The sequence below is a fragment of the Martelella alba genome, from assembly GCF_005217455.1.
Taxonomy (GTDB): Bacteria; Pseudomonadota; Gammaproteobacteria; order Enterobacterales; family Enterobacteriaceae; genus Acerihabitans.
In genome coordinates this window covers 1-57,671 of record NZ_SZPQ01000016.1, presented here as the reverse complement: position 1 = coordinate 57,671, position 57,671 = coordinate 1, and the positions used below count along the sequence as shown (strand labels likewise).

Sequence of the window (57,671 nt, the reverse complement as noted above, 5' to 3'; positions counted from 1 at the left end):
ACTACGATAGTCGGGATGCACCGCCACGCAGGCCATTTCGCCGACCTGCTCATCCAGGAAAGGATAAAGAGCGGCGCAGGCGATAGTCAGATTATCCCGCTCAATGATGGTGAATTTGTCGATTTCCATTTCCAACTGCTCGCGGGAACGGCGAACCAGAATTCCCTGCTGCTCCAGCGGACGGATCAATTCCAGGATCCCGCCGATGTCGTTGATGGTTGCCCGGCGGATTTGCTCGGCGCTTTCCATCACAATTTGGGTGCCTATCCCTTCGCGGGAGAACAACTCCTGCAACAGGGCGCCGTCATCCTGATAACTGATCAGATGACAACGACGAACGCCGCTGCGGCAGGCTTTTACCGCGCCGCGCAAAAAACGCACCGTACCGGAATGGTAATCACCCTTTTTCTCCAAGGCCTCCACCCGCTGCTGCGCATCATTGGGAAACAATTCGGAAACAATGTTTCCTTCGTTGTCCATCACCCCTTGGGAAGAACAGAAACCAATCATCTTTTCCGCCCGCAACTTGATGGCCAATTGGGTGGCCACTTCCTCGGCGGTCAAGTTGAAGCTTTCGCCGGTGACCGAAACCGCCACTGGCCCGAGCAAAACGATGGCGTTGCTGTCCAATTGCCGGTGGATGGCCTCGTCGTCAATGCGGCGGATCCGCCCGCTGTGGCAATAGTCCACCCCGTCGTCCACTCCGAGCGGTTGCGCGATGATAAAATTGCCGCTGACCACATTGATATGCGCCCCTTGTAACGGCGTATTGTTCAGGCTCATGGACAGGCGCGCGGTGATATCGAGTTGCAGCAGGCCGGCGGCCTGTTTGACCAGTTCCAGGGTCTTGGCGTCGGTGACCCGGGTATGTTTGTGATAGACCGGCTCCAGATTATGCGCGGCCAGATTGGCGTCGATTTGCGGCCTTGCGCCGTATACCAGCACCAGACGGATGCCTAGACTGTGAAGGAGGCCGATATCATTAACGATATTGACGAAATTGTCATGCTCAATGGCTTCGCCGCCCAGCATAATGACAAAGGTCTTGCCACGATGCGCGTTGATATAGGGAACCGAGTGGCGAAAACCCTGAACCAGTTCTGTACTACGTTCCTTCACGGACCAACCCTCAGTGAATGTTTATTCTGATTTCGTGTATTTTTATGCTAATAATGCGATGAAGGCAAGTCACTTTTCTTTCTTGCGCGATTGTAAAGAAAGGAAAATAAACCCTCGCGGCATAAGCATAGAAGCTTTTAGGGGTGACAGGAAATACAGGATTGGGTAAAGTTTTCGTCATCATAAAAAAAGCTTGGATAATCATCATAATAGCAAAGTCGACCGGGGGGACATGTCCGATTTTGATTTTTCGTCGCATCGACGGCTGCTGTTAAAAGGGGCGATGACCGCCTGTTTAGTCAGTCTCAGTCCAATCGGTTTCGCCGCCGCGCCTGTAATGGTCGCCGTGCGCATATGGCCGGCGGCGAGCTATACGCGTATCACGCTTGAATCCCGGACCGCCTTGCAATACCGCCATTTCCTGCTCGCCAATCCCGACCGGCTGGTGCTGGATATCGACGGTATGCAGTTGAACGCGGTCATGCGCGGCGCCAGTCAACTGGTCAGGGACCACGATCCCTATATCAACCGGGTCAGGGCCGGGCAGTTCGATCCTAAGACAGTCCGGCTGGTGGTTGAACTTAAACAGCAGGTGGCGCCGCGCTTTCTGACTTTGCCGCCGGTGGCTGGTTTCCAGCATCGTCTGGTGGTGGATCTCTATCCTCGCGCCGGCAGCAGGTCCGCCATACAGGATGATCCGCTACTGGCATTGCTGGAAGATTACAATCAGGGAAATTTGGCGCGCAATCTGCCGCCGGAGGCACAGGCGCCCCGGGCGGGTAGGGCGGGGCGCGATAGGCCGGTGGTGATCATGCTCGATCCGGGGCATGGCGGGGAAGATCCGGGCGCGACCGGCAAAGCGCGCACCCATGAAAAGGACATTGTGCTAAAGATTGCGCGCCACCTCCGGACGCTGATTGATCGGGAAGCCAATATGCGGGCGTTTATGACGCGCGATGAGGACGTGTTTATTCCGCTGAAGGTCCGGGTCGCCAAAGCGCGTAAGCAACGGGCCGACCTGTTCGTGTCCATTCATGCCGATGCATTCACCAGCCGCGCGGCCCGCGGCGCGTCGGTTTTTGCCTTGTCCACCAAAGGCGCCACCAGCGCCGCCGCCCGCTTTCTGGCGCATACGCAAAATGCCGCCGACGAGATCGGCGGCGTTGGGAAAAGCGGCGATCGCTATCTTGATCATACGCTTTTTGATTTGGTGCAGACGGCGACCATTAATGACAGTCTCAAATTCGGCCGGCAGGTGCTCGCCCGGATGGGTAAAATCGCCCATTTGCATAAAAATACGGTGGACCAGGCGGGTTTCGCGGTACTCAAGGCGCCAGATATCCCCTCGATTCTGGTGGAAACGGGGTTCATCAGCAATGTCGCGGAGGAACAGCGCTTGCGTACCGCGCGGTATCAGCGACAAGTGGCGCAATCGATTCTGAGCGGCATCAAAGATTATATCGCCGCCGGCGCGCAACTGGCGCATCGATAAACAAACGCCGAAGCGGGGTCACAGCGGCAATGCCGGCCTGGCACCGGCGAAAACCCGCTGCCGTCGGCGCGCCGTTAATGCCGGTATGACGTCATACGCCGTTTATCCCTATGAGGTCGCGCCGTTCATCGGGTCGCCGGTCGTGCGGGGCGGTGGATTTATCGTGGGTTTTGCCGTCGGGCGAAATATCTTTTAAGCTAGGCGCTCATCATTCGATTGAAGGATAAGTGAATGCGTACTCCGGATTACCCTTCGGCGGATGCCGAACGTTGGTCGGCGGTCGATGCCTATTTCGCCAATCTGCTGGCGCCCTCCGATGCCGCGCTGGATGCCGCTTTGCAAAATAATCAGGCGGCCGGACTTCCGACGCAGGATGTATCCGCCGCCCAAGGCCAGCTATTGGCGCTGTTTGTGCGCATGGTCAAGGCCGAACGCGTCCTGGAAATCGGTACTCTTGGCGGCTATAGCACGATTTGGATGGCGCGGGCGTTGCCGCCGGAAGGCAGCCTGGACACCATTGAGGCCAATGCGGCCCATGCCGACGTCGCCAGGGAGAATATCGCCCGCGCAGGGCTTGCCGAACGCGTGGCCGTGCACGAAGGAGAGGCGCTGGATGTGCTGCCCACCCTTGCCGGCAGGTATGATCTGATATTTATCGATGCCGATAAGCCGAATAATCCGCATTATCTACGCTGGGCGCTTACCTTGTCCCGGCCCGGTACCGTCATCATCGGCGACAATGTGGTCAGGGGCGGCGGCGTTATCGATCCGGCGTCGACGGATGCCAGCGTCCGCGGCGTCCGCGAGTTTCTGGAGATGATCGCCGGCGAACCCCGTTTGCAGGCCACCGCTATACAAACCGTGGGCGAGAAGGGCTGGGATGGCTTTGCGCTGGCGGTGGTGATTGACTAGCAGGCTGATGGTGGCGTTTCGCCCACCAGGCTCGAACAACTAAGCGTTTAAGGAATTTCGTCTACCGCGATAAAGGCGGATGCGTTTGTGTTTAAACCAGATGAATGAAAGGGATTGGTTGCGGGGGCCGGATTTGAACCGACGACCTTCGGGTTATGAGCCCGACGAGCTACCAGGCTGCTCCACCCCGCGTCCGATTAACACCGTCTGTGAGCAGATCAGGCGGCATTGAGAACTGTTTGTGAGTTAATTCCGATGCGATTGGTTGCGGGGGCCGGATTTGAACCGACGACCTTCGGGTTATGAGCCCGACGAGCTACCAGGCTGCTCCACCCCGCGTCCGTGGATGCGCACTATACACCGCATGGCTCCCGTTGCAACCTCTTTTTGCGATTTATCGACGGGAATTATGATTTTTGTTTAAATGCACGATTTTTTGCTGGTTTAATAGCCATATCTCTCTGTTCTTTTTACACTAATGCATTTAACTCTCGGTGTGTGTTTGCTATCTTTCGCCGTTGGAACAAGGTATCGATTTGCTATGAGAATAATATGAACAAGCATTGGCTAAGCGGTCTGGTGGTGGGCCTGGTTATCGCCATTCTGGCCGGCTGTTCGTCCCGACCCACTGATCGCGGACAACAATATATCGATGGTCGTCTCGAAACGCCGCTCGGGCTGGTCAATGAGCCCAACGCCAAGGGCAAACCGGTCAACGCCCGGGATTATGTCGATCAGGTATTGGAAACCCAATCCTCCTCGGCCGGATTGTATAACCGCAATTTTGCCGACTATGAAGCCGTTGAACGTTGGGTGGAGGCGGGCGGCGATACCCGGCAATTGGCCCAGTTCGGCATTCGTGCCTATCAGATGGAAGGCGTGGATCATTTCGGCAATGTGCAGTTCACGGGCTACTACACCCCGGTGATCGAGGCGCGCTATACCTCCCAGGGTGAGTTCCGCTATCCGCTGTACGGCGTCCCGCCCCGCGGTTACCGGCGGCGCCTGCCTGATCGCGCGGCGATCTACGCGGGCGCGCTTAACGGTCGCGTCCAGCCTATCGCTTATAGCAATTCGCTGTTGGACAATTTCCTGATGGAAGTGCAGGGCAGCGGTTATGTGGATTACGGCGACGGCCGTCCGCTGGTGTTCTTCGGTTATGGCGGCAACAACGGCCATGCCTATCGCAGTATTGGTAAAATCTTGATCGATCGCGGCGAAGTCGCCCGCCAGGACATGTCGATGCAGGCGATCCGCCAATGGGCCGCCCAGCATAGCGAGGCTGAAGTACGGGAACTGTTGGAACAAAACCCGTCATACGTTTTTTTCAAACCGGTACCGTTCGCCCCGGTAAAAGGCGCCATCGCCGTGCCGCTGATCGCCAAGGCCGCCGTGGCCTCGGATCGCTCCCTGATCCCCGCCGGGACGACCTTGCTGGCCGAAGTCCCCCTGCTGGATAATAATGGCAAATTCACCGGCCAATACGAGTTGCGGTTGATGATAGCCCTGGATGTGGGCGGCGCCATTAAGGGGCAGCATTTCGATATCTATCAGGGTATCGGCCCGCAGGCGGGTCAGGCCGCCGGATTTTACAATCATTACGGTCGGGTTTGGGTGCTCAAGCGTGATCCGGGCGGCGCGCAACCGCTGTTTGCCGGCAATCGCACCGAACAGGACAGGCCGGTTAACACGGTACAGGTCAGCTACAATAATTGAGCGGACCAGGCAAAACGCAGCGTGGGCATTGACAACCGAGGTTTTAGGTTTATGAACGGGCAGTATTCGGAAGGCTATTTGCAACGGTTCGGCGGTACCGCCCGGTTATACGGCCGGCAGGCGCTGGACATTTTTTCCCGCGCCCAGGTCTGCGTCATCGGTATCGGCGGCGTGGGCTCCTGGGCGGCGGAAGCGTTGGCGCGCACGGGTATCGGCGCGATAACCCTGATTGATATGGACGATGTGTGTCTGACAAATACCAATCGACAGATTCATGCGTTGCGCGACGAGGTGGGACATCCCAAGATAGACGTCATGGCGGCGCGCATCGCCGCCATCAATCCCGAATGCCGGGTCACCTGCGTTGATGATTTCATCACCGCCGATAACGTGGCCGCGCTGCTGGGCGGGGGTTTTGACTACGTCATTGACGCCATCGACAGCGTGCGGCCCAAAGCCGCTTTACTGGCTTATTGCCGGCGATACAAAATACCCGTGGTGACCGTCGGCGGCGCCGGCGGGCAAATTGACCCCACCCGAATCGGTGTGGCTGATCTGGCTAAAACCATTCAGGATCCGCTGGCGGCCAAGTTGCGTGAGCGCTTAAAGCATGATTACAACCTGGTGAAAAACAGCAAGGGCAAGCTGGGCATTGACTGTGTTTTTTCCACCGAGCAACTGGTATACCCGCAGCCGGATGGTTCGGTTTGCGCTTCGCCGTCCACCGCGCAAGGGCCGAAACGCATGGATTGCGCTTCGGGTTTCGGCGCCGCGACCATGGTGACCGCCAGTTTCGGTTTTATCGCCGTTTCCCACGCGCTGAAAAAAATGCTGGCCAAAGCCGCCCGGCAGCAGGCCGAACGGCAAAGCGCCGCCTGATATTCAACGCGGCGCCTGTAAACGCCATCGGCGGCGTCCCGCATCCTCGTTGGCGGCCCACGCCGTCAATTTCCCCATTGCCGTAGGGCGATGGCGCGGATCCGTTCGGCGATGGCGTTCAACCCGGCCGCCCGGCTGACGCTCAATTCCTCTCTTAGCCCCAGATCATCAAACAGCCCCAGTGGATCCTGCGCTTTGAGTTGCGCCGGGGTTTTCCCCTCCACGCCGGTCAATATCACGGCCAGCAATCCCTTAACGATGCGCCCGTCGCTATCGGCGAAAAAATGAAGCGTGCCGTCCGTCTCCGGCTGATAGCCGAGCCAGACGCGATTTTCACAACCGGATAGGGCGGTTTTGTCGGTTTTCAATGCCTCGGGTAGCGGCGGCAGGGCTTTGGCCAAAGCAATCACCTGACGCAAACGATCTTCCCATTGCCGACATTCGGCGAAGCGCCGCAACAGATCGTCGCGGGTAATGTCCCGGCCGAACGGATGCCGGCCGGCCTGAAAATCTTCTGTCATGTCGGATATTCCCGTGGGGCCCGCCGGCTAACCGGTCAATCCCTCAATAAACACAATGCCTTCTCAGCCGCCGCCGCCAACCGCTCCACCTCGGCCACGGAATTGTACGGCGCGAAAGAGGCGCGTAGCGTGCCGGCGACGCCCAGCGCCGCCATCAGCGGCTGGGCGCAGTGCTGGCCGGCGCGCAGGGCGATGCCGCTTTGCGCCAGGATGGCGGCGACGTCTTGATGATGAACGCCGGCGAAGACAAACGACAGCAGGCTGGAACCGGCGCAGCGGAAGGAACAAAACCCCGGCAGCGCCGATAAACGCCGTTCGGCCAAGTCCGCCAAGGCGACACTGTAGCGCTCCGCCGCGACGATATCCTGGGAGGACAGCCAGCGCAACGCGGCGCCCAGCCCCACCGCGCCGGCGATATTGGGCGTGCCTGCCTCAAAACGCTGGGGTCCCGTCAGCGGCGTGAAGCCCGAAAAATCAACCCGTTCCAGCATTTTTCCGCCCCCCTGCCAGGGCGGCATCTCCGTCAGCAACTGCGGTTTGCCATAGAGTACGCCGATACCGGTCGGCCCGTACAGCTTATGGCCGGAAAAGGCGTAAAAGTCGATATCGTCCGCTTGCACGTCCGGCGGCCGATGCGCCACGCCCTGCGCGCCGTCCAGCATAATGACCGCCCTTGAGAGCCGGCGAACCAAATGGGTAACGGCCGTGATATCCGGACAGCCGCCCGTGACATTGGACATCTGCGTGATGGCCACCAGCCGGGTCCTTTCATTGAGCAAGGGCGCCAGCGATTCGGTTTCCGGGAGAAAACCGGCGCCCACCGGCCATCTGACGACGCGCGCCCCGGTCTGTCGCGCCACCATGAGCCAGGGCACCAGGTTGGCATGATGCTCCGCTTCGCTAACGATAATCTCGTCTCCCGGCGCCAGGCGGGGACGGGCGTAGCTTTGGGCCACCAGATTAATGGCCTCGGTGGCGCCCCGCGTCCAGACAATGCTGTCGGCGCAGCCGGCGTTCAGCCAGTCCGCCGTTTGTTGACGGGCCTGCTCGTAGCGGGTGGTGAGCGATACCGCATCCGGATAAAGACTGCGATGTACGTTGCCCCGCTCGCGCCGATAAAACGCCTCGGTTGCCTCAAGCACTGCGAGCGGTTTCAACGCGGTGGCGGCGCTGTCCAGGTAGGCCACTTCATCGCACAACGCCGGAAAATATTCACGAAACTTATGAAAATCAAAATCGCCCATACCTCGCTTCCCGTCTCCAATTGACTACAGACTTCTCCTATTATTGCCCTATGGCCCGGAGATGTAACAGAATTTAATCCCGTTTTGTGGAAAACCAGCGATTGCTTGTTATGCTTTTCAACATAAGGTAAGAAAAATAACCTGCTTACCTATTAATCCACGTAATCAATGTCAATCCGCGAGGAGTGAATGATGAAGAACATAGCCGCAGCCATATCTGTTTTCCTGTTTGCATTTACCCTAAGCGCATGTTCCAGCAATTATGTCATGCATACCAATGACGGTCGCACCATCGTGACCGACGGCAAGCCCAAGGTAGATGATGAAACCGGTATGATAAGCTATAAGGACGCCAACGGCACTGAGCAGCAGATCAATCGCTCGGACGTAAAAGAAATGATGGAAGCGCAATAATCCGGCTCCAGCGATACGCCGACCAGGCGCGGTGAATCTTGGACGGGATGCGCCGTAAAAAAGCACCGCTCTCGCGGTGCTACATATTCACTATGGACAGACAGGGAAATGTACAGTAAAACCAAACGGGAAATCTACCCCACAGGGTAGAAACAGGGTCTGAAAACCAGACCAAAGATGCAAACACAACATCACACAACAAGCCAAAAGGCATCCTGAATATCGCTATCCGGGGCGTCTTTTCGTTCCGGCCTGCCGACAGCGCCACTATAGGTATTTGCTGGTGCATCCACAACGGACAATTTATAATAGCTCGGATAAAAAAAACTAATGGCTGAACGCGGTTGGCGCTTTCAGCCTGTTACCGGTATCCATCACGTATCGCAGACATGTCTAAACGATTACCCCCGCTCAATGCTCTCCGGGTGTTCGACGCGGCAGCGCGCCATTTGAGTTTTACCAAGGCGGCGGAAGAACTGTTCGTCACCCAGGCCGCGGTAAGCCACCAAATCAAATCGCTGGAGGATTTCCTCGGGCTGAAACTGTTTCGCCGCAGAAACCGGTCTTTATTGCTGACCGAAGAGGGGCAGGATTACTATCTCGATATCAAGGAAATTTTTTCGGCGCTGGCCGACGCGACCCGGAGATTGCAATCCCGCAGCGCCAAGGGCGCGCTGACGGTCAGTCTGCTGCCCAGTTTCGCCATACAATGGCTGGTGCCGCGGCTGTCGAGTTTCAATGCCGCCTGGCCGGGCATTGATGTGCTGATCCAGGCGGTGGACCGGGAAGAAGACAAACTGGCGGACGATGTGGATGTCGCCATATTTTACGGCCGCGGCAACTGGCCCGGCCTGAAGGTGGAAAAACTGTACGCCGAGTATCTGCTGCCCGTCTGCGCGCCGGCATTGCTCAACGGTTCCCACCCCCTGAAAACACCGGCGGATCTGATTTACCATACGTTGCTGCATGACGCCTCGCGGCGGGATTGGCAGGCTTATACCCGGCAATTGGGCCTAAATCAGATTAATGTCCAGCAAGGGCCGATTTTCAGCCACAGCGCCATGGTGTTGCAGGCCGCCATCCACGGACAAGGCGTCGCGCTGGCCAACAATGTCATGGCGCAGACGGAAATCGAGGCGGGCCGGTTGGTTTGTCCTTTCAACGATGTGCTGGCGAGCAGGAACGCTTTTTACCTGGTATGCCATGACAGTCAGGCGGAAGTGGGTAAAATAGCCGCCTTTCGTCAATGGATCATCGGGCGCGCCGCCAGCGAACAGGAGAAATTCCGGGTTCGGTACAACAACAGCCACCCGGTGGAATCCGAATAAATCACCCAAAACGTTGCCTTCAGGATGATGAGATGTTGAGTCGCTCAATGTTGATTTTCGCCGCCCTCAGCGGATTATGCTATGTCGCCTTCGGCGCTTTTGGCGCGCATGTGTTAAGCCGGACGCTGGGCGAACTGGAAATGTCGTGGATACATACCGGATTACAGTATCAGGCTTTCCATACCCTGGCCATTATGGCGCTCAGCGTCAATATGCGGCACCATGCCAGTCTGTGGTTTTACTGGAGCGGCGTGTTGCTGGCGATAGGGATTGTGTTGTTTAGCGGTAGCCTGTATTGCCTGGCGTTGTCCCAGCTGCATCTGTGGGTTTTCGTGACGCCTATCGGCGGAACCTGCTTCCTGGCCGGATGGATTTTGATGCTTATCGGCGCCTTGCGCCTGAAAAGGAAGGCGGCGCGCCGTGAATAAAATTATCTTGTACTGCCGCTTGGGCTTTGAAAAAGAATGCGCGGCGGAAATCGTCGAGCGCGCCGCCGCGCTTGATATTTTCGGTTTTCCCCGCGTCAAGGACGGCAGCGGTTATGTGGTTTTCGAATGCTACCAGCGCGAGGACACCGACCGGCTTTTACGCGAACTGCCTTTCGCTGAATTGATATTCGCCCGGCAAATGTTGGCCGCCGGCGATCTGTTAAAGGATTTGCCGCCGGACGATCGCATTACCCCCATTGCCGGAATGCTGGCCGGCGTGGCGCCGGGGGCGGGGGAACTGCGGGTGGAAGTGCCGGATACCAATGAAGGCAAGGAACTGATGACGTTCTGCCGCAAATTCACCGTACCGCTGCGGGCCGCGCTGCGGGTCGATAAATTGCTTACGCCGCAGGAAAAACCCCATCGCCCGGTCATCCATGTCTTCTTTATCGCGCCGGGTTGCTGCTATGTGGGATATTCTTACAGTAACAACAATTCGCCCTGGTACATGGGTATCCCCCGACTGAAATTTCCGGCGGACGCCCCTAGCCGTTCGACGCTGAAACTGGAGGAGGCTTTCCATGTCTTCATTCCCGCCGACGAATGGGACGAGCGCCTTGCCAGCGGCATGTATGCGGTGGATCTGGGCGCCTGCCCCGGCGGCTGGACATATCAATTGGTCAAGCGCAGCATGATGGTGCATGCGGTGGATAACGGTACGATGGCCGAAAGCCTGATGGCCACCGGTCAGGTGACCCACCATCCGGTCGATGGTTTTAAATTCCAACCGCCCCGTAATAACATCTACTGGCTGGTCTGCGATATGGTGGAAAAACCGGCCAGGGTGGCGCAACTGGCCGCCGATTGGCTGACCCGGGGATGGTGCCGTGAAGCCATCATCAACCTGAAGCTGCCCATGAAAAAGCGCTATGAGGAAGTCCGCCGCAATCTGGACCTGATCCGCGACAGTTTAAACGCGAATCAGGTTTACGCCGAAGTCCACGCCAAACAGCTTTACCATGATCGCGAGGAAATCACAGTGCACATCCGCCGGTTCTGGAGCGCCGTGCCGGGCCGTCGCGATGAGCGGTAACCGGTCGTTCGACCCGCGCAAGCCAATGCGGCGCCCTGTCGTGGGGGAATCCTGTCAGCAGGCCAGACCAAAGCCGCGGGCAAATCTGAGCTGGGCGGCATGTCCTTGGGCATCGATATTGTAAATATCAACCGGCAATTGACCGCGCGGCGGTAACTTGCCGGCAATGATTTCCGCGGCTGAATGCAGCGAACAGCCGCGTATTTCGCCATTTTCCTCACCGTAATAGGAATAGGTCGCCAGCACCGCATCCACCGAATCAAGGTAATTGACGACATCATAAGGCGCCCGCAGCGACAGGAAGACGATTTTCTTTCGCTGCCTCCGGGCGTAGGCGATAGCGCGCTGGATGGCCTGATCCGCGGTCAATGTCCGGGTATGGGTCTGGTCGGTCGCCGCATTGCTCTCAACCGGGCTGGCCCGCATTGACAGGCTACCGATGATCAACATTGCGCAATGTTCGATTTCCCGTTGCTGCGTCTGCCAGGGAACGTCGTCTGTCCTGCCGCGGCGAACCGCAGAAAAACCGTTGGCCGTTAAGACGTTTTGCAGTGCTTCGCCCTGTTCATTCCAGGGCATAAGTAGATATAACGGAATGTCTTTTTTCACCAGAGGCAAGATGGCGCCGCTGTTTTTCAATAATGTCACGGAATGATCGGCGATGTATTTCTCCAACCGCCTGCCCAGGCTGGCGTCAACGGCCGGATTGTCCGGCGGCGGGCCGCCCAGTCGCCGTGCCTTAAGACTCAGGATCCTGCCTACCGACGCGCTAACGGTGTTTTCGTCAATAACGCCGGCGCTGATTTTCTGAGCCAGGGTATCGATCAGGCGTTCCAGTTTGTGTCGGTCATCCGGCGAACGCAGGCTCACCGGCATCAGCGCAATATCGACGCCGGCGTTGAAAAGTTGTTCCATGACCTGGTCTATATCGAATTTCTCGCTGATGGCGCCCATATCCAGCGCATCGGTAATGGTTACGCCGGTATATTTCAACTCATTGCGCAAAAGATCGGTTTGAATTTTGCCGGACAAAGTGGCCGGTATGACAATGTCCTCGCCATCGCGGGTTCTGATGAGACTGTCATCCAGTGCGGGATATTGAATATGGGCGGTCATGATCATATCCGGCGCGTCGCCGGCCTCAATGGCCCGACGGTAAGGCGCCAAATCAATGGCCTCCGCGTCCTGGCGGTTGCGGTTTACCACAGGCAGACCGAGGTGCGAGTCGATTTCCGTATTGCCGTGGCCGGGAAAATGCTTGGCAACGCTTATCACCCCGTTATCGCCGAAGCCTTTGATCATTTGCCTGCCCAATATGGCCACCGTGGCCGGGTGATCACCGAAGGAGCGGACATTGATCACGGGATTATCCTGATGGCTATTGACGTCCAATACCGGGGCGAAATTGGTATTGATTCCCGCGGCAAGTAAATCCCGCGCCATGACACAGCCTTGCAGGTAGGCCAGGTTATTGATGCGATTGTCATCATAAGCCGCGGCCAGCGCCATATTACCCGGAAACGCGAAAAAATCCCGACGAGGCAAACGGAAAACATTACCCCCTTCGTTATCGGTGGCGATAAACAACGGAATATGTTTTGCAATAATGATTTCTTTAAGACTGGCCGTCAGTTTACCGATCTGATTTTTGTCTTTCAGATTATTGGAAAATAATTTAATCCCGCCAATGTTATAATCGACAATGATATTCCGAATGGATTCAGTTATCGCCTCCATATCCCGGACGGAGTCATCGGCACCGGATTCGCGCCATAACCGGAAGTCCAACATGATTTTTTGACCTATTTTTTCCTTTATGGTCATATGGGCGGCCAGAGCCGCGCTATTACGGACGTTTTCCAGCCGGGCCAGATAAGCGGCGCCGTCGGCAACCGGTATTACCGCTGATTTAATTAGATTGTCAATATGAACAAATTCATTATCAGGTCGAGAATAAGTTGAAGATATCATAATTGTCTCTTTATAAAATAGACACTTTGAATAATAATGGTTGCACTGCCGCTGCGATGCAACCTGAATTATTCAGTGTATATTGTCAGTAATAAAAGTATGGCCCGCCCTCTTTGCCATTGAACATCCATTTCTTCATTATTGCAAACTGCATCACGACGAAAAACGAGACCAGGCCGATGGCGGTGTTAGCGGCGCAAACGTAATTGCTGTAAATTGCCCGTCAAATCGACGTGGGTATCGAGTTTTGCGATCCGCCGGCAAAGAAAAGCCATTTCCCGCCCCGTTTCCAGCTTGCCGCGCCATTTGGGCGCGATCTGATCCAACCTGTCATACAGTGTTTCCAGCGACCCCGCCTCGTTGATAAGCAGCGCGGCGGTTTTCGGGCCGATACCGGCCACGCCGGGGATCTTACTGCCGCCGATACCGGTCAGCCCCCAATAATCGGCGAGCTGCTGTGGTTGCACGCCGAACGTCGCGGTAATAAACGGCAAATCCAGCCAGCGTTTCTGGAAATAATCGCGGATACGGATTGAAGGCGACAGTAACTGACAATACCCCTTGTCGGTAGAGACCAGCGTCACCCGCTGGCCGGCATCGGCCACTTTGCGGGCCAGCGTCGCGGCGATATCGTCGGCCTCAAAACCCGGCAATTGCCAACTGACCACGCCGGCGCTGGCGAATACCTCACGGATATCGGGCAACATCATGCGCAACTCTTCCGGCATCGGCGCGCGTCCGCTCTTATACACCGGCAAAAGTTGATGACGCCAACTGGTGTCGCGTCGTTCGTCATCAAATACCGCCACCGCGTGGCTCGGCGCGCTATGGAAAATAAGCTGCCGTAACGCCTGCCCGCACGCATCAAGGCAGGACGAACCCTGAGTGGCGTGGATTCGCCGGATAAGGTTCAGCGCATCCACGATCAATAAATGAGCCGGCATGGCTAATCTCCTTATAGGCCGAAAGGGACGGGCGCCGTTTAGAGACAGATCTCGTAGCAAGGGATGTAGGCGCTGCCCGGAAGTTTCATGCGATGCTGCGCCACAAACCCTTGCAGCAACAGATCCATGCGTTTCATGATAGCCGGATCGCCGTGAAGTTTATAGGGGCCTTGTTGTTCGATGGCCTGAATGCCGTTTTCTTTGACATTTCCCGCCACAATGCCGGAAAAGGCCCGCCGCAACGCCGCCGCCAGTTGCTCTGCCGGCTGATCGCGATGAAGATTAAGATTGGCCATGTTTTCATGGGTAGGATCGAACGGATGCTGGAGATCGGCGGCGATGCGCAACGACCAGTTGAAACTATAGGCGTCGCCGCTGGTACGCCGGTTCTCCTTGACCTGGGGCATGGCTTTCTTCATCCGGCGCGCCACTTCGGCAGCGTCGTCGATAATGATGGTGTAGTAATGGCGCGCCCGTTCACCCAGAGTGCTCACGATGAATTCGTCCAATACCCGGAAGTAGTCGGCGCTGATGGACGGTCCGGTAAGAATCAGCGGCAATATCTGCTCCCGGTTATCCGGATTCATAAGAATGCCCAGCAGATATAACAGTTCTTCCGCGGTTCCTGCTCCGCCGGGAAAGATTATCATCCCGTGGCCGATACGAACGAACGCTTCAAGCCGCTTTTCGATATCCGGCATGATGATCAGTTCATTCACCAGGGGATTGGGGGGTTCGGCGGCGATAATCGACGGTTCGGTCATGCCGATGAACCGCCCTTCTTTATAACGTTGCTGAGCGTGTCCCACCGCCGCGCCCTTCATCGGGGCCTCCATGGCGCCCGGTCCGCAGCCGGTGCAAATACTCAGCTCGCGCAGGCCGAGCTGGCTGCCGACCTTACGGGCATATTGATATTCGGTGTCGCTGATGGCGTGACCTCCCCAGCAGACAATCAGATTGGGATCCTCGCCGACATGCAATCCGCGGGCGTTGCGCATGATGGAAAACACCAGATTGGTGATATGCACCGAATTGGCCAGGCTGAGATGCTGATGTTGGCCGGCCGAGGCGATCTGGCCGTTGACGAACAGGATATCGCGCAAGACCGCGAACAGATTGGCTTGAATCGAGCGAATAAGCCTGCCGTCCACGAAAGCGTCTTCCGGGGGATTGACCAATTCGAGTTTCACGCCGCGCTCACGACGCAGCACATTGATTTCAAAATCCTGGAAACGGCCCAGTAATTCTTTGCTGCTGTCGGTCTGGCTGCCGGAATTCAGCACCGCCAGCGAACAATTGCGAAAGAGACGATAAAGATCGCTGCTGGCGGTGCGTTTGAGCATGTCCACTTCCAGTTGCGACAATAAATCCATGGAACCGAGGGGGCTGATATGCGTTATCAAAATGACTCCTTGTTGCGCGGTTTCACATAAATTCGCTGCTAACGTCCGCTGGAACGTTATTGACGGGCCAGGCGGCTTTTTGACGGCGTGAAAGGCGTGTTGCTTCGCCAGGGATTGATGTCCAGTCCGCCGCGCCGGGTGTAACGGGCGTAAACCGTTAATTGGCGGGGATGGCAGCAGCGCATGATATCGGTGAATATCCTCTCCACGCATTGCTCGTGAAATTCGTTATGCTGCCGGAACGAGACCAAATAGCGCAGCAATGCCTCGCGATCGATGCGCGGTCCCCGATAGGTGATTTGTATTGAGCCCCAGTCCGGCTGATGGGTGATCAGGCAATTAGATTTCAGCACATGACTGACCAGTGTTTCATCGACCTCGATTGCCGGGTCGGCCGCCTGGCTCAGCCAGTGATTGCCGAAGGTATAGTCATCAAATTGGATGTCTTGCTCATCGACGCATTCGCCGGCCAAGTCGGCAATGACGGCGCCGGTGAATTCATTGAGACGGAACAAGGTGAGATCGACGTCGCCCTCGGCGCAGCGGGACAGATCATTAATCACGGTGTCCCGGACCTGCGCCCAGTCGGCGAAACGGGTCTGATTGAAACTGTTCAGATACAGCTTGAAACTTTTTGATTCGGGGAGGTTGCGGCTGCCGGCATCCAGGATCATCTCGCCGACGGCAACCTGCGGCATGCCTTTTTCATTCAGCCAGGACAATTCATAGAGCGTCCAGATATCGGCGCCAAAGAACCCCGGCGTCGCGGCGTCCAGACCCAGAGGTTCGCGGTTAAGGGCGCGCGGTACGCCGCGCAACAACGAGGGATCGTAGCGATCCCGGTAATCGGCGGGCCTGCCCAGGGGCAGTTCGCGCAAAACCGGGTGTTTTTCATTGACGGACATAAATGATTACCTTGAATCCTTCTTGTTACAATGGGCCTAGTGTAACGTAGAGAGCCGGAAGATGAGAGAGATTATGGATTACCAAGTGTCACAGGCTTTGCTGGACTTTACCCGGCGTTATCAGCAGCACTGGCAGTCGGTGGCCGGCCATGCTCCCGCCAGCCGGGCATTGTACGGCGTGCCCTCGCCATGCGTCATCGCCCAGGACGACGGCGAGGTCTACTGGCGGCCTTGTCCTCCCCCTGAAGGTCTGACGCTGGCTGGTGTCGGCCGGGCGCTGGGGTTGCGTTTGCAGCCGGCCGTGGAGGCTTTCTATTGCAGTCAACTGGCCGGCGATATGGCCGCCCGCTTCCAGGGGCGGCGGCTGGAATTACTGCAAATCTGGAGTGAGCGGGACGGCATCCGTATGCAGGAAAATCTCATCGGTCATTTGGTGATGCAACGGCGGCTGAAGTTATCTCCCACGCTGTTTATCGCCAGCACCGAGTCCGAGCAAACGCTGATCTCCCTGTGCAATCTCACCGGTCAGGTGTTATTGGAAGAGGTGGGGCGGAAAAAACGCCAGAGTCTGGCTGATAATCTTCACGATTTTTTAGCTATGCTGATACCCGAGACGGCCTGAACAATTTTGTCAAATCGGTCGGTTAAAATGTAAGATATGTCTTACATTTTTTGTAAGACATATCTAGTAATATAACCCGCAACGATAATGGGCTTTTGTAATTAATTTATTTTAATCAAAGCACTAATTAGCAGTGTTAGTAGTATGCCGGTGATAGGGTCGGCATTCCGGTCGGCACACTCTTGTATCCGCTTAGGGATTAAGCGATCTTATCACTTAACCTCATGATGTGGCTATCATTGACGTGTTGGCCACGGCCTGACGGGAACCGGTTCGGGAAGAGCCGCCATTTAAGGAGGGCGCCAGAAGGGGCCCGGTTGTTTCAGGATGAATGACGGACACCTCCAGGATGGAGAAAGTGAGCGGAACAGGGAATTACCGTGGGCAGGGTTGCCGCAGGGAATAATGTGGGATGACATGGGCCGCTTCATGGACAGGGGTTGCCGATACGGAGTGTTGCAAGGTTATATGACAATAACACCACATCAAGGATGACGGCAGGGAGCATAAGGATAGCGGGAGTGCTATAAACGAACCGGGGGTACTGTTTTTGCAGTACCCCCTTTTCTTTATTACGCCTACCGGCATAGGCTCATTAAACACTCGCGGGAGGGGGCATGGCGCTTACAGACAGTCAGGTGGCGGATATCAATATGCTGGCGGCCTTCTTATCCCTGGATCACACGCAAGGGGCGGATCCTGGGCAATTGGCCGAACGTTATCGGGCGGATATCCTGATCCTGCTCGGCAACGCCGTACTGGCCACGGACGAACAGGCTTTTTCGGCCATGGCCGCCGGCGTATCGCCGATGCTGCTTATCGCCGGCGGCGTGGGGCATGCCACCGAGTTGCTCTATGGGGCGGTGGCCCGTCATCCGGTGTATGGCGGCATTGCCACCGCGGGGCGCAGCGAAGCGGAAATCCTGCGGGATATCGGCCGGCGGTTTTTCGGGCTTGACGACGAACGCATTCTGCTGGAAACCCAATCGACCAATTGCGGTGAAAATGCCCGTATGGCGCGGCTCACGTTGGATCGGGCCGGCCTGCATCCGGATACCGTGATCCTCACCCAGGATCCGTTAATGCAGCGGCGCACGGACGCCACTTTTCGCCGGGTTTGGCGAGATCGGCCCGCCGTCCGGTTCATTGACTGGCCGACGTTGTCGCCGCGTTGGCAACGCGGCCCAGACGGGACGGGACTGCGCCCTCAGGATGCCGCGTGCTGGCCTGAGGCGCGTTTTATATCGCTGTTGCTGGGCGAAATTCCCCGTTTGCGCGATGGGCCGGGCGGCTACGGCCCCGGCGGCGCCGATTTTATTGAACACGTCGACATTCCGTCCCCGGTGGAGGCAGCCTATGACCGACTGGCGGCCGCGTTGGGCGCCAATTACGGCGACCGGGTGATTTAGGCGATGCCTCGTCGTATTCCCCGAAGTCGCCGAAGGCGGCCCCAAGGTCGGGATTGCCGCGGGTGATATGCGGTATGCGCGGGACGAATTAGGGCCGGGCGGCGTTCGATGTTATCCTCACAGGTTCCGCCGGGCGTGTCCCGCGATGATCTTAAGTGGGGAGCTCCGTCTATGGAATTACACTCTCGGGTCCGCCAGCATTTGTTCGCTATTGAGCAGGTCATGAAACAGCTGGCGCTATGGCAATCCCATCCGCCGGCCCGCGGCGCCTTTGACAGCCGGGAGCCCTTTTGTATCGACACCATGGAAGCGCAGCAATGGTTGCAGTGGATTTTGCTGCCGCGTATGCACGCCTTGCTGGACAGGCAGGCGACGTTGCCGACGCGTTTCGCTATCGCGCCCTATTTCGAGGAGGCGCTGCCCGATGCCAAATCGCTGCTGGCGTTATTGCGACAACTGGACGCCATGCTGGATACCCGTTCAAGTCCCGATTAGGCGTTGACCCATTATCAGGCGTGCCGTAAAACCCCGTCCTTTTGGGAGGGAGGTCAAGATCAAGACATGTTATCGCGATGAGCATCCGATGGCGGCGAAGCAGTCGGCCCGCGGGTACGCCGCAATGGGCCGGGCCGGGATTCTCCCTACATATGAGAGGGTTGAGTTTCCCTCGGCCACGGTTCAGGATAGGGCCACGGCCTTACAGTGAAATTCATTAACGGGAGTTCGATTCATGGCACAAGTGGGTATTTTTGTCGGCACGGTTTACGGAAACGCACTGCTGGTCGCCGAGGAAGCGGAAACCATCCTGACGGAACGCGGCCACCAGGTGAAACTGTTCGAAGAGGGTACCCTGGAATCCTGGCAGTACTATCGCCGGCATCACGCCTTGATCGTTACGTCCTCCACCGGGCAGGGGGATTTACCCGATAGCATCGCGCCGTTGTTTCAGGCGGTAAAGGATCAGGTGGGGTATCAGCCGGAACTGCGTTATGGCGTGATTGCGCTGGGCGATAGCAGTTATGAGCATTTCTGCGGCGCCGGCCACCGGTTCGATGCGCTATTACAGGAGCAAGGCGCGCAGCGGATCGGGGAGTTACTGGAAATCGACGCTCAGGAATACCCCGAACCGGAAGTGGTCTCCTCGCCCTGGGTGGAAAAGTGGGCGGCGCTGATTCACGAATGACGGGCGGCCCCGCATAACGGGGCCGGCTGATTATGAGGCTTTACCGCGCGTCAATTTTTCCAGATCCGCTTCGATTTCAGCGATCTTGTTGGCAACCACCATTTCCAGGTGCCGTAAGTCGTCAAGGATTTTGTGTTTAAGATCCGCTTCGGTTTGCTCGCGCTGGCAGATCTGATCCAGTTCGTCAATGACATACCGCAGATTTGGACTGATTTCGTTGATTTCGCGGTATCCTTCGGCCACGTTGTCGGAAACCACTGTCTTGCGCTGGCGCGGGTATTTGAATTTCACGCTTTTGGCGAAAAATTCTCCCTTGTCCCGGCGGAAATAAATCTTAAGGATGTCGTTATTGGCTTCCTGACGCAGGCTGTAACGTTCGATATCGTCCGGATGATTAACGCCGAGGCTTTTCAGGTTATCGTACATAGCGCTACCTCTTGGTGTGTATACTCGTCAAAATTCACGATGCCACTTTGTTGGCTGTATTCGCTCGCCATCGCGCCGCAACTTGAAGCATGTAGAGTATATATTATCCTATTGCGGGTTGTATTATGGCGCCCGCGGGCGCCAGAAACTCATCATACTTCAGGTTGCCTCTTGTCTTGGCTGCGTTTGTTCACAGGCCGTCGAGATGCAACTCGAATCATCGAGAGTATAAAGTGCCATAAACGGCTCATCCTAGCCAGATATCCGGGCGGGATCCGTGTTTGCCGCGCAGGACTCAGTCTATTGTGCGCAATAACTCATTGATGCCCACTTTGCCGCGGGTTTTTTCATCGACTTTTTTCACGATAACCGCGCAATACAGGCTGTAACGGCCGTCCTTGGACGGTAAATTGCCCGAGACCACCACGGAGCCCGCGGGTACGCGGCCGTAATGCACTTCACCGGTTTCCCGGTCATAGATTTTGGTGCTCTGGCCGATGAATACGCCCATTGAGATCACCGATCCCGTCTCGACAATCACGCCCTCGACGATTTCCGAACGGGCGCCGATAAAGCAGTTGTCCTCAATAATGGTCGGATTGGCCTGCAACGGCTCCAACACCCCGCCGATGCCCACGCCGCCGGAAAGGTGGACATGTTTACCGATCTGCGCGCAGGACCCCACGGTGGCCCAAGTGTCCACCATAGTGCCTTCATCCACGTAGGCGCCGATATTAACATAAGAGGGCATCAAGACGGTGTTGCGGGCGATGAACGCGCCTTTGCGCACGCTGGCCGGGGGCGCCACGCGGAAGCCTTCGCGCTGGAAACGCGCCTGATCGTAATCGGCGAATTTCATCGGGACCTTATCGAAAAAACGGGTTTCCGCGCCGTCGATAAGCTGATTGTCGCTAATGCGAAACGACAGCAATACCGCTTTCTTCAACCATTGATGGGTAACCCACTGGCCGTCGATTTTCTCGGCCACCCGCAACGTACCGTCGTCCAGTCGGTCGATGACCTGGTTGACCGCGTCGCGAGTCCGGTCGTCCACCGAGGCGGGGGTCATTTCCGTCCGGCGCTCAAACGCATTTTCAATGAGTTGCTGTAATTGCTGCATCCTGTTTTCGTCCTGTACATGCCGATAGTAAGTAAATACTGCTGGTCGGTGCATCGCTAGCCGCCGCGATGCGACTCGATATCTTAAGGGTATATATCACATTTTTTCGCCGGGAGTGAGCGCGGCGATCAACCGTTGGCGTAGTTCCTGCCGGATTTCCGGGCTGAGGGCGCGGCGATCGCCGTCGGCCAGGATAAACAGGTCTTCAACCCGTTCGCCAATGGTGGAGATCCGCGCGCCGTGCAACGATACGCCCAAATCCACGAACACCTCGCTGACCCGGGCCAGCAAACCCGGCTGGTCCAACGCCGTCAGTTCCAGATAACTGCGTCTGTCGGAATGTCCGGGCAGGAATTCCACCAGGGTCGGCACCGAGAAATGCCGCAGTTTGGCGGACGGTCTGCGCGCGCGCGGATGCTGGTATTCCCCCGGTTGCAGAATTTGCAACAGCGCCTGGGCGACGATGGCATGGCGATCGGCCGCCAACGGGCTGCCGTCCGGTTCGAGAACCACGAACGTATCCATGGCCATACCGTCGCGATTGGTAAATATCTGCGCGTCGTGCACGCTCAGGTTACGGCGGTCCAGTTCTCCGGCCACGGCGGCGAACAGATAGGGGCGGTCCTGGCTCCAGATGAAAATCTCGGTTCCGCCTCGGGTGGCCTGAGGGCTTATCAGCACCAGCGGCTGAGAGTAGTCATGCCGTAGCAAGTGGCGGGCATGCCAGGCTAATTGATTAGGGGAGTGACGAAGGAAATAATCCGCCCGGCAGCGGTTCCAGAGCGCGTGAAGGGCCTCCTCGTCGACATTTTCCATACGCAACAGCGCCAGCGCCTGCGCCCGGTGATGGCGGATCCGCGCCCGCATATCCGGAGCGCTCTCCATACCGCGCCGCAACTGTTTTTCCGTGGCGAAAAACAGCTCACGCAACAGACTTTGTTTCCAACTGTTCCACAAGGTTTCGTTGGTGGCGCAAATATCGGCCACCGTCAGACATAGCAGGTAATGCAGGCGGCTTTCCGTCTGGATATCGGCGGCGAAATGCAGCACCACGGCGGGATCTTGAATATCGCGGCGCTGCGCCGTCACCGACATGACCAGATGAAAACGCACTAGCCATGCCACCAACTGCGCTTCGCGGGAATGCAGGCCGTGCAGTTCGGCGAACTCAAGGGCGTCCTTGGCGCCAAGAAGGGAATGATCGCCGCCGCGGCCTTTGGCGATATCATGAAACAGCGCCGCCAGCAGCAGCAAATGCGGATGCGCCAGGCGGGGAAACAGTTCCACACACAACGGGTGCCGGGCGCGCTCGTTCTCATCGGCAAAACTTTCCAGCTTCAGCAAGACCCTGATCGTATGCTCATCGACGGTATAGGCGTGGAACAGGTCGAATTGCATCTGCCCGACGATATTGCTCCATTGCGGCATATAGGCCCAGAGCACGCTATGGCGGTGCATGGGCAACAATGCATGCCTGACCGCGCCGGGATGGCGGAGGATCTCCATAAATAACCGGCGGGCCTCGGCAATGGTGCAAAGCGGCGCCTCGAGATGCCGGCGGGCGAACCGCAGCTGCCGCAGGGTGGCGGAATAGATACCGGTGATATGTTGATGGCGCACCATTTGATAGAACATGCGCATAATGGCTTCCGGCCGGCGCACGAACAAGGTGTCGTCGCGCAAATCGATAAGACTGCCGCGCAACTGAAAATCCTCGTCCAACGGCTGGGGTTTTTCGTCCGGCGCCAGCGTCAGGATGGCTTCGTCGAACAACTGCAGCAACATTTGATTCAATTCGCCTATCCGGCGGGTCACCCTGAAGAAATCCTTCATCATCCGTTCTACCGGCGCGTTGCCCGCGCCGTGATAGCGCAGGATTTGCGCCACGCTTTGCTGACGATCGAACAGTAGGCGATTATCATAACGGGTGATGGCCAGGTGCAACGCGAAGCGGATACGCCAGAGAAAACTCTGGCATTCCATGAGCTCGTCGCGTTCGGCCTGGGTCAGAAAGCCGAAACCCACCATTTCGTCAAGGGACGTGGCGCCGAAATGCCGGTGGGCCACCCAAAGCAGGGTATGAATGTCACGCAGGCCGCCGGGACTGCTTTTGATATCCGGTTCAAGATTATAGCTGGTGCCATGGTAGCGCTGGTGCCGTTCCTCTTGTTCCGCCAGCTTGGCGGGGAAAAACTGGCAGGATGGCCAGAAGTCTTCGCTGAAGATGCTTTTCTGTAGCTTAAGAAATAACGCCACATCGCCGCAGATAAGCCGCGATTCGATCAGGTTGGTGGCGATGGTCAGGTCGGCCAGCCCTTCATGCAGGCATTCCCCAAGGCTGCGCACGCTGTGTCCCACTTCCAGCTTCAAATCCCATAGCAGCGTGAGCAGTTCGCTGATGTGCTGAGCCTGCGGCGCGGGCAGCGGCGCTTGGCTTAGCACCAGCACGTCGATATCCGAAAGGGGATGCAATTCGCCGCGGCCGTAGCCGCCCACCGCCACCAGCGCGGTTTCCGCTACCTCGTCGAAACCATAAAAACGCCACAGTTGACGCAGCAACTGGTCGATGTACAGCGCCCGTGCGTCTATCAGAATTTCGGCCGGCACGCCGGCATTGAAGGCATCCGCCAGCCAGGTCTGGAATTCATCCAGCCGGCAGCGCAAAAACGCCCGGTTCAACGCTTCATCGGGCCAGGTGAGCGGCGATGAGGGTTTGGTGGGTAATTTGCCGTCGGCGGGTTGTTCGGTATACTGAAGAATTCTGTCCGGCATTCGGGTGCCCATGATAAAACCGGCGCGTCCGGAAAAGAACGCAACCTGCATAAGTAATCAGGTACGCGCCGGCCAACGGCCCGTACCGCCTGTTCGCCGGCGTCGCTCCCCCCGGACGATCCCGGATTCAGGCCGCATGGGATATCACGGCCGGCATGGTTTCTTCCTCGCGCAGCGTCATGATTTCGCAACCGTCTTCCGTGACCACAATGGTATGCTCATATTGCGCCGACAAGCTGTGGTCCTTGGTCTTCACCGTCCAGCCGTCCTTCATGGTCCGGATGCGGTAATCGCCGGCATTAACCATGGGTTCAATGGTAAATGCCATGCCCGGCTGCAAGACGACGCCGCCGTCATCGGCATCATAATGCAACACCTGCGGATCTTCATGGAAGCCTTCGCCGATGCCGTGACCGCAGTATTCGCGCACCACCGAGAAGTTTTCCGCCTCGACAAAGCGCTGAATGGCCCGTCCCAGGCTGCGCAGACGGATACCCGGCTTGACCATTTTGATGGCCAGATACAGGCTTTCCTGGGTTATCCGGCAGAGCCGCTGGCCCAGTATGGTCGGTTTGCCGACAAGAAACATTTTGGACGTGTCGCCGTGAAAACCGTCCTTGATGACGGTGACATCGATATTGATGATATCGCCGTCCTTGAGTTTCTTTTCATCGGAGGGAATACCGTGACAAACCACCTCATTCACCGAAATACAAACGGACTTGGGGTAGCCGTGATACCCCAGGCTGGCCGAGATGGCATGTTGATGTTCGGTAATATGCTGATGGCACAAGCGATCCAGCTCGCCGGTGCTGACGCCGGGCACCACATGGGGTTCGATGATTTCCAGCACTTCGGCGGCCAGTCGGCCGGCGATGCGCATCTTTGCGATATCGTCTGAATTTTTAATTGGAATTGCCATGAATAGATCCGCAGTCGGCGTGAATGTCGACGATTTAGGGTTAAAATAGAACGTAAGGGATTATGTTATCAGTCCCCGAGCGGGACTGCCAAATTATCATTTGGCGACGGAAGGGCTTTGAACAAATAGTGGAGTCCGGACGCGGTTTATGGTATAAAGCGCGCCGACGGGCGGTATAGACCGTGAAGGTCGCGAAAGCCGCCCCAACAAATAGGCTCAATTGTGTTATTACACACACGTATCGGCACATGCGCCGGGGTGCCCCGTTGTTAATGGCGGGGTCGGCCGCATGGGATGCGTGGAGGCGTAACCCCAATCCATCTATAGAGGTTTAATCATGGCAACTGTTTCCATGCGTGACATGCTCAAGGCGGGTGTTCATTTCGGACACCAGACCCGTTACTGGAATCCGAAAATGAAACCCTTTATTTTCGGCGCGCGCAACAAGGTTCATATCATCAACCTTGAGCAAACGGTACCGATGTTCAACGAAGCCCTGGCCGAGCTGAACAAGATTGCCGCCCGCAAGGGTAAAATCCTTTTCGTCGGCACTAAACGCGCGGCAAGCGAAGCGGTGAAGGAAGCGGCCAGCAATTGCGATCAGTTTTTCGTGAATCATCGCTGGTTGGGCGGCATGCTGACCAACTGGAAAACGGTCCGCCAGTCCATCAAACGTTTGAAGGATCTGGAAACCCAATCCCAGGACGGCACCTTCGAAAAGCTGACCAAGAAAGAAGCGCTGATGCGCACCCGTGAACTGGACAAGCTGGAAAACAGCCTGGGCGGCATCAAGGATATGGGCGGCCTGCCCGACGCTTTGTTTGTCATTGATGCCGAGCATGAACACATCGCCATCAACGAAGCCAACAATCTGGGCATTCCGGTGTTTGCGATAGTCGATACCAATTCCGATCCCGATGGCGTGGATTTCATCATCCCGGGTAACGACGACGCCATTCGCGCCATCAATTTGTATTTGAGCGCCGTGTCCACCGCTATTCGCGAAGGCCGTTCCCAGGACCTGGTCGAACAAGCCGAAGAAAGCTTTGTGGAAGCTGAATAATAAGGCATGCTCTCCTGTGCCCGATATCGTCCGGCCGGCGTGCCGGCTCCGCGAAAGAGGGCGGGCATGGGTTATGGAGCCCTTATTAACCAAGTTTATACTCTAGATAATTCGAGTTGCATCGCGGCGGCAAGTGAACGACGAATCCGTCGGGAACAAATGCAAGCCGCCGGCGGCGGATCTTCGGTGAGAAACTGCGTGTTTCCCATTATCCCCGGGAGCATAGATAACGCTGTGACCGGGATGAGCGAGCGAAGCCGACCAAGAGGCAATATGAAGCATGGCGAGTATAAAGAGTTACGTTGGTTAGAGGGCCTGTCCGCAGGCCCTCTTTTTTACCTGTCCCCCGCATGGGATAACGAGGAAAAGATATGGCTGATATTACCGCCGCTCTGGTGAAAGAACTGCGTGAACGCACCGGCGCAGGCATGATGGAATGTAAAAAAGCGCTGGTTGAAGCCCAGGGCGATATTGAACTGGCTATCGATAACATGCGTAAGTCCGGCCAGGCAAAAGCGGCCAAGAAAGCCGGCCGCGTCGCCGCCGAAGGCGTCATCCTGACCAAAATCGCCGAAGATGGTAAATACGGTGTTATCGTCGAACTCAACTGTGAAACCGATTTCGTGGCCAAAGACGGCGGCTTCAAAGCCTTCGGCGACGGAGTGGTCGCCGCCGCCCTTGCCGAGCGCATCACCGACATCGAAGCGCTGAAAGCCAAATTCGAAGAGCAGCGTACCGCCATGGTGGCCAAAATCGGTGAAAACATCAATATTCGCCGGGTTGCCGCCCTGGAAGGCGACGTACTGGGCGCCTATCTGCATGGCGCGCGCATCGGCGTGCTGGTTGCCGCCTCCGGCGCCGACGGCGAACTGGTCAAGCACATCGCCATGCATGTCGCCGCCAGCAAGCCTGAATATGTCAATGCCGCGGATGTCCCGGCCGACGTCGTGGCCCGTGAACATCAGATCCAGCTTGATATCGCCATGCAGTCCGGCAAACCCCGCGAAATCGCGGAAAAAATGGTTGAAGGCCGTATGCGCAAATTCACCGGCGAAATTTCTTTGACCGGCCAGCATTTCGTCATGGATCCCAACAAAACCGTGGGTCAGTTGCTGCAAGAACACAAGGCCAGCGTGCTGAATTTCATCCGTTTCGAAGTGGGCGAAGGCATTGAGAAAGCGTCGGTGGATTTCGCCGCGGAAGTCGCCGCCATCACCAAGCAATCGTAATAAGATAAAGATAGTGCGTACAATCTCCCGTTCGGTTGTACGATAGTAACCGGCCGGGCCTGGCGCTGAATCGCGCCGGCCGTCGGCGCTTACCGTCGCGCGGGCCGCCTGTGCCCGTTCGGCTCCGCCGGCATGCAGGGCCGGCCGCCAGCGATAAGTCAGGGGACATTCGCCGCGGGATTCCAATCCGCAAGACGCGGTGAGTTGTCGTGTCAGCCCATCTTGTTTTCGTTGCTTAGGAACAGAAAAATGGCAACCAATGCGAAACCCGTATACCAACGTATCCTGCTGAAATTGAGCGGCGAGGCTTTGCAAGGCGCGGAAGGTTTTGGTATCGACGCCAGCGTCCTGGACCGCATGGCCCAGGAAGTCAAAGAACTGGTGGAACTGGGCATTCAGGTTGGCGTCGTCATCGGCGGCGGCAACCTGTTTCGCGGCGCGGGTCTGGCGCAGGCCGGCATGAACCGGGTGGTCGGCGATCACATGGGCATGTTGGCGACGGTCATGAACGGGCTGGCCATGCGCGACGCGCTGCACCGCGCTTATGTCAACGCGCGTCTGATGTCCGCCATTCCCTTGAACGGCGTTTGCGATAATTACAGCTGGGCGGAGGCCATCAGTCTGCTGCGCAATAACCGGGTGGTGATATTTTCCGCCGGTACCGGCAATCCCTTTTTCACCACAGACTCCGCCGCGTGTTTGCGCGGTATTGAAATCGAGGCGGACGTAGTATTGAAAGCCACAAAAGTGGATGGCGTTTTTTCCGCCGATCCGGTCAAAAATCCCGATGCTACACTTTATGAACAGCTAAGCTACCAGGATGTACTGGAGCAGGAACTGAAAGTGATGGATCTGGCGGCTTTCACACTGGCCCGCGATCATAATTTGCCGATTCGGGTGTTTAACATGAACAAGCCGGGCGCATTACGCCGGGTGGTGATGGGCGAGAAAGAAGGCACGCTCATTACTAAATAATAATAGGTTACTATCAAGGGCGAGATGCCCGAGGTCTTGGCCGGCCGGCGCCGGTTGAGATCATCATGGGCTTGACATAGATTCGAGTCCCACCGGATAACCAGTCTCAAGGGTTCGCAACGTGATTAATGAAATCCGCAAAGATGCCGAAGCGCGTATGGAAAAATGCGTCGAGGCATTCAAAAACCATATCGGCAAAATCCGGACCGGCCGCGCTTCCCCGGCGCTGCTTGATGGTATTCATGTCGAATATTACGGCGCGGCGACCCCGTTGCGCCAGTTGGCTAACGTGGTGGCCGAAGATTCCCGCACATTGGCCATTACGGTATTTGACCGCACGCTGACCCAAGCGGTGGAAAAAGCGATTTTGTCCTCCGATCTCGGATTGAACCCCGCTTCCGCCGGCACGGTGATCCGCGTCCCGCTGCCGCCGCTGACCGAAGAGCGCCGACGGGATCTGATCAAGGTCGTGCGATCCGAAGCCGAGCAGGGTAAGGTCTCTGTGCGCAATGTGCGTCGCGATGCCAACGATAAGGTCAAAATGCTGCTCAAGGACAAAGAGATCAGCGAAGACCAGGACAGGCGTTCGCAGGACGATATCCAGAAACTCACCGACCAGTACATTAAAAAGATCGATGGCGCGCTGGCGGAAAAAGAAGCCGAGTTAATGGAAATTTAATCATTTTGCCCAAGACTTGTCGCCGTAGCGACGGATCCTGCGGGATCGCGCGTCGCTACGGTTTTTTTTTGTCGGCAACGTCATAGACAAATGTTGCGCAACGTTTCAGACTACGTTGCTTCGATCATTATCACGATATGCGGTCATTTCAGAGTACCTCATGAGGCATTTGACGATTCTCGGCTCCACCGGTTCGGTCGGCGTCAGCACGCTGGCTGTCGTAAAGCAAAATCCTGATAAATTCGCCGTGCGCGCGCTGGCGGCAGGACATAACGTCGAGGGGCTCGCGGCGCAATGTCTGGCGTTCCGGCCCGCCTACGCCTGTATGGCCGATGAGGAATCGGCGCGGGCGTTGCGTTGGCGGTTGCGCGATGCCGGCGTCGGCACCGAGGTGCTGGCGGGCAGCCATGCGGCCGGCGAACTGGCGGCGTTGGACGGGGTGGATCAGGTTATGGCGGCCATTGTCGGCGCCGCCGGTCTATTACCCACGTTGGCGGCGCTGCGCGCCGGCAAGACAGTGCTGCTGGCCAACAAGGAGTCTTTGGTGACCTGCGGGCGATTGTTCATGAGCGAGGCCCGTCGCAGCCAGGCGCGGCTGTTGCCGGTAGATAGCGAACATAGCGCGATTTTTCAGAGTTTGCCTGAACCCCTGCGGCGTCAACTAGGGTACGCTTCCCTGGAGGCCCACGGCGTGTCGCGTATTATTCTTACCGGTTCCGGCGGGCCTTTTCGCCAGACGCCGCTTAACGAACTGGCGGCGAAAACGCCCGATCAGGCCTGCGCGCATCCCAACTGGTCGATGGGGCGCAAAATCTCGGTGGATTCGGCGACCATGATGAATAAGGGGCTGGAGTATATCGAGGCCCGTTGGTTGTTCAATGCCTCCGCGGCGCAAATGGAAGTGATTTTGCACCCGCAGTCGGTGATTCATTCCATGGTGCGTTATCACGACGGCAGCGTACTGGCCCAACTGGGATCGCCGGATATGCGCACGCCCATCGCCCATGCCATGGCCTATCCCGAGCGGGTCGATGCCGGGGTCGAGGCGCTCGATTTTTATCGCATCGGCCAATTGACATTCGACCGGCCGGATAATGCGCGCTACCCTTGTTTGCAACTGGCGATACAGGCGTCCGAAGCGGGCCAGGCGGCCACCACCGCGCTCAATGCCGCCAATGAAGTCGCGGTCGAGGCTTTTTTACAGGGGCGAATCCGTTTCACCGATATCGCCGCGCTCAATGGCGCCGTACTGGAACGTATGGTTTTGGCGGAGCCGGACAGCATCGAGGGCGTGCTGGAAATCGACGCGCAAGCGCGCGACATCGCCAGGGGCGAAATCGTGGCGCGGACCCATTAAGCGCCAGCCGGTTTCCGTTTGCCCGATTTGTTCCGCCGCTGGCGAAATGTTATAGTCAGCGCCACCTCCCTCCTGAGAGATGGCCGGCTAAGAAGGATTCAGGAGCGAGCCGTGTCAGCGCACGGCTTTTTTGCGTATTCGGGGCCAATTGTTCCGGAAAGATGGTTGTATACCCAAAAAATCCGAGTTGCGGCGCGACGCAAGCCAGCACGGCGGCAATGTGAAAGATGACGGGTATACCTTATTGAGGAAACACGTAAGCGCTATGTCGTCCGACAATCAGCAAGAGGCTACTGTCCCGCCATCATCCGTGCCAAGGCATGTGGCCATCATCATGGATGGCAATGGCCGTTGGGCGAAAAACCGGGGTAAATTAAGGGTCTTCGGCCACAAGGCCGGGGTCAAGTCGGTGCGTCGCGCAGTCAGCTTTGCCGTAAGCCACCATTTCGACGCGTTGACGCTCTATGCTTTTAGCAGCGAAAACTGGAACCGGCCGACCCAGGAAGTGTCCGCGCTGATGGAGTTGTTTGTACGAGCGCTGGACAGCGAGGTGAAAAGTCTGCACAAACATAATGTCCGGTTGCGCATCATCGGCGATGTCAGTCGTTTCGGCTTGCGGTTACAGGAGCGTATTCGCCGTTCCGAGGCGCTGACACGCGAGAATAGTGGCCTGACACTGAATATTGCCGCGAATTATGGCGGCCGTTGGGATATCATTCAGGGCGTGCGGCAACTGGCGGTGAAGGTGCAGGAAGGTTTGCTGCGGCCTGATCAAATCGATGAGGACAGCCTGTGCCGACATGTGTGCCTGAACGAGCTGGCGCCGGTGGATTTGGTTATCCGCACCGGCGGAGAGCACCGCATCAGCAATTTTCTGTTGTGGCAGATAGCTTATGCCGAGCTCTATTTCACCGACGTGTTATGGCCCGATTTTGACGAAAACGTATTTGAAGGTGCGCTGAATGCCTTTGCTCAACGCGAGCGTCGCTTCGGAGGAACTACGCCTATTGATGCCGATGCGTCCTAGGGGGGATGTTTGCTGAAGTCTCGCTTGATTACCGCCTTTATTTTGATACCGATAGTTATTGCCGCGCTCTTTTGGCTGCCGCCGGAGGGCTTCGCGCTGGTAACCTTGGCGGTGTGCATGCTGGCCGCCTGGGAATGGGGACAATTGGCCGGCCTGACAACCCGCAATCAGCGCATCTGGCTGGCTATTTTATGCGGGCTGCTGTTGGCCGCGATGCTGTTGACGTTGCCCGAATACCATCCTGTATCCGCCGCCTGGCAGGTGAAATACGCGCTCGGCGCTTCGCTGATATGGTGGCTGGCCGCGCTGGTTCTGGTGCTGTGCTATCCGCAATCCGCCGCGCTCTGGCGCCGCTCGAACACCTTGCGGCTGGTTTTCGGCGTGTTGACCATCATGCCGTTTTTTTGGGGTATGGTGACGCTGCGCCAGCACGAATACGCTCTGAATCACTTTACCGGCGCCTGGTGGCTGCTGTACGTCATGCTGTTGGTGTGGGGTGCGGATTCCGGCGCCTATATTTTTGGCCGGACGCTGGGCAGACACAAACTGGCGCCCAAGGTCTCGCCCGGCAAAACGTGGGAAGGGCTTTGCGGCGGCCTGCTGACGTCGGCCATGATTTCCTGGCTGTTCGGGAAATATGCGCCGTTGAATGCGGTACCGCTGAGCCTGTTGTTGTGTTCGGTTATCGCGGTGCTGGCGTCGGTATTGGGAGACCTGACGGAAAGCATGTTCAAGCGTGAAGCCGGCATCAAGGATAGCGGCACGTTGATTCCGGGCCATGGCGGCATTCTGGATCGCATTGATAGCCTTACCGCGGCCGTGCCGGTATTCGCCTGTCTGATGCTGCTGGTTTTCAAGGCTATTTAATCGAGGGGCCGGGAATGATCATAGTGCATTTTCTCTGGAGTCTCGCGGCATTTATCGTTGCGCTGGGTATTTTGATCACCGTGCATGAATTTGGCCATTTCTGGGTGGCCCGCCGTTGCGGCGTCACGGTGGAACGTTTTTCCATCGGTTTCGGGCGCGCCCTTTGGCGGCGAACCGACAGGCGCGGCACGGAATATGTCGTTGCCCTGATTCCGCTGGGCGGTTATGTCAAAATGCTTGACGAAAGGGTGGATACCGTCCCGCCGGAGCGACGGCATGAAGCGTTCAATCATAAACGGGTATGGCAGCGCGCCGCCATCATCAGCGCGGGACCCGTCGCCAACTTCATTTTCGCGGTGTTTGCCTACTGGCTGGTATTCCTGATCGGCGTACCCAGCTTTCGTCCCGTGATTGGCGAGGTCGCCCCCGGGTCCATCGCCGCGCAAGCTGAAATTTCTCCCGGGATGGAACTAAAATCCGTTGACGGTATCGAAACGCCTGATTGGGATTCGGTCCGCCTTGAACTTATCGGCAAAATAGGCGACAGTCAGGCCGCCATCGGCGTCGCGCCATTCGGGTCGTCGCACGTCGAAAGGAAAATCCTTGATTTGCGGGCATGGCGGTTTGAGCCGGACAAACAAGATCCCATCGCGGCGTTGGGCATCACTCCACGCGGTCCGCAGATAGAATCGGTATTGTCGGAGGTTCAAAAAGCGTCCGCGGCGGAGAAAGCCGGTTTGCAAGCGGGCGACAGGATCGTTAAAGTCGATAATCGTCCGATTGGACGCTGGCAGAACTTTGTGATGCAGGTACGGGATCAACCCGGCAAACCGTTGGCCCTGGAAATCGAACGTAACGGAAAAATGCTGTCCGTGACGTTGATTCCCGATGAAAAAGCGGTGGGCAACGGCGAGGTGGAAGGTTTTGCGGGTGTGGTGCCGCAGGTGATACCGCTGCCTGGGGAGTATAAAACGATACGCCAGTACGGCCTGTTGCCTGCGATGTACCAGGCGGGCGACAAGACCTGGCAGCTGATGAAACTGACAGTCGGCATGCTGGGCAAACTGGTGACGGGCGATGTGAAGCTGAACAACCTGAGCGGGCCGATTTCCATAGCCCAGGGCGCAGGAATGTCGGCGGAATACGGCCTGATATATTACCTGATGTTTTTGGCGTTGATTAGCGTCAATCTGGGTATCATCAACCTGTTCCCGTTACCGGTATTAGATGGTGGTCACTTGCTCTTCCTGGCGATAGAAAAGCTTAAGGGTGGGCCGGTTTCCGAACGAGTGCAGGATTTCAGTTATCGCATCGGTTCAATTTTACTGGTGCTGTTAATGGGGCTGGCACTTTTCAATGATTTCTCCCGGCTTTGACGCTGGAGATTACGTTAGGAAGAACGAATAACCACGATGGCGATGAAAAAGTTGCTCATAGCGTCGCTGCTTCTTAGCAGCGCCACCGTATACGGTGCGGACGGGTTCGTAGTCAAGGACATCCATTTCGAGGGACTGCAACGAGTCGCCGTCGGGGCGGCGTTGCTCAGCATGCCGATACGCGTCGGCGATACGGCCACCGACGAAGACATCGGCAATACCATCCGTGCTTTATTCGCCACCGGAAACTTTGAGGATGTTCGGGTGTTGCGTGATGGAGATACATTGGTCGTTCAGGTCAAGGAGCGGCCCACCATTGCCAGTATCACCTTTTCCGGCAATAAAGCGGTAAAAGACGATCAGCTGAAACAGAATCTCGAAGCCTCCGGTGTCCGGGTCGGTGAAGCCCTGGACCGCACCACCATCACCAATATCGAACAGGGGCTGGAGGATTTCTATTATAGCGTCGGCAAATACAGCGCGACGGTGAAGGCGGTGGTGACGCCGCTGCCCCGTAACCGGGTCGATTTGAAACTGGTCTTTACCGAAGGGGTATCGGCCAAGATCCAGCAGATCAATATCGTCGGCAATCACGCTTTTTCCACCGAAGAGCTGGTGTCTCATTTCCAATTACGGGATGAGGTGCCCTGGTGGAACGTGGTGGGCGATCGCAAATACCAGAAACAGAAACTGGCGGGCGATCTGGAAACCCTGCGCAGCTTCTATCTGGATCGCGGCTACGCCCGTTTCAATATCGATTCCACCCAGGTCAGCCTCACGCCCGATAAAAAAGGCATTTACATTACCCTGAATATCACCGAAGGCGCGCAGTATACGCTGTCCGGCACGGTGGTAAACGGCGATATGGCCGGGCATTCGGCGGAAATCGAGTCCCTGGCGAAGGTTAAGCCCGGCGACCTTTATAGCGGCGCCAAGGTCACCAAAATAGAAAATGACATCAAGCAACTGCTGGGTCGCTACGGTTATGCCTATCCGCGGGTGGTGACGCAACCGGAAATCAACGATGCCGACAAGACGGTGAAACTGCATATCAATGTGGACGCCGGCAACCGTTTCCTGGTCAGGCGCATACGCTTTGAGGGCAACGACGTTACCAAAGACGAAGTGCTGCGCCGCCAGATGCGGCAGATGGAAGGGGCCTGGCTGGGCAGCGATCTGGTCGAACAAGGCAAAGAACGGCTTAATCGGCTCGGTTATTTCGAAACCGTCGATGTGTCCACGCAACGGGTGCCCGGCACCGACGATCAGGTGGACGTCGTGTACAAGGTGAAGGAACGCAATACCGGCAGCATCAACTTCGGCGTCGGGTTCGGTACGGAAAGCGGCGTCAGCTTCCAGTTCGGCATTCAGCAGGACAACTGGCTGGGTACCGGCAACACCGTCGCCTTCAACGGCACCAAGAACGACTACCAGACCTACGCCGAACTGTCGATGACCAACCCGTTCTTTACCGTGGACGGCGTCAGTCTGGGCGGGCGCATCTTCTATAATGACTTCAAGGCCGACGATGCCGACTTGTCGGATTATACCAACAAAAGTTATGGCATCGGCTCCACCTTGGGCTTCCCCATCAGCGAAACCAACTCGCTCAATCTGGGTGTCGATTACGTCCATAACGATTTGTCGAAGATGCAACCGCAGGTGGCCATGTGGCGCTACCTGGACACCATGGGCATCCATCCGCCCATTGTCGTGGGCGAGAACAAAACCGCCGACGCTGATTTCAGCACGGATGATTTCTTCTTCTCCACCGGCTGGAGCTACAACAATCTCGACCGGGGGTATTTCCCCACGTCCGGCACCACCTCCAGTCTGATCGGCAAGGTGACCGTACCGGGCTCCGACAACGAGTACTATAAACTGACCTTCGACACCACCAGCTACCTGCCGTTGACCGATAGCGGCAACTGGGTGCTGATGGGCCGCGGGCGCGCCGGCTATGCCGACGGCCTGGGCGGCAAGGAAGTGCCGTTCTACGATAACTTCTACGCCGGCGGTTCCAGCACGGTGCGGGGGTTCCGCTCGAATACCATCGGGCCGAAAGCGGCGTACTATAACTGTCCGTCGGGCTCCACCTCGTATTCCACCTGTCCGATCGACCGCTCCAGCGACGGGGTGGGCGGCAACGCCATGGCGCTGTTGAGCGCGGAATTGATTGTACCGACCCCGTTTGTCAGCGCAAAATACGCCAACTCGATTCGTACGTCGTTCTTTGTCGACAGCGGTACGGTCTGGGATACCAAATGGCAAAATACCGCGGAAACCCTGGCGGCCGGCGTGCCGGATTACAGCAAGCCGGAGTTGCGGGTATCGAGCGGTTTCGCGTTGCAGTGGATGTCGCCCTTGGGGCCGTTGGTGTTCTCTTACGCCCAGCCGGTCAAAAAGCAGGAAGGCGACAAGGCTGAGCAGTTCCAGTTCAATATCGGTAAAACGTGGTAATATTGCGTGACTTCACAGCGCGGTCGGTGGGCGGAACAGAAATTTAGCCCGCTGACCGCCGGTTGACGGGAATAGCGTGTCCATGCGGCCGGTTTCGGTCGCGCAAAAACATTAGCTTATTTATCTGTGGTTTAAGGAGTTTATAGTGAAAAAGTGGTTGTATGCCGCGGGCCTCGGTTTAGCATTGGCTGCCTCAGCCAGCGTGCAGGCTGCTGACAAGATAGCTGTCGTCGACGTCGCAAGCGTTTTCCAGCAATTGCCTCAGCGCGCTCAGGTCGCGCAGCAATTGGAAAACGAATTCAAGGGACGCGCCGCCAGCCTCCAGGCACAGGAAAGGGATTTGCAAAGCAAGATGCAGCGTCTGCAACGTGACGGCTCCACCATGAAAGCCAGCGATCGCAACCGCCTGGAGAAAGACGTCATGGCACAGCGGGAGGATTTTTCCAACAAGGCGCAAGCCTACGAACAGGATAACCGCCGCCGTCAGGCTGAAGAACGCGACAAACTGATAAGCCGAATACAAGACGCTGTCAAGGTCGTCGCTTCCAAGCAGGGTTATGATATCGTCCTCGATAAAAATGCCGTGGTTTACGCCGGCGGCGCCAAGGACATCACCCCTGATGTGCTAAAACAGGTTAAATAAGTCATGTCATCTATTCGACTTGCTGATTTAGCGCAGCAGTTGGATGCACAATTGCACGGTGATGGCGATACCGTTATCACCGGCATTGCCTCCATGGGGTCCGCTAAAGCCGGCCAAATCACTTTCCTGGCCGATAGCCACTTTCGCGAAAAGCTCGCCTCCTGTCAGGCATCCGCGGTGGTGCTCGCTGCGGATGATTTGCCGTTTTGCCGGAGCGCCGCGCTGGTGGTCGCCAATCCCTATCTGGCATATGCCCGCATGGCGCAGTTAATGGACACCACGCCATCCCCTGCCGAGCATATCGCTCCCGGCGCGGTCATCGATCCGACGGCGCGGCTTGGCGAGCGGGTGGCCATCGGCGCCAATGCGGTTATCGAGTCCGGTGTGGAACTCGGCGATGATGTGGTCATCGGTCCGGGCTGTTTCATCGGCAAAAACACTCAAATCGGCTCCGGCACGCGGTTATGGGCCAATGTCACCCTTTATCACGATATCCGCGTCGGCGAGCATTGCCTGATACAATCCGGTACGGTTATCGGTGCCGACGGGTTCGGCTATGCCAATGATCGCGGTACCTGGATAAAAATACCGCAACTCGGCACGGTGCGCATCGGCGATCGCGTCGAGATCGGCGCCTGCACCACCATTGATCGCGGCGCGCTCGACGACACGGTTATCGGCAACGGCGTTATCATCGACAATCAATGCCAGATTGCACATAACGTCACGATTGGCGACAATACGGCGGTAGCCGGCGGGGTCATTATGGCCGGCAGTTTGAGAATCGGCCGCTATTGCATGATTGGCGGCGCCAGCGTCATCAACGGCCATATGGAAATCTGCGACAAAGTGACGGTCACCGGTATGGGGATGGTGATGCGGCCCATTACTGAGCCCGGCGTCTATTCTTCGGGGGTTCCCTTACAGCCGAACAAAGTGTGGCGCAAGACTGCGGCGCTGGTCATGAATATCAGCGAAATGAACAGGCGGCTTAAGGCTATCGAGCGGAAAACAGCACCAAAAGACTGACCGTTTTCGCCCTGCCTAGCGGGTAATGCGCGTTCGGGCCGCTTTGGCCTGACGGAGACATTTTTGATTTGCGGCTTGCTAAATGACCCCCCTCGGGGTGTTGCAGGCCGTGTTGTTAATGCCATCGTTTTTTTCAGACAGGAAGAGTATTTTGACTACTGACACTCATACTCTGCAAATAGATGAGATCTTGGAACTGCTCCCTCACCGTTTCCCTTTTTTACTGGTGGATCGCGTCCTTGATTTCGAAAAAGGGAAATTTTTGCGCGCGGTGAAAAATGTCTCTTTCAACGAGCCTTTTTTTCAGGGGCATTTCCCCGGCAAGCCGATCTTTCCGGGCGTCTTGATCCTTGAGGCGATGGCGCAGGCGACCGGCATCCTGGCGTTCAAAAGCGTCGGTAAACTGGAGCCGGGTGAGCTATACTATTTTGCAGCTGTGGATAGCGCTCGTTTTAAGCGTCCAGTTCAACCCGGCGATCAAATGATCCTTGAGGTTGAATTCATCAAAGAGCGCCGCGGAGTCGCTCGCTTCCAGGGCGTCGCCAAGGTAGATGGCGAAATCGCCTGTGAAGCGTCGATGATGTGCGCCCGCCGTCGGGAGTCCTGAGAACGTGATTGACCAATCCGCCTTCGTCCATCCGAGCGCCATCGTAGAAGACGGCGCCAGACTTCACGCCGGCGTGCATGTCGGTCCTTTTTGTTTCATCGGCGCACAGGTCGAAATCGGCGCCGGCACGGTGCTGAAATCCCATGTGGTGGTGAACGGCATCACCCGCATCGGCGAGTCGAATCAAATATACCCGTTCGCGTCCATCGGTGAGGTAAACCAGGATCTGAAATATGCCGGCGAGCCGACCCGCGTGGAAATCGGCGATCGCAACCGTATCCGGGAAAGCGTCACGATTCATCGGGGCACGGTGCAAGGCGGGGGCGTCACCCGGGTGGGCAACGACAATCTCTTAATGGTCAATGCGCATGTCGCGCACGATTGCAAGGTCGCCGATCGTTGCATCCTGGCGAACAATGCCACGCTGGGCGGCCATGTCACCATCGACGATTACGCCATCATCGGCGGCATGACCGCCATTCATCAGTTCTGTTCCATCGGCGCGCACGTCATGGTCGGCGGCTGTTCCGGCGTCGCTCAGGATGTGCCGCCCTATGTTATCGCCCAGGGCAACCATGCCACGCCTTTCGGTTTGAATATCGAGGGATTAAAGCGGCGTGGTTTTGACCGCGAAGCCATACAGGCCATCCGCGCGGCCTATAAACTCATTTACCGTAGCGGTAAAACCCTGGAAGAGGTTAAACCCGAGCTGGAAGCGCTGGCGGCGGAAAACGCCTCGGTCGGTGCTTTTACCGAGTTTCTCGCCCGCTCGCAACGAGGCATCATCCGCTAATCATGTCCGCGCCTACCGTGGTTATCGGCCTGGTGGCGGGCGAGGTATCGGGTGATATGCTCGGCGCCGGGCTTATACGCGCCTTGCGGCGGCATCTGCCCGCCGCCCGGTTTGTCGGGGTGGCCGGGCCGCGGATGCAGGCCGAGGGCTGCGAGGCCTGGTATGAAATGGAGGAACTGGCGGTGATGGGCGTGGTCGAGGTGCTTGAGCGGCTGCCTCGCTTGCTGAAAATCCGCCGCGACCTGACCCGGCGTTTCACCGCTTTGCGACCGGATGTGTTTGTGGGCATTGATGCGCCGGATTTCAACATCACGCTGGAAGGCCGCTTAAAGCGGCGTGGCATCCGTACCGTGCATTATGTCAGTCCCTCGGTTTGGGCCTGGCGGCAAAAGCGGGTGTTCAAAATCGGCCGGTCGACCGACAACGTGCTGGCCTTCCTGCCTTTTGAAAAAGCGTTTTACGACAGGCACCATATCCCTTGCCAGTTTATCGGCCATACACTGGCCGACGCCATGCCCTTGGAGCCGGACAAAACCGCCGCCCGTGAAAGTCTGGGCATTGCCGCGGATGCTCTCTGCCTGGCCTTGCTGCCGGGTAGCCGCAGCGCCGAAGTGGACATGCTAAGCGGCGTTTTTTTGCAGACCGCGCAACGCTTGCGTCGGCATTTCCCCATGTTGACTATCGTGGCGCCGCTGGTAAACGATCGGCGCCGCGCGCAGTTTGAAAAGATCAAAACCCAGGTCGCGCCGGATTTGCCGGTGCACATGCTTGATGGTCGGGCGCGCGAGGCGATGGTGGCCAGCGATGCCGCGTTGCTGGCTTCCGGTACCGCCGCGTTGGAATGCATGCTGGCCAAGTGCCCAATGGTGGTGGGATACCGCATGAAGCCGTTGACTTTCGCCCTGGCGCGGCGGCTGGTGAAAACCCCCTATGTCTCCTTGCCCAATCTGCTGGCGGGACGGGAGGTTGTCAGGGAACTGCTGCAAGAGGATTGCGTGCCGGACAAACTGGCGGCGGCCCTGATGCCGTTGCTTGGGGACGACAGTTCGACCCGGGATTTGCAATCGATCTTTCGCAAGCTGCATCATCTTATCCGTCGCAATGCCGACGAACAGGCCGCGCGGGCGGTGATGGGACTGATAGAACCGCCCCCGGCCGCTAGCCTATAAGTAACACGATTGCGGTGGAGGGAAACTCTCTTGGTTAAGGACCGGAAGATGACGGAATTGTTCATTTATCCCATCGCCAAATGCATTGCCGGCGTCGATGAAGTCGGCCGCGGTCCCCTGGTGGGCGCGGTGGTTACCGCCGCCGTGATCCTGGATCCCGCCCGGCCGATACGGGGTCTGGCGGATTCAAAAAAACTCAGTGAAAAGCGCCGCCTGGCGCTGTATGACGAAATCACCGACAAAGCCCTGGCCTGGAGTTTGGGACGCGCCGAGGCGGCGGAGATCGACCAACTGAATATTTTCCACGCGACCTTGTTGGCCATGCAGCGCGCGGTGCAAGGTCTGGCGTTGATCCCGGATTATGTTTTGGTGGACGGCAATCGCTGCCCGCTATTGTCCATGCCATCCCGGGCGGTGATCAAAGGCGACAATCTGGTGGCGGAAATCAGCGCCGCCTCAATATTGGCCAAAGTGTCACGGGATAGGGAAATGGCCGAACTGCATCTGCAATATCCCGAGTACGGTTTCGCGCGGCATAAAGGCTACCCCACCGCCTATCATCTTGAAAAGCTGGCGCTATTGGGCGCCACGGCGCAGCATCGCCGGAGTTTCGGCCCGGTCAAACGGGCGTTGGGGTTACTATGATGCCGTGGCGCGCCATGCGGTTTGCCGGTATATGTATCGGCACTCGCCCTCTCCACATTGGCCATCAGGTGGCGGAACAATGACCGAACCTCGTTTTATTCACTTACGCGTCCACAGCGACTATTCAATGATCGACGGCTTGGCGAAAACCGCGCCGCTGGTCAAAAAAGCCGCGGCGCTGGCCATGCCGGCGCTGGCGATAACCGATTTCACCAACCTTTGCGGTCTGGTGAAATTCTACAATACCGCCCACGGCGCCGGCATCAAACCCATCGTCGGGGCGGATGTGCTGGTCCGCAATGAACTGCTGGGAGACGAATTCGCGGATATGACGATCCTGGCGGCCGACAATACCGGCTACCAGAACCTGACCCTGCTTATTTCCGCGGCCTACCAGCGTGGCTATGGCCCCGCGGGGCCGGTAATAGATCGCGATTGGCTGGTTGACCACAGCGCGGGTTTGTTGCTGCTATCCGGCGGCCGAAAGGGCGATGTGGGTAAATTTCTGTTGCGCGGCAACCAACCGCTGGCGGAACAATGCCTGACGTTCTATCAAACACATTTTCCCGATCGCTATTATCTGGAGCTCATCCGTACTGGCCGTCCGGACGAGGAAACCTATCTGCACGCGGCGGTGGATCTGGCCGCGACCCACGGCCTGCCGGTCGTCGCCACCAATGATGTGCGTTTTATCAGCGAAGAGGATTTCGAGGCTCATGAAATCCGGGTGGCGATCCATGACGGCTTTACGCTGGATGACGCCAAACGGCCGCGCAACTATAGCGCCCAGCAATTCATGCGCAGCGAAGCGCAAATGTGCGAACTGTTCGCGGATTTACCGGAAGCCCTGGAAAACAGCGTAGAGATCGCCAAACGCTGCAATGTCACCATTCGGTTGGGGCAATATTTTCTGCCGCAATTTCCCACCGGCGAGATGTCCACCGAAGATTATCTGGTGAATAAAGCCAGGTCGGGGCTGGAAGAGCGGCTGGCCTTCCTGTTTCCCGACCCGGCGGAGCGGGAGGCCAAGCGGCCGCCTTACGATGAACGGCTGGAGGTGGAACTGAAAGTCGTCAATCAGATGGGGTTTCCCGGCTACTTTCTGATTGTAATGGAGTTCATCCAATGGTCTAAGGACAATGGCGTGCCGGTCGGCCCGGGACGCGGCTCCGGGGCTGGCTCGCTGGTGGCTTATTCGCTGAAGATAACCGATCTCGATCCGCTGGCCTTTGATTTGCTGTTCGAACGTTTTCTCAATCCGGAACGTGTGTCAATGCCCGACTTCGACGTGGATTTCTGTATGGAAAAACGCGATCTGGTCATTGATCATGTGGCGGAAACCTACGGCCGCGATGCGGTATCACAGATCATTACCTTCGGCACCATGGCGGCCAAAGCGGTTATCCGCGATGTCGGTCGTGTGCTTGGCCATCCTTATGGTTTCGTCGATCGGATCTCCAAACTGGTGCCCCCTGATCCGGGGATGACTTTGGAGAAAGCGTTTGCCGCCGAGCCGCAATTGCCGGCGCTTTACGACGCGGACGAGGAAGTCAAGGCGCTTATCGATATGGCGCGCAAGCTGGAAGGCGTTACCCGCAATGCCGGCAAGCACGCCGGCGGCGTGGTGATCTCGCCGACCAAAATCACCGATTTCGCGCCGCTGTATTGCGACCCGGAAGGACATCATCCCGTCACCCAGTTCGACAAGAACGACGTGGAATACACCGGCCTGGTCAAATTCGACTTCCTGGGTCTGCGGACACTGACCATCATCAACTGGGCCATGGAGATGATCAACGAGCGCCGTGCCAGACAGGGATTGGCCGCGATGGATATCGCGGCTATTCCGCTGGACGACAAGAAAAGCTTCGATATGCTGCAACGCTCGGAAACCACCGCGGTCTTCCAGTTGGAATCCCGCGGCATGAAAGACTTGATCAAACGCCTGCAACCGGACTGTTTTGAAGACATGATCGCGTTGGTGGCCCTGTTTCGGCCTGGCCCGCTGCAATCGGGCATGGTAGACAACTTCATCGATCGCAAACACGGCCGGGAGGCCATATCCTACCCCGATATCGAATGGCAGCATGAGTCGTTGCGACCGGTGCTGGACCCGACCTACGGCATTATCCTCTACCAGGAACAGGTGATGCAGATAGCCCAGGTGCTGGCGGGGTACACCCTGGGCGGCGCCGATATGCTACGGCGCGCCATGGGTAAAAAGAAACCGGAGGAAATGGCCAAGCAGCGTTCGGTCTTCAAGGCCGGGGCGGAAAATATCGGCGTCAATGGCGAACTGGCGATGAAAATCTTTGACCTGGTGGAAAAATTCGCCGGTTACGGATTTAACAAATCCCATTCCGCAGCCTACGCGCTGGTGTCCTATCAAACCTTGTGGCTTAAGGCCCACTATCCGGCGGAGTTTATGGCGGCGGTGATGACCGCCGACATGGACAATACCGACAAAGTGGTGGGATTGGTGGACGAATGCTGGCGGATGGGCCTGAAAGTGCTGCCGCCGGATATCAATAGCGGCCAATATCATTTTCATGTCAACGATGCCGGCGAAATTGTTTACGGTATCGGCGCCATCAAAGGGGTCGGTGAAGGGCCTATCGAAGCCATTATCGAAGCCCGCAACCAGGACGGTCATTTTAAGGAGTTGTTTGATCTTTGCGCCCGCACCGACATCAAAAAACTCAATCGCCGCGTGCTGGAAAAACTCATTATGTCCGGTGCGTTCGACCGGCTCGGGCCGCATCGGGCGGCATTGATGAATTCCCTGGGCGATGCGCTAAAGGCGGCCGAGCAGCATTCCAAGGCCGAAGCCATCGGGCAGGGGGATATGTTCGGCGTACTGGCCGAAGCGCCCGAGGCGGTGGAGGCTTCATACAATACAGTGCCGCCCTGGCCGGACCACAAAGTGCTTGAGGGTGAACGGGAAACCCTGGGACTCTATTTGACCGGCCATCCCATCAACCGCTACCTGCGGGAAATCGAGCGATATGGCGGGGGCATCCGCTTGAAGGATATGCATCCCACCGAACGTGGTAAAATCATCACCGCAGTCGGTCTGGTGCTCTCGGCCCGGGTAATGACCACCAAACGGGGCAATCGCATCGGCGTATGCACGCTCGATGATCGTTCCGGGCGCCTGGACGTGATGCTGTTCACGGACGCGCTGGAGAAATATCAGCATTTGCTGGAAAAAGACCGTATCCTGATAGCGCAGGGACAGGTCAGCTTTGATGACTTTAATGGCGGCCTTAAAATGACCGCCCGCGAACTGATGGACATCAGCGAGGCGCGGGAAAAATTTGCGCGCGGGCTTGCTATCTCGCTAACCGACAGGCAAATTGATGACCAGCTTTTAAACCGTCTTCGCCAATCGTTGGAACCGCATCGATCGGGGACGATTCCAGTGCATCTTTATTACCAGCGTGAAGATGCTCGTGCCAAGTTAAGGTTCGGCGCCGCATGGCGGATCACGCCGACCGACCAATTGCTTAATGATTTGCGTACTCTGGTGGGCAACGAGCAGGTGGAACTGGAATTTGACTAATATAGGAATAGTATGAGTCTGAATTTTCTTGATTTTGAGCAGCCGATTGCCGAGTTGGAAGCGAAGATTGACTCGCTGACCGCAGTCAGCCGTCAAGACGAAAAATTAGATATTAATCTGGATGAAGAAGTGCAGCGCCTGCGCGAGAAAAGCGTCGAACTCACGCGAAAGATTTTCTCTGATCTGGGCGCCTGGCAGATAGCCCAACTGGCGCGTCATCCTCGTCGGCCTTATACCTTGGATTATATCCAGCATGTCTTTACCGATTTTGATGAATTCGCCGGTGATCGCGCATTCGCCGACGACAAGGCTATCGTCGGGGGCGCCGCTCGCCTTGACGGTCGTCCGGTCATGATCATCGGCCATCAGAAAGGCCGGGAAACCAAAGAAAAAATTCGTCGCAATTTCGGCATGCCGGCGCCGGAAGGCTATCGTAAGGCGCTGCGTCTGATGGAAATGGCCGACAGGTTCAATATGCCGCTTATCACCTTTATCGATACTCCCGGCGCCTATCCAGGGGTCGGCGCGGAAGAGCGGGGTCAATCAGAAGCCATCGCCCATAATTTGCGCGAGATGTCCGGTTTGCGGGTGCCGATTATCTGTACCGTAATCGGCGAAGGCGGCTCTGGCGGGGCGCTGGCCATCGGGGTGGGCGACAAGGTCAACATGCTGCAATACAGCACCTATTCGGTGATTTCCCCTGAGGGCTGCGCATCGATTTTGTGGAAAAGCGCCGATAAGGCCCCTATCGCCGCCGAAGCCATGGGCATTACCGCGCCGCGTTTAAAAGAACTGGGACTGATTGACAGCATCGTGTCCGAACCCTTGGGTGGCGCCCACCGCAATGTGCCGGAAATCGCCGCATCGCTTAAAGCCCAATTGCTGGCCGACCTCACTGAGCTGGATGTTCTGGAAGAACAAGAATTACTGGATCGCCGTTATCAGCGTTTGATGAATTACGGTTACTGCTAAGGCGCGCATGCGTCGTTATCTAACACCCCGCCGGCGTTTCGCTTGCGGGGTTTTTCTTTGGCGCCGCCAAACACTGTCTTTTTGCCGGCCATGCGTATTCATCCCGGCCACAGCGGTGACTATGTGCCAGGTGATGATAAAGGCCCGCCCCTCTCTCACCGGTCCGCCGTAGGCGGTTCACATCCATTCCCGGTAAATACGTCGCTGGCTTGCCGCCGCGATGTCAAGCGAAGTATTTAGGGTATAGGCTCTCATTCATTATCCTACTATTATTGGAGTTGGCCCTAAACAGGATTGGCAGTATGAATATCATTGCAATATTGTGCCCGGAAAAAGCGTTTTACAAAAATGAGCCGATAAGGGAACTGGACGAGGCGCTCAAGGCAAGGGGATTTCAACTGGTCTATCCCAACGGCAGCGGCGATTTGCTCAAACTTATCGATCAAAATCCCCGTATTTGCGGGGTGATCTTTGATTGGGATCAGCACAGCATGGACCTGTGTCTCGATATTAACGAATTGAATGAATATCTGCCGCTTTATGCGTTCATCAACACCCATTCATCTCTGGATGTCAGCTTGAATGAAATGCGCATGGTGCTGTATTTTTTTGAGTATAGTCTGGGATCAGCGGAGGATATTGGCAATCGGATCAGACAATATACCGATGAATATATCGACAACATCATCCCGCCCTTTACCCGCGCCTTATTCAATTACGTCAAAGAGGGTAAATACACGTTCTGCACCCCTGGTCATATGGCGGGCACCGCGTATCAGAAAAGCCCGGTTGGCAGTTTATTCTATGATTTTTTCGGCGCCAACACCTTAAAAGCGGATGTGTCCATTTCCGTCACCGAGCTCGGCTCTTTGCTGGATCATTCCGGGCCGCATCTCGAGGCGGAAGAATATATCGCGCGAACTTTCGGCGCAGAGCAGAGCTATATGGTAACCAACGGCACGTCCACCGCCAACAAAATGGTGGGGATGTATGCCGCGCCGGCGGGGTCAACGGTGCTCATTGATCGAAATTGCCATAAATCGTTGGCGCATTTACTAATGATGAGCGATTTGGTGCCGATTTATTTCTGCCCGATCCGTAATGCCCATGGCATTCTGGGGGGGATTCCGAAATACCAGTTCCAGCGGAAAAGCATCGCCGATAAAGTGGCCGCCACGCCGCGCGCGAGTTGGCCGGTTTATGCGGTTATCACGAACTCCACTTACGATGGCTTGCTCTACAACACCCAATATATCAAGGAAACGCTGGATGTGCCGACAATCCACTTCGATTCCGCCTGGGTGCCCTACACGCATTTCAATCCGATTTATCGGGGCAAAAGCGGGATGAGCGGTGAACGGATCGCCAAGAAAGTTATCTTCGAAACACAATCCACCCATAAACTGTTGGCGGCGTTTTCCCAAGCTTCATTGATTCATATTAAAGGCGATTATAACGAACGCACATTCAACGAAGTCTATATGATGCACACCACGACCTCGCCGCATTACGGGATCGTCGCGTCCATCGAAATGGCGGCGGCCATGGTGCGCGGTAAACCGGGACGGCGGATGATCTCTCGTTCCATCGATCGGGCGCTCCATTTTCGCAAAGAAGTGCAACGGTTACGGCAGGAATCGGAAGGGTGGTTTTTTGATATCTGGCAGCCGGAAATTATCGAAGAGGCGGTATGCTGGCCTATCGAACCGGGCGCGCCCTGGCACGGCTTCAAAGACGCCGACGCCGAACACCTGTATCTCGACCCCATCAAGGTGACCATCCTGACCCCTGGGATGGACGAGTCCGGCGATATGGCGAAAGAGGGCATCCCGGCGGCGTTGGTGGCCAAATTTCTCGACGAACGCGGGATAGTGGTGGAAAAAACCGGGCCGTACAATTTGCTGTTTTTGTTCAGTATCGGCATCGACAAGACCAAGGCCATGAGTTTATTGCGGGGCCTGACTGAATTCAAACGGGCCTATGATCTGAATTTGCGCGTGAAGAATATGTTGCCCGATTTGTACGCGGTAGACCCGGATTTTTACCGCAATATGCGCATCCAGGATCTGGCCCGCGGCATACATGGTTTGTTCAAGCAATATCAACTACCGCGCCTGATGCTCAACGCGTTTGCGTTGCTGCCGGAGATGAAAATGACCCCTTATCAGGCCTTCCAGGAACAAGTGCGCGGCAAGGTGGAAACCGTGGAGTTGCCGGCCCTGCTCGGCCGCGTTTCCGCCAGTATGCTGCTACCCTATCCGCCGGGGGTGCCCCTGGTGATGCCGGGCGAGATGATCACTGAGCAAAGTCGCGCATTACTGGATTTTCTCATCATGCTTTGTCGCATCGGTATCCAGTATCCCGGCTTTGAAACCGATATCCACGGCGCGGAGTTGACCGAGGAGGGGCGCTATTTGGTTCGGGTACTGACCGACGATGCCCAAGAACCGGGCGAGGTGCGTTAGGTCCCATCCACCGGTAACCGATGCCTGCGGCGGCGCAAGCGCCACGCCACGCTATCCTCGGCCCGCCGATTGACGGCGGCATGGCGGAATGGGTAACGTGATGGACTGGACAAGGCATTATCGCAATCAGGCGGCGGCCAATGATCACATTACAACGGATTCATCACATTGCCATTATTGCGTCGGATTACCCGCGCAGTAAGCGTTTTTATTGCCAAACACTGGGGTTTACTTTGATCAACGAACATTTCCGGGCGGAGCGGCAGTCCTGGAAAGGCGATCTGGCCTTGAATGGCGACTACCTTATCGAGCTGTTTTCCTTCCCTTCGGCGCCGCCCAGGGTCAGCCGTCCCGAGGCCCTCGGCTTGCGCCATCTGGCGTTCGGCGTGGCCAGTGTGGATGAAGCGCGGGACGAATTGCTGCGTGCCGGGGTTGCGGCCGAACCGGTACGCACCGATCCGCTGACCGGTAAGCGCTTTACCTTTTTTAGCGATCCGGATGGATTGCCGTTGGAGCTTTATGAACTCTGAGCAGAATGGCCGGGGAACACGAAAGGGGTTGTCGAACGTTGCCGAACCGTCGGCTTTCGACCCAGGGCGGGCCCCCTCGGCCGACCTCGGCGAGGACATTCGCCGGCATGTCGCCTGGCGATTGGGCGCGCGTCATCAATTACTGCTGGCTTTCAGCGGCGGCCTGGATTCCACGGTTTTGCTGGACGTGCTGGCCGACCTGCGCCAACAGTGTCCGGAGGACGGATCTCTGCGCGCGGTGTATATCCACCACGGCCTGAGTGCGAATGCCGATGCGTGGGCAGAGCACTGCCGGACGCAATGCCGTCTGCGGCGGATCCCCTTTGAGGTGATACCGGTACGGGTCTCGCCGGCCGCCGCCGGTATCGAGGCGGGGGCGCGCGAGGCCCGCTATCACGCCTTGCATCACGCGTTATTGCCGGGAGAAACGCTGCTTACGGCCCAGCATCTTGATGATCAGTGTGAGACGTTTTTGCTGGCGTTGAAACGGGGCAGCGGACCAACCGGGCTATCGGCCATGGCGCCGGCGATGTCTTTTCACGGCCACGAGTTGCTGCGTCCTTTGCTGGGACTCAGTCGCGCGCAGTTGGCATCTTACGCCAACCGGCGGCGATTGGTCTGGATCGAGGACGACAGCAATCAAGATGATCGTTTCGACCGAAACTTTCTGCGGTTACGCATTTTACCGTTGCTTAAACGGCGCTGGCCGTTTTTCGCTCAATCGGTGGCGCGCAGCGCCCGGCTATGCGCCGAACAGGAAGCGCTACTGGACGCATTGTTGCGGGAAAACCTGGCGGAATTGACCGGTTCGGACGGTTCTCTGGCGCTGGCGCCGATGCTGGAAATGGACGCTTTGCGACGCGGCGCCTTATTGCGGCGCTGGCTGGCGGCGGCCGGCGCAGCCATGCCCACCTCGGCGCAACTTGAGATAATCTGGCGGGAGGTGGCGCTCAGCCGGCGGGACGCCGAACCCCGCTACCAACTGGGCGACCTGTTATTGCGACGTTTTCGCGACCGACTTTATATTGTGCAGCAACGGCCCTCGTTGAAATCATGTATATTGCCTTGGCCGGATGTCGGTAACCCGCTGGTTTTACCGGACAATCTGGGGCAATTGCGCTTGGCGGCATCGGGTATGGCAATCCGGCCCGCCGCCGCAGATGAAGTCATTACCATTCGTTTCGCCGCCGTTGGCAAGCAGCATATCGTGGGAAGGGATCGTCGGCGCGAGATGAAAAAAATCTGGCAGGAGCTCTGCGTCCCCCCTTGGGTGCGAGAGCGCACTCCACTGATTTATTTTAATGATCAATTGATTGCGGCGCTTGGGCGGTTTGTGACCCGGGAAGGGCAGGCAACAGGAGATGGTCAGACGTGGTATATTGAATGGGCCGGGCAGCGGAACGGCGACGGGCGGTAAAGACCGCCCGTCAATAAAAGCGAGGTTGGCGACACGTTTATTCGCTGACCACCACGGTGCCGAGTTCCGGGTGGGTGAAACTGGCAATATGGTCCAGCCGCAGGTCGTGATTGGTGCCGGCCTCATCGATAACCAGGTATTCGACATGCTTCCTTGAGATCATATCACGCGCCACGCCAGTCACGGTATCTCCATTCCGAAGCGTCAGGGTAAGAACCCAATGGCGCTGACAGGCGAGCTCAAGATTATCGTAATCATCACAATTAATGGGTTGATATTCTTCATTGGTAGACATAATCGCTCACCTACGTGTTACGGCGGTAAATACCGCCTTTTCCCTGAGGGAGGGAAAAAGCGGCTCAACTTCGCCCTTTCCCACCTACATCGTTCAACAGTATTTCCTTATCTGACTATAGCACAGAGCATCCATTACTCTGATATTAATGGCCCCAGAGCAGATGTCCACCGCGGGTTTTCTGGCGGTAAACGGCCCATCTCGGTTACACTGCAAGCCTGGGTGTAACCTGAGGGATATGATGGCTTTAAAAGCAACCATTCATAAAGCGGCGGTCAATATCGCCGATATGAATCGGCATTACTTTTCCGACGTCGGCCTGGTTCTGGCGCAGCATCCGTCGGAAACGCCGCAACGAATGATGTTACGCCTGCTGGCGTGGATTTGTCACGCTGACGACCGGCTGGAATTTAGCAAAGGATTGAGCGCGGAAGACGAGCCGGCGCTATGGCGGCATAACGATCGCGGCGAGCCGGAGTTATGGATTGAAGTGGGGCTACCGGAGGAAAAACGCCTGCGCAGGGCTTGCCATCAAGCTCGGCAGGTCGTGCTTTATGCCTATAATGATCGCGCGGCGCGGGTCTGGTGGCAGCAAAACGGCACGGCGTTGGCACAACTGGACAACCTCGCCGTGCGTTTTCTCAACGACCAACAGCTCACGCAGTTAGCGGGGCTGGCACAACGCACAATGAACCTGCAGGCGACCTTACAGGATAACCTCTTGTGGCTGTCCGACGAACGACAGCAATTGGAATTGTCGTTTCAGGAATGGAAAACCGCGCTCTGAAAAGCCAGGCCGCAGCGCGGGGAAACGGAAAGCGCCGGCGCCCAGAGTATCGGCGCCGGCGCGGCGCAAGAGCAAACCGTATTCAGCAACCGGCGTTGATTTGCTTATCCAGATAATCGACGATATCGGCGATCTTCACCAGGCGCGTGTCGCCGCCTTGGCGAGGCTTATATTCGATTTCTTCGTTATCCAGATTCCTGTCGCCAATGACGAGAGTATGCGGAATACCGATAAGCTCCATATCGGCGAACATGACCCCCGGACGCTCACGCCGGTCGTCGAGCAACACGTCGATGCCGCGGACGCGCAAAGCGTTATACAGTTCTTCCGCCGCCTCTTTCACCCTGAAGGATTTGTGCATGTTCATCGGCAGAAGGGCGACCTGGAACGGCGCGATAGCGCCCGGCCAGAGGATGCCGCGCTCATCGTGGTTCTGCTCAATGGCCGCTGCGACCACGCGGGTGATGCCGATACCATAGCACCCCATCAGCAGTACCTGGTTGCGGCCATCCTCTCCCTGTACCGTGGCTTTCATTGCCTGGGAATATTTGGTGCCGAGCTGGAAAATATGGCCCACCTCGATGCCGCGTTTGATGAGCAACGTGCCTTTACCGTCCGGACTGGGATCCCCCGCCACGACATTGCGTAAATCGGCGACGGCCGCCGGCAACGGCAGGTCCCGGAGCCAGTTGATACCGAAGTAATGCTTACCATCGATATTCGCGCCGGCGCCGAAATCGCTCATGACCGCCACGCTTCGATCTATAACCAGCGGCAGGGGCAAATTGACGGGGCCCAGCGAACCCGGACCCGCGCCGATGGCCGCGCGGATTTCCTCCTCACTGGCGAAGACCAGCGGGCTGGCCACCAGCGGGTGTTTTTCCGCCTTGATTTCATTGAGCTGATGATCGCCGCGAACAAGCAACGCCACCAACGCCTGACCGGTTTCTTCCCGGCCATGAACGATAAGGGTTTTGACGGTTTTTTCCACCGGCAGGGAAAATTGCTCCACCAATTGCGCGATGGTCTTGGCGTCCGGCGTGTCCACCAGCCGCAGGGCCTCGGTGGGGGCGGCGCGTTCAACCGCCGGCGCGATGGCCTCCGCCAACTCGATATTCGCGGCATAATCGGAAGCGTCAGAGAAAACCGTATCGTCTTCGCCGCTGTCGGCCAGCACCTGAAATTCGTGAGACGCATTGCCGCCGATGGAGCCGGTATCGGCCTGGACCGCGCGAAAATCGAGGCCCATTCGCGAGAAAATCGCGCTGTAGGCCTGATACATGGCGTCGTAGGTCGCCTGCAAGGATGCTTGCGAGGTGTGGAACGAGTATGCGTCCTTCATAATAAATTCCCGGGAGCGCATGACCCCGAAACGAGGGCGGACTTCATCGCGAAATTTGGTCTGAATCTGATAAAAATTCAGCGGCAGCTGTTTATAAGAGCTGATTTCATTGCGCACCAGATCGGTGATCACTTCTTCATGAGTGGGACCGAGTACGAATGGACGGTCGCCGCGATCTCGCAACCGCAGTAATTCGGGGCCGTACTGCTCCCAGCGGCCGCTTTCCTGCCAGAGATCCGCCGGCTGCACCACCGGCATGGAGACTTCAATGGCCCCGGCATTGTTCATCTCTTCGCGCACGATGTTTTCGACTTTGCGCAAAACCCGTAACCCGGTGGGTAGCCAGGTATACAGACCAGAGGCCAGTTTGCGGATCATCCCGGCGCGCAGCATCAATTGATGACTGACGACCTCTGCATCGGCGGGGGTCTCCTTCAACGTGGAGAGCAGATATTGGCTAGTACGCATATTTAATCATGTTCCAAAAGAACGCCTTTATGCCACGGCGGCATTGCGGCAGCAGACTATAAAAAATGGCTTAGTTTACCAGTGCGGGCCCGTGGTCAAAAGAGACAGGTAAAAATTTAACGCAACCCGGCGGTGTCATGCCGTTGTGACATCGTCAATGGACAGGACCTCGGCCCGGCCGTCCGCGACGCGCCAGCGGATATTGAATTCCAGCAACGAAACAGCATAGTGTTTCGGGTCTTGCCGCCGCTGACGATAAGCGGGACGGGGATCTTGCGCCAGCACATCGGCGATGAAACGCCGCAAGTGGGGATAACGGGGCGCCAGCGCCGAGAGTTTTTCCCGCGCGGTGTCGGAAAATACCACGTCCAACACTGTTTCCGGACTGTGTTGCGCGAATCCGGCTCGCGCCTCGGGCACGCTTTCGACGTAAGGCAGATAGGGTTTGATGTCCACAATCGGCGTGCCGTCCACCAGGTCCAGGCTGCCCAACTCAAGTATCGTTGCCGATTTGTCCCGGCGTATACCCCGCAGCGTCACCAGCGACATTCCGATGGCGTTGGGACGGAAAGTTGAACGGGTGGCGAACACGCCCATACGGCTGTTGCCGCCCAGGCGGGGCGGCCGCACGGTTGGGCGCCAACCCTGCTCCATCGTGTGATGGAACATGAACAGCAACCAAATATGGCTGAAGGACTCCAGACCGCGCACGGTCTGCGGCAGATTGTAGGGCGCCAGCAGATGCAGTTCGCCGGTACCATCGGCAACCAGTCCGGGCTGGCGGGGCACGGCAAATTTTTCTTTGTAGGGCGAGTGGATAACGCCTATCTGCTTGACGACGAATTCGCTCATTGCGTAACTTTAAGCGCGGTGCCCTGACAAACGGTTTGCTGATAGCAGCCGGCAACCGCCCTGACCGTTTCGCAGTTATGCAGTAATACCGCATTGCCTTTCATCCGGGCGGCGCGCATCTGCATATCCTTGCGTGCTGCGGCTATGCTTGGCGGCGGATCCTGTAGATTGACCTGGCAGACGGAACCATAGGCCTCGCCGAGATCGCGAAAAGGTTTACCCACCAATTCCTCGGCGGATTTATAGAGTTTGGCCGGTTGCGGTTGCGCGGCGGTTTTGCGGCCGGTCAGGGCGCCTGTGTCGTAGTTGGGGGCGGTATGACGGCTGGCGGTAGTTGATGTGGGAGAATGTATCCATGAACATCCTGTCAGCGAGAGCACCAAGAGACATCCTGGTAAAGCACGCATAGGTTTTCCTCGGAGTAGAATTGTTATTCAACAGGCGCTATTGAATCAATGAACGGCGCAAATAACAAGACGGGCTTTAGCCCGCCTTAACAAAAAGCGCCCCGAATCGCCTTCGAAAACCGCTTCCGGGCCTTATGCGTCCCGGTGGTTATCGATTTGTCCCAGGGATACCGCCCGGCTTACCGCCAAGGGGGCCGGCAACTGGCCCGCCCGCCGTCGCGCCGCCTGACGGTCAGTATCACCAACCTTTGACCGCGCCGCCATTGAATATTTTATTGGCCGCTTCGCTCACTTCGTCGGATTCGTAAGCTTTTACGAATTTTTTCACATTTTCGGCGTTTTTGTTATCTTCCCGGGCGACAATGAGATTGACGTACGGGGAATCTTTATCTTCGACGAACAGACCGTCTTTGGTTGGCGTCAAGCCGATTTGGCTGGCATAAGTGGTGTTAATGATTGCCAGGGCGATCTGTTGATCGTCAAGAGAACGCGGCAGTTGCGGCGCTTCCAGTTCCACCAGTTTCAAATGTTTCGGATTGTCGACCACGTCCAACACGGTGGGTTGCAGGCCCACGCCGTCCTTGAGCTTGATCAAGCCGACTTTTTGCAGCAGGAGCAGAGAACGGCCCAGGTTGGTCGGGTCATTGGGCAATGCTACCTGCGAGCCGTCTTTCAGTTCGCTTAACGAGTGTATTTGTTTGGAATAACCGGCGATGGGATAAACGAAGGTATTGCCTACCGGCACCAGTTTGTAGCCGCGATCCTTGATTTGCTGATCAAGATAAGGCTTGTGCTGAAATGCGTTGACGTCGATATCGCCCTTGCTCAGGGCCTCATTGGGCAGCACGTAGTCATTGAATGTCACCAACTCCACATCCAGACCGTACTTTTCTTTCGCCACTTTCTGGGCGACCTCCGCCACTTGTTGTTCCGCGCCGACGATGACGCCGACTTTGATGTGGTTCGGATCTTTTTTATCCTGCCCGCAACCGGCCAGGGCCAAAACGCCCACCAGCGCGCCGATGGTAGCCAGGGTTTTGAATTTAAAAGACATATCCCTTCCTCTATTTTATAAATAACATTGTCGTGTTGGAGCGCCGGCAGGGCGTCTCCGAAGCCAAAATTTATTTGTGAGTGACCGCTTTAACGATTTTATCGCCGCTTACCTGAATCAAAAAAACTAAAATAACCAGTAATATCAATACAGTATTCATTACCGTGGCGTTATAGCCAATATAGCCGTATTGAATGCCAATCTGCCCCAGACCGCCGGCGCCGACCGCGCCCCCCATTGCGGAATAGCCCACCAGGGTAATCAGGGTAATGGTCGCGGCGTTGACCAGACCAGGCAGCGCCTCGGGCAACAATACCTTGCGGATGATTTGCATCGGCGTGGCGCCCATGGCGCGCGATGCCTCAATCAGTCCGGTGGGAATTTCCAGCAAGGCGTTTTCCACCATCCGGGCGATAAACGGCGCCGCGCCGATGGTGAGCGGCACTATGGCCGCCTGCAGACCAATGGACGTGCCTACCAGCAAGCGGGTGAACGGGATCATCCACACCAGCAGGATGATGAAAGGAATGGATCGGAAAATATTAACCAACGCGGAAGTCAGGCGGTAGAGACGGCTATTTTCCATAATCTGCCCAGGACGGCTGGTATAGAGCACGACCCCGATGGGCAAACCCAGTACGAAACCGAGAAATCCGGAAACAAACGTCATTGCCAGGGTTTCCCAGATGCCTTTGAGGAATAGCGCGATCATGGCTTCAGACATAGCCCAGCACCTCGACCTTAACCTGTTGTTGTTGCAGAAAAACGATGGCGGCGCGGGAATTCTCCTCGTCGCCGGCCATCTCTGTCAGCATGATGCCGAACTTGACGCCGCCGGCATAATCCATCTGGGCGCTAATGATATTGTTATTCACATTGAATCGCCGCGCGGCTTCCGACAGCAATGGCGCATCCACCGACTGTCCGGTGAATTCCAATTGCAAGATAGGGATCTTGCCCGGCGCCGGCGCCGGCGACATCCGCGCCTGGTAATCCTCGGGAATATCGAGATGCAGCGTGGATTTGATGAATTCCTGCGCCAGGGGCGTTTTCGGATGGGAGAACATTTCGCTGACGGTGTCTTCTTCTATCAATCGCCCCTGACTAATGACGGCGACCTGATCACAGATACGTTTCACCACATCCATTTCATGGGTGATCAGCAGAATAGTTAAACCCAGGCGACGATTGATATCCTTGAGCAGGGACAAGATAGACCGGGTGGTGGCCGGATCCAACGCGCTGGTGGCTTCGTCGCACAACAATACCTTGGGATTGCTGGCCAGCGCGCGGGCGATGGCCACCCGCTGTTTCTGACCGCCGGAAAGATTGGCCGGGTAGGCGTCCGCTTTTTCCTCAAGCCCCACCAGCGCCAACAGTTCGGCGACCCGATCGTGGATAGCGTTTTTCGGCTGGTTGTCCAGTTCCAGCGGTAATGCGATGTTGCCCGCCACAGTTCGCGACGACAACAAATTGAAATGCTGGAAGATCATGCCGATTTGCCGGCGGGCGATAATCAACTGGCGTTCCGGCAAATCGGTTAATTCCTGCCCGTTAACCAGCACGGTGCCGCTGGTGGGCCGCTCTAACAGATTTACGCAGCGAATCAAGGTGCTTTTGCCGGCGCCGGACGCGCCGATAACCCCGTAAATCTGACCGGCGGGTACATGAAGACTGACATCAGACAACGCGCTAATGGTCCGGGTTCCCTGTGTGAAGTGCTTGGTAATATGAGAAAGTGTTATCATGCTTTGTTATTGTAAACAGTCACCTGTGGAGAGAGTGGATGGTAATTATTAATACCCGCAGGCATCAATGTGTTGGATGTTAAGGCGTCTAGACGTCCAAGTCAACTGACATTCATTTTCCGGGTTATTCACCGTGAAAAATGTGAGATACTCGCCAACGTTTATGTTTCAGGAGCCAACTAGTGGCACAGCTTGTCCCCGCAATTTTTCTCGATCGCGACGGCACCATAAATGTCGATCACGGTTATGTTTCAGAAATAGATGACTTTCAGTTTATCGATGGCGTCATTGAAGCCCTGCAAGAACTGAAAAAAATGGGTTTTGCCCTGGTCGTGGTCACCAATCAGTCCGGCATCGCCCGTGGCAAATTCACGGAAGAACAGTTTATGCGCCTGACCGAATGGATGGACTGGTCGCTGGCGGATCGCGGCGTGGATCTGGACGGGATTTATTTTTGCCCCCATCATCCCGAAGCGGGGTCGGGGGACTACCGACAGGATTGTGATTGCCGCAAGCCGAAACCGGGTATGTTGCTGGCCGCGCAACGCTATCTGCATATCGATATGGCCGCCTCTTATATGGTGGGTGATTCGGTGAAAGATATCCAGGCTGGCCGGGCGGCCGGCGTTGGCACCGCAATATTGGTCCGCAGCGGCAAGCCGATCAGCGAAGCGGGAGAAGCGTTGGCGGATTGGGTGATCGGCAGCCTGGCGCAGTTGCCCGAGACCATCAAAAGGCAGCGGTCCGGCCGTGGCGGACAATAAATCGCCATTTAATTGAAAAGCGGCGATATTCGCTTGCCATTTTGCGCCGCCTCCCTAATAATGCGCCTCCATCGGCCAGCACTGTGAAAGATATCACAGGATGTCGAAAAGAAAATGGCGGCAAGCCGGTCAGGCTTGACACCCAATGAGGAAAGCGTAACATACGCCACCTCGCGCCAGAGGAGTTACCCCGGCGCACGCTCTTTAACAACTTATCAGACAATCTGTGTGGGCACTCGCAAGACCTATAGATTCACAAAATCAAG

General features: G+C 56.9%; 52 protein-coding genes and 2 tRNA genes (1 of these 54 running past the window's edge). 34 read left to right on the top strand and 20 right to left on the bottom strand.

The window, feature by feature from the left end; translation table 11 throughout:
* On the bottom strand, positions 1 to 1,119 hold the 5' portion of the coding sequence (gene argA / locus FCN80_RS11935) for an amino-acid N-acetyltransferase (RefSeq protein WP_136990386.1). It extends 210 nt beyond the left edge of the window; the window shows 1,119 of its 1,329 coding nt (coding positions 1-1,119); the start codon lies at positions 1,117 to 1,119; the stop codon falls past the left edge of the window.
* A 232-nt stretch (positions 1,120 to 1,351) separates the two neighbouring features.
* On the opposite strand from argA, the gene amiC reads away from it, so the two are divergent.
* Both amiC and FCN80_RS11925 read left to right on the top strand, forming a co-directional pair.
* On the top strand, positions 1,352 to 2,611 hold the full coding sequence (amiC, locus tag FCN80_RS11930; protein ID WP_136990385.1) for an N-acetylmuramoyl-L-alanine amidase AmiC: 1,260 nt from the start codon (positions 1,352 to 1,354) through the stop codon (positions 2,609 to 2,611).
* Positions 2,612 to 2,842: 231 nt separating this feature from the next.
* Positions 2,843 to 3,523, top strand: coding sequence for an O-methyltransferase (locus FCN80_RS11925; protein ID WP_136990384.1), 681 nt, complete (start codon positions 2,843 to 2,845; stop codon positions 3,521 to 3,523).
* Positions 3,524 to 3,638: 115 nt separating this feature from the next.
* On the opposite strand, the gene FCN80_RS11920 is transcribed toward FCN80_RS11925, so the two are convergent.
* Positions 3,639 to 3,715, bottom strand: a tRNA-Met gene (locus tag FCN80_RS11920).
* A 70-nt stretch (positions 3,716 to 3,785) separates the two neighbouring features.
* A tRNA-Met gene (locus FCN80_RS11915) sits at positions 3,786 to 3,862 on the bottom strand.
* Between the two features lie 213 nt (positions 3,863 to 4,075).
* Between FCN80_RS11915 and mltA the strand changes: the two genes are divergently transcribed.
* Both mltA and tcdA read left to right on the top strand, forming a co-directional pair.
* Positions 4,076 to 5,239 carry a murein transglycosylase A gene (gene mltA, locus FCN80_RS11910; protein WP_136990383.1) on the top strand — a complete coding sequence of 388 codons (1,164 nt, stop codon included), beginning with the start codon at positions 4,076 to 4,078 and terminating at the stop codon, positions 5,237 to 5,239.
* Between the two features lie 51 nt (positions 5,240 to 5,290).
* Positions 5,291 to 6,118, top strand: coding sequence for a tRNA cyclic N6-threonylcarbamoyladenosine(37) synthase TcdA (gene tcdA / locus FCN80_RS11905; RefSeq protein WP_136990382.1), 828 nt, complete (start codon positions 5,291 to 5,293; stop codon positions 6,116 to 6,118).
* A gap of 65 nt (positions 6,119 to 6,183) precedes the next feature.
* Here tcdA and csdE read toward each other — a convergent pair whose 3' ends face one another.
* Both csdE and csdA read right to left on the bottom strand, forming a co-directional pair.
* Positions 6,184 to 6,639 (bottom strand): cysteine desulfurase sulfur acceptor subunit CsdE, encoded by a 456-nt coding sequence (gene csdE, locus FCN80_RS11900; protein WP_136990381.1) that lies wholly within the window; start codon positions 6,637 to 6,639, stop codon positions 6,184 to 6,186.
* A gap of 35 nt (positions 6,640 to 6,674) precedes the next feature.
* On the bottom strand, positions 6,675 to 7,883 hold the full coding sequence (csdA, locus tag FCN80_RS11895) for a cysteine desulfurase CsdA (protein ID WP_136990380.1): 1,209 nt from the start codon (positions 7,881 to 7,883) through the stop codon (positions 6,675 to 6,677).
* A gap of 189 nt (positions 7,884 to 8,072) precedes the next feature.
* Here csdA and FCN80_RS11890 point away from each other — a divergent pair, with 189 nt between their 5' ends.
* The 4 genes from FCN80_RS11890 to rlmM all read left to right on the top strand — a co-directional run bounded on the left by FCN80_RS11890 (position 8,073) and on the right by rlmM (position 11,146).
* Entirely contained in the window at positions 8,073 to 8,297 is a 225-nt protein-coding gene (locus FCN80_RS11890) for a YgdI/YgdR family lipoprotein (protein ID WP_373880331.1), read from the top strand.
* Positions 8,298 to 8,686: 389 nt separating this feature from the next.
* Positions 8,687 to 9,625 (top strand): transcriptional regulator GcvA, encoded by a 939-nt coding sequence (locus FCN80_RS11885; protein WP_136990378.1) that lies wholly within the window; start codon positions 8,687 to 8,689, stop codon positions 9,623 to 9,625.
* A 32-nt stretch (positions 9,626 to 9,657) separates the two neighbouring features.
* Complete coding sequence (locus tag FCN80_RS11880) at positions 9,658 to 10,053, top strand: DUF423 domain-containing protein (protein WP_136990377.1); 396 nt, start codon at positions 9,658 to 9,660, stop codon at positions 10,051 to 10,053.
* Positions 10,046 to 11,146, top strand: coding sequence for a 23S rRNA (cytidine(2498)-2'-O)-methyltransferase RlmM (gene rlmM, locus FCN80_RS11875; RefSeq protein ID WP_136990376.1), 1,101 nt, complete (start codon positions 10,046 to 10,048; stop codon positions 11,144 to 11,146). Before FCN80_RS11880 ends, rlmM begins: the two co-directional genes overlap by 8 nt.
* A gap of 54 nt (positions 11,147 to 11,200) precedes the next feature.
* Here the strand turns inward: rlmM and FCN80_RS11870 are convergent, their stop codons facing one another.
* From FCN80_RS11870 to queF, 4 genes are all read right to left on the bottom strand, one after another.
* Positions 11,201 to 13,117, bottom strand: a complete 1,917-nt coding sequence (locus tag FCN80_RS11870) for a glycoside hydrolase family 3 protein (RefSeq protein WP_136990375.1) — start codon at positions 13,115 to 13,117, stop codon at positions 11,201 to 11,203.
* 188 nt (positions 13,118 to 13,305) lie between these two features.
* Complete coding sequence (gene xni / locus FCN80_RS11865; RefSeq protein WP_136990374.1) at positions 13,306 to 14,061, bottom strand: flap endonuclease Xni; 756 nt, start codon at positions 14,059 to 14,061, stop codon at positions 13,306 to 13,308.
* 38 nt (positions 14,062 to 14,099) lie between these two features.
* On the bottom strand, positions 14,100 to 15,464 hold the full coding sequence (gene ppnN / locus FCN80_RS11860; RefSeq protein ID WP_136990373.1) for a nucleotide 5'-monophosphate nucleosidase PpnN: 1,365 nt from the start codon (positions 15,462 to 15,464) through the stop codon (positions 14,100 to 14,102).
* A gap of 56 nt (positions 15,465 to 15,520) precedes the next feature.
* A complete protein-coding gene (gene queF / locus FCN80_RS11855; protein WP_136990372.1) occupies positions 15,521 to 16,369 on the bottom strand; it encodes an NADPH-dependent 7-cyano-7-deazaguanine reductase QueF in 849 nt (282 codons plus the stop codon).
* A 73-nt stretch (positions 16,370 to 16,442) separates the two neighbouring features.
* Here queF and syd point away from each other — a divergent pair, with 73 nt between their 5' ends.
* The 4 genes from syd (at position 16,443) to FCN80_RS11835 (ending at position 19,583) form a co-directional block, all read left to right on the top strand.
* On the top strand, positions 16,443 to 16,991 hold the full coding sequence (syd, locus tag FCN80_RS11850) for a SecY-interacting protein (RefSeq protein WP_136990371.1): 549 nt from the start codon (positions 16,443 to 16,445) through the stop codon (positions 16,989 to 16,991).
* 617 nt (positions 16,992 to 17,608) lie between these two features.
* A complete protein-coding gene (locus tag FCN80_RS11845) occupies positions 17,609 to 18,400 on the top strand; it encodes a YdcF family protein (RefSeq protein WP_136990370.1) in 792 nt (263 codons plus the stop codon).
* Positions 18,401 to 18,571: 171 nt separating this feature from the next.
* Positions 18,572 to 18,895 carry a YqcC family protein gene (locus tag FCN80_RS11840; RefSeq protein ID WP_136990369.1) on the top strand — a complete coding sequence of 108 codons (324 nt, stop codon included), beginning with the start codon at positions 18,572 to 18,574 and terminating at the stop codon, positions 18,893 to 18,895.
* Positions 18,896 to 19,130: 235 nt separating this feature from the next.
* Entirely contained in the window at positions 19,131 to 19,583 is a 453-nt protein-coding gene (locus FCN80_RS11835) for a flavodoxin (protein ID WP_136990368.1), read from the top strand.
* A 30-nt stretch (positions 19,584 to 19,613) separates the two neighbouring features.
* On the opposite strand, the gene FCN80_RS11830 is transcribed toward FCN80_RS11835, so the two are convergent.
* The 4 genes from FCN80_RS11830 to map all read right to left on the bottom strand — a co-directional run bounded on the left by FCN80_RS11830 (position 19,614) and on the right by map (position 24,823).
* On the bottom strand, positions 19,614 to 20,009 hold the full coding sequence (locus FCN80_RS11830) for a DUF3461 family protein (RefSeq protein WP_136990367.1): 396 nt from the start codon (positions 20,007 to 20,009) through the stop codon (positions 19,614 to 19,616).
* 295 nt (positions 20,010 to 20,304) lie between these two features.
* On the bottom strand, positions 20,305 to 21,129 hold the full coding sequence (dapD, locus tag FCN80_RS11825) for a 2,3,4,5-tetrahydropyridine-2,6-dicarboxylate N-succinyltransferase (protein WP_136990459.1): 825 nt from the start codon (positions 21,127 to 21,129) through the stop codon (positions 20,305 to 20,307).
* Between the two features lie 96 nt (positions 21,130 to 21,225).
* On the bottom strand, positions 21,226 to 23,952 hold the full coding sequence (gene glnD, locus FCN80_RS11820) for a bifunctional uridylyltransferase/uridylyl-removing protein GlnD (protein WP_230492631.1): 2,727 nt from the start codon (positions 23,950 to 23,952) through the stop codon (positions 21,226 to 21,228).
* 76 nt (positions 23,953 to 24,028) lie between these two features.
* Positions 24,029 to 24,823, bottom strand: a complete 795-nt coding sequence (gene map, locus FCN80_RS11815; RefSeq protein WP_136990366.1) for a type I methionyl aminopeptidase — start codon at positions 24,821 to 24,823, stop codon at positions 24,029 to 24,031.
* 337 nt (positions 24,824 to 25,160) lie between these two features.
* Here map and rpsB point away from each other — a divergent pair, with 337 nt between their 5' ends.
* From rpsB to tilS, 20 genes are all read left to right on the top strand, one after another.
* Positions 25,161 to 25,886 carry a 30S ribosomal protein S2 gene (gene rpsB, locus FCN80_RS11810; RefSeq protein WP_136990365.1) on the top strand — a complete coding sequence of 242 codons (726 nt, stop codon included), beginning with the start codon at positions 25,161 to 25,163 and terminating at the stop codon, positions 25,884 to 25,886.
* 371 nt (positions 25,887 to 26,257) lie between these two features.
* Positions 26,258 to 27,115: a translation elongation factor Ts gene (gene tsf, locus FCN80_RS11805; protein WP_136990364.1), complete on the top strand. Its 858-nt coding sequence runs from the start codon at positions 26,258 to 26,260 to the stop codon at positions 27,113 to 27,115.
* Positions 27,116 to 27,364: 249 nt separating this feature from the next.
* Positions 27,365 to 28,090, top strand: coding sequence for a UMP kinase (pyrH, locus tag FCN80_RS11800; RefSeq protein ID WP_136990363.1), 726 nt, complete (start codon positions 27,365 to 27,367; stop codon positions 28,088 to 28,090).
* Positions 28,091 to 28,211: 121 nt separating this feature from the next.
* Entirely contained in the window at positions 28,212 to 28,769 is a 558-nt protein-coding gene (gene frr, locus FCN80_RS11795; RefSeq protein WP_136990362.1) for a ribosome recycling factor, read from the top strand.
* 160 nt (positions 28,770 to 28,929) lie between these two features.
* Positions 28,930 to 30,126, top strand: a complete 1,197-nt coding sequence (ispC, locus tag FCN80_RS11790) for a 1-deoxy-D-xylulose-5-phosphate reductoisomerase (RefSeq protein WP_136990361.1) — start codon at positions 28,930 to 28,932, stop codon at positions 30,124 to 30,126.
* A gap of 265 nt (positions 30,127 to 30,391) precedes the next feature.
* A complete protein-coding gene (gene ispU, locus FCN80_RS11785; protein ID WP_136990360.1) occupies positions 30,392 to 31,153 on the top strand; it encodes a (2E,6E)-farnesyl-diphosphate-specific ditrans,polycis-undecaprenyl-diphosphate synthase in 762 nt (253 codons plus the stop codon).
* Between the two features lie 9 nt (positions 31,154 to 31,162).
* Entirely contained in the window at positions 31,163 to 32,020 is an 858-nt protein-coding gene (cdsA, locus tag FCN80_RS11780; RefSeq protein ID WP_136990359.1) for a phosphatidate cytidylyltransferase, read from the top strand.
* Between the two features lie 14 nt (positions 32,021 to 32,034).
* Positions 32,035 to 33,396, top strand: coding sequence for a sigma E protease regulator RseP (rseP, locus tag FCN80_RS11775; protein WP_230492630.1), 1,362 nt, complete (start codon positions 32,035 to 32,037; stop codon positions 33,394 to 33,396).
* Between the two features lie 42 nt (positions 33,397 to 33,438).
* Complete coding sequence (bamA, locus tag FCN80_RS11770; protein ID WP_230492629.1) at positions 33,439 to 35,856, top strand: outer membrane protein assembly factor BamA; 2,418 nt, start codon at positions 33,439 to 33,441, stop codon at positions 35,854 to 35,856.
* A 145-nt stretch (positions 35,857 to 36,001) separates the two neighbouring features.
* On the top strand, positions 36,002 to 36,499 hold the full coding sequence (gene skp / locus FCN80_RS11765) for a molecular chaperone Skp (protein ID WP_136990357.1): 498 nt from the start codon (positions 36,002 to 36,004) through the stop codon (positions 36,497 to 36,499).
* A gap of 3 nt (positions 36,500 to 36,502) precedes the next feature.
* Complete coding sequence (lpxD, locus tag FCN80_RS11760; protein WP_136990356.1) at positions 36,503 to 37,528, top strand: UDP-3-O-(3-hydroxymyristoyl)glucosamine N-acyltransferase; 1,026 nt, start codon at positions 36,503 to 36,505, stop codon at positions 37,526 to 37,528.
* Between the two features lie 82 nt (positions 37,529 to 37,610).
* Positions 37,611 to 38,135, top strand: coding sequence for a 3-hydroxyacyl-ACP dehydratase FabZ (gene fabZ, locus FCN80_RS11755; protein ID WP_230492628.1), 525 nt, complete (start codon positions 37,611 to 37,613; stop codon positions 38,133 to 38,135).
* Positions 38,136 to 38,139: 4 nt separating this feature from the next.
* A complete protein-coding gene (gene lpxA, locus FCN80_RS11750) occupies positions 38,140 to 38,928 on the top strand; it encodes an acyl-ACP--UDP-N-acetylglucosamine O-acyltransferase (protein WP_136990355.1) in 789 nt (262 codons plus the stop codon).
* A 2-nt stretch (positions 38,929 to 38,930) separates the two neighbouring features.
* Complete coding sequence (lpxB, locus tag FCN80_RS11745; protein WP_136990354.1) at positions 38,931 to 40,097, top strand: lipid-A-disaccharide synthase; 1,167 nt, start codon at positions 38,931 to 38,933, stop codon at positions 40,095 to 40,097.
* Positions 40,098 to 40,145: 48 nt separating this feature from the next.
* Positions 40,146 to 40,742, top strand: coding sequence for a ribonuclease HII (gene rnhB, locus FCN80_RS11740; RefSeq protein WP_136990353.1), 597 nt, complete (start codon positions 40,146 to 40,148; stop codon positions 40,740 to 40,742).
* A gap of 79 nt (positions 40,743 to 40,821) precedes the next feature.
* On the top strand, positions 40,822 to 44,304 hold the full coding sequence (dnaE, locus tag FCN80_RS11735; protein ID WP_136990352.1) for a DNA polymerase III subunit alpha: 3,483 nt from the start codon (positions 40,822 to 40,824) through the stop codon (positions 44,302 to 44,304).
* A 12-nt stretch (positions 44,305 to 44,316) separates the two neighbouring features.
* On the top strand, positions 44,317 to 45,276 hold the full coding sequence (accA, locus tag FCN80_RS11730; protein ID WP_136990351.1) for an acetyl-CoA carboxylase carboxyl transferase subunit alpha: 960 nt from the start codon (positions 44,317 to 44,319) through the stop codon (positions 45,274 to 45,276).
* A gap of 302 nt (positions 45,277 to 45,578) precedes the next feature.
* Positions 45,579 to 47,741, top strand: a complete 2,163-nt coding sequence (locus FCN80_RS11725) for a lysine decarboxylase LdcC (RefSeq protein WP_136990350.1) — start codon at positions 45,579 to 45,581, stop codon at positions 47,739 to 47,741.
* Positions 47,742 to 47,881: 140 nt separating this feature from the next.
* Positions 47,882 to 48,271, top strand: coding sequence for a VOC family protein (locus FCN80_RS11720; RefSeq protein ID WP_136990349.1), 390 nt, complete (start codon positions 47,882 to 47,884; stop codon positions 48,269 to 48,271).
* Positions 48,261 to 49,688 carry a tRNA lysidine(34) synthetase TilS gene (gene tilS, locus FCN80_RS11715; RefSeq protein ID WP_136990348.1) on the top strand — a complete coding sequence of 476 codons (1,428 nt, stop codon included), beginning with the start codon at positions 48,261 to 48,263 and terminating at the stop codon, positions 49,686 to 49,688. The genes FCN80_RS11720 and tilS overlap by 11 nt, the downstream gene beginning before the upstream one ends.
* Positions 49,689 to 49,725: 37 nt before the next feature.
* Here the strand turns inward: tilS and rof are convergent, their stop codons facing one another.
* Complete coding sequence (gene rof, locus FCN80_RS11710; RefSeq protein WP_136990347.1) at positions 49,726 to 49,983, bottom strand: Rho-binding antiterminator; 258 nt, start codon at positions 49,981 to 49,983, stop codon at positions 49,726 to 49,728.
* A 238-nt stretch (positions 49,984 to 50,221) separates the two neighbouring features.
* Between rof and FCN80_RS11705 the strand changes: the two genes are divergently transcribed.
* Positions 50,222 to 50,770: a YaeQ family protein gene (locus FCN80_RS11705; RefSeq protein WP_230492627.1), complete on the top strand. Its 549-nt coding sequence runs from the start codon at positions 50,222 to 50,224 to the stop codon at positions 50,768 to 50,770.
* An 82-nt stretch (positions 50,771 to 50,852) separates the two neighbouring features.
* Here the strand turns inward: FCN80_RS11705 and proS are convergent, their stop codons facing one another.
* The 6 genes from proS to metN all read right to left on the bottom strand — a co-directional run bounded on the left by proS (position 50,853) and on the right by metN (position 56,641).
* Positions 50,853 to 52,580, bottom strand: coding sequence for a proline--tRNA ligase (proS, locus tag FCN80_RS11700; protein WP_136990345.1), 1,728 nt, complete (start codon positions 52,578 to 52,580; stop codon positions 50,853 to 50,855).
* Positions 52,581 to 52,715: 135 nt separating this feature from the next.
* The gene (gene tsaA / locus FCN80_RS11695; protein ID WP_136990344.1) at positions 52,716 to 53,432 is read right to left on the bottom strand and encodes a tRNA (N6-threonylcarbamoyladenosine(37)-N6)-methyltransferase TrmO; all 717 of its coding nucleotides are present in this window, start codon (positions 53,430 to 53,432) and stop codon (positions 52,716 to 52,718) included.
* Positions 53,429 to 53,839 carry an Rcs stress response system protein RcsF gene (gene rcsF / locus FCN80_RS11690; protein WP_136990343.1) on the bottom strand — a complete coding sequence of 137 codons (411 nt, stop codon included), beginning with the start codon at positions 53,837 to 53,839 and terminating at the stop codon, positions 53,429 to 53,431. The genes tsaA and rcsF overlap by 4 nt, the downstream gene beginning before the upstream one ends.
* 238 nt (positions 53,840 to 54,077) lie before the next feature.
* On the bottom strand, positions 54,078 to 54,893 hold the full coding sequence (locus FCN80_RS11685) for a MetQ/NlpA family lipoprotein (RefSeq protein ID WP_136990342.1): 816 nt from the start codon (positions 54,891 to 54,893) through the stop codon (positions 54,078 to 54,080).
* A 70-nt stretch (positions 54,894 to 54,963) separates the two neighbouring features.
* Positions 54,964 to 55,617: a methionine ABC transporter permease MetI gene (locus FCN80_RS11680; RefSeq protein ID WP_136990341.1), complete on the bottom strand. Its 654-nt coding sequence runs from the start codon at positions 55,615 to 55,617 to the stop codon at positions 54,964 to 54,966.
* Positions 55,610 to 56,641 carry a methionine ABC transporter ATP-binding protein MetN gene (gene metN / locus FCN80_RS11675; RefSeq protein WP_136990340.1) on the bottom strand — a complete coding sequence of 344 codons (1,032 nt, stop codon included), beginning with the start codon at positions 56,639 to 56,641 and terminating at the stop codon, positions 55,610 to 55,612. The genes FCN80_RS11680 and metN overlap by 8 nt, the downstream gene beginning before the upstream one ends.
* Positions 56,642 to 56,823: 182 nt before the next feature.
* Here metN and gmhB point away from each other — a divergent pair, with 182 nt between their 5' ends.
* Positions 56,824 to 57,405, top strand: a complete 582-nt coding sequence (gmhB, locus tag FCN80_RS11670) for a D-glycero-beta-D-manno-heptose 1,7-bisphosphate 7-phosphatase (protein WP_136990339.1) — start codon at positions 56,824 to 56,826, stop codon at positions 57,403 to 57,405.
* Positions 57,406 to 57,671 lie beyond the last annotated feature (266 nt).

What these genes read in the sequence shown, in the direction of transcription:
- amiC (WP_136990385.1), top strand. Translation starts at nt 1,352, where the DNA reads ATGTCCGATTTTGATTTTTCGTCGCATCGACGGCTGCTGTTAAAAGGG.
- FCN80_RS11925 (WP_136990384.1), top strand. Translation starts at nt 2,843, where the DNA reads ATGCGTACTCCGGATTACCCTTCGGCGGATGCCGAACGTTGGTCGGCG.
- mltA (WP_136990383.1), top strand. Translation starts at nt 4,076, where the DNA reads ATGAACAAGCATTGGCTAAGCGGTCTGGTGGTGGGCCTGGTTATCGCC.
- tcdA (WP_136990382.1), top strand. Translation starts at nt 5,291, where the DNA reads ATGAACGGGCAGTATTCGGAAGGCTATTTGCAACGGTTCGGCGGTACC.
- csdE (WP_136990381.1), bottom strand. Translation starts at nt 6,639, where the DNA reads ATGACAGAAGATTTTCAGGCCGGCCGGCATCCGTTCGGCCGGGACATT.
- csdA (WP_136990380.1), bottom strand. Translation starts at nt 7,883, where the DNA reads ATGGGCGATTTTGATTTTCATAAGTTTCGTGAATATTTTCCGGCGTTG.
- FCN80_RS11890 (WP_373880331.1), top strand. Translation starts at nt 8,073, where the DNA reads ATGATGAAGAACATAGCCGCAGCCATATCTGTTTTCCTGTTTGCATTT.
- FCN80_RS11885 (WP_136990378.1), top strand. Translation starts at nt 8,687, where the DNA reads ATGTCTAAACGATTACCCCCGCTCAATGCTCTCCGGGTGTTCGACGCG.
- FCN80_RS11880 (WP_136990377.1), top strand. Translation starts at nt 9,658, where the DNA reads ATGTTGAGTCGCTCAATGTTGATTTTCGCCGCCCTCAGCGGATTATGC.
- FCN80_RS11870 (WP_136990375.1), bottom strand. Translation starts at nt 13,117, where the DNA reads ATGATATCTTCAACTTATTCTCGACCTGATAATGAATTTGTTCATATT.
- xni (WP_136990374.1), bottom strand. Translation starts at nt 14,061, where the DNA reads ATGCCGGCTCATTTATTGATCGTGGATGCGCTGAACCTTATCCGGCGA.
- queF (WP_136990372.1), bottom strand. Translation starts at nt 16,369, where the DNA reads ATGTCCGTCAATGAAAAACACCCGGTTTTGCGCGAACTGCCCCTGGGC.
- syd (WP_136990371.1), top strand. Translation starts at nt 16,443, where the DNA reads ATGGATTACCAAGTGTCACAGGCTTTGCTGGACTTTACCCGGCGTTAT.
- FCN80_RS11845 (WP_136990370.1), top strand. Translation starts at nt 17,609, where the DNA reads ATGGCGCTTACAGACAGTCAGGTGGCGGATATCAATATGCTGGCGGCC.
- FCN80_RS11840 (WP_136990369.1), top strand. Translation starts at nt 18,572, where the DNA reads ATGGAATTACACTCTCGGGTCCGCCAGCATTTGTTCGCTATTGAGCAG.
- FCN80_RS11835 (WP_136990368.1), top strand. Translation starts at nt 19,131, where the DNA reads ATGGCACAAGTGGGTATTTTTGTCGGCACGGTTTACGGAAACGCACTG.
- FCN80_RS11830 (WP_136990367.1), bottom strand. Translation starts at nt 20,009, where the DNA reads ATGTACGATAACCTGAAAAGCCTCGGCGTTAATCATCCGGACGATATC.
- dapD (WP_136990459.1), bottom strand. Translation starts at nt 21,129, where the DNA reads ATGCAGCAATTACAGCAACTCATTGAAAATGCGTTTGAGCGCCGGACG.
- glnD (WP_230492631.1), bottom strand. Translation starts at nt 23,952, where the DNA reads ATGCAGGTTGCGTTCTTTTCCGGACGCGCCGGTTTTATCATGGGCACC.
- map (WP_136990366.1), bottom strand. Translation starts at nt 24,823, where the DNA reads ATGGCAATTCCAATTAAAAATTCAGACGATATCGCAAAGATGCGCATC.
- rpsB (WP_136990365.1), top strand. Translation starts at nt 25,161, where the DNA reads ATGGCAACTGTTTCCATGCGTGACATGCTCAAGGCGGGTGTTCATTTC.
- tsf (WP_136990364.1), top strand. Translation starts at nt 26,258, where the DNA reads ATGGCTGATATTACCGCCGCTCTGGTGAAAGAACTGCGTGAACGCACC.
- pyrH (WP_136990363.1), top strand. Translation starts at nt 27,365, where the DNA reads ATGGCAACCAATGCGAAACCCGTATACCAACGTATCCTGCTGAAATTG.
- ispC (WP_136990361.1), top strand. Translation starts at nt 28,930, where the DNA reads ATGAGGCATTTGACGATTCTCGGCTCCACCGGTTCGGTCGGCGTCAGC.
- ispU (WP_136990360.1), top strand. Translation starts at nt 30,392, where the DNA reads ATGTCGTCCGACAATCAGCAAGAGGCTACTGTCCCGCCATCATCCGTG.
- rseP (WP_230492630.1), top strand. Translation starts at nt 32,035, where the DNA reads ATGATCATAGTGCATTTTCTCTGGAGTCTCGCGGCATTTATCGTTGCG.
- bamA (WP_230492629.1), top strand. Translation starts at nt 33,439, where the DNA reads ATGAAAAAGTTGCTCATAGCGTCGCTGCTTCTTAGCAGCGCCACCGTA.
- lpxD (WP_136990356.1), top strand. Translation starts at nt 36,503, where the DNA reads ATGTCATCTATTCGACTTGCTGATTTAGCGCAGCAGTTGGATGCACAA.
- fabZ (WP_230492628.1), top strand. Translation starts at nt 37,611, where the DNA reads ATGACCCCCCTCGGGGTGTTGCAGGCCGTGTTGTTAATGCCATCGTTT.
- lpxB (WP_136990354.1), top strand. Translation starts at nt 38,931, where the DNA reads ATGTCCGCGCCTACCGTGGTTATCGGCCTGGTGGCGGGCGAGGTATCG.
- rnhB (WP_136990353.1), top strand. Translation starts at nt 40,146, where the DNA reads ATGACGGAATTGTTCATTTATCCCATCGCCAAATGCATTGCCGGCGTC.
- dnaE (WP_136990352.1), top strand. Translation starts at nt 40,822, where the DNA reads ATGACCGAACCTCGTTTTATTCACTTACGCGTCCACAGCGACTATTCA.
- accA (WP_136990351.1), top strand. Translation starts at nt 44,317, where the DNA reads ATGAGTCTGAATTTTCTTGATTTTGAGCAGCCGATTGCCGAGTTGGAA.
- FCN80_RS11725 (WP_136990350.1), top strand. Translation starts at nt 45,579, where the DNA reads ATGAATATCATTGCAATATTGTGCCCGGAAAAAGCGTTTTACAAAAAT.
- FCN80_RS11720 (WP_136990349.1), top strand. Translation starts at nt 47,882, where the DNA reads ATGATCACATTACAACGGATTCATCACATTGCCATTATTGCGTCGGAT.
- tilS (WP_136990348.1), top strand. Translation starts at nt 48,261, where the DNA reads ATGAACTCTGAGCAGAATGGCCGGGGAACACGAAAGGGGTTGTCGAAC.
- rof (WP_136990347.1), bottom strand. Translation starts at nt 49,983, where the DNA reads ATGTCTACCAATGAAGAATATCAACCCATTAATTGTGATGATTACGAT.
- FCN80_RS11705 (WP_230492627.1), top strand. Translation starts at nt 50,222, where the DNA reads ATGATGGCTTTAAAAGCAACCATTCATAAAGCGGCGGTCAATATCGCC.
- proS (WP_136990345.1), bottom strand. Translation starts at nt 52,580, where the DNA reads ATGCGTACTAGCCAATATCTGCTCTCCACGTTGAAGGAGACCCCCGCC.
- tsaA (WP_136990344.1), bottom strand. Translation starts at nt 53,432, where the DNA reads ATGAGCGAATTCGTCGTCAAGCAGATAGGCGTTATCCACTCGCCCTAC.
- rcsF (WP_136990343.1), bottom strand. Translation starts at nt 53,839, where the DNA reads ATGCGTGCTTTACCAGGATGTCTCTTGGTGCTCTCGCTGACAGGATGT.
- FCN80_RS11685 (WP_136990342.1), bottom strand. Translation starts at nt 54,893, where the DNA reads ATGTCTTTTAAATTCAAAACCCTGGCTACCATCGGCGCGCTGGTGGGC.
- FCN80_RS11680 (WP_136990341.1), bottom strand. Translation starts at nt 55,617, where the DNA reads ATGTCTGAAGCCATGATCGCGCTATTCCTCAAAGGCATCTGGGAAACC.
- metN (WP_136990340.1), bottom strand. Translation starts at nt 56,641, where the DNA reads ATGATAACACTTTCTCATATTACCAAGCACTTCACACAGGGAACCCGG.